The organism is Nocardiopsis sp. FR4 (assembly GCF_009830945.1).
Taxonomy (GTDB): Bacteria; Actinomycetota; Actinomycetes; order Streptosporangiales; family Streptosporangiaceae; genus Nocardiopsis.
In genome coordinates, this window is sequence record NZ_VWVV01000028.1 from 56,858 (window position 1) to 97,509 (window position 40,652).

The following is a 40,652-nucleotide window of genomic DNA, read 5'->3' on the forward strand; positions in this document are numbered from 1 at the left end:
GTCCCACGGCGCCCTGGCCGTGGTCCACGCCGTCCTGGACCGGGTCGTGGACGCCTACGCGCCGGTCGTCGCCGGACTGCAGGACGACATCGACGAGGTGGAGAGCCAGGTCTTCGACGGCCGGGCCGGCGCTTCGCGGCGCACCTACCGCCTGGCCCGGGAGGTCATCGCCCTGGCCCGCGCGGTGGACCCGCTGGGCGCGGTCCTGGAGGGCCTCATGGAACCGCTGGCCCGCCGCGGCGAACCCGCCTCCGACGAACCCCGGCGGTACGGCATCGCCTCCGCGGCCCCCTTCCGGATCCCCCAGGACCGGCGCGTCGAACTGCACCACCGCCTGCGCGACGTCGCCGACCACGTCGCGGCCGTGCGCGAGCGCGTGGACGGCTTCCGCCAGCTGCTGCACAACATCATGTCGGTCAACAGCGCCCTCATCGACCAGGCGCAGAACGAGGCGATGAAGAAGATCTCCTCCTGGGGCGGCATCCTGGTGGTGCCCACCCTCATCGCCTCGGTCTACGGCATGAACATCCCGCCCCAACCCGGCTTCTCCTGGGTGTTCAGCTGGCCGCTGAGCCTGGCCGCCATGGCGCTGTCGAGTCTGACCCTCTATGTTGTCTTCCGTCGCAACGGGTGGCTCTGAGACGAGGGAGTTGACCGATGACGGTCGAGGGTCGGGCCGAACGCGAGCTCCTGCGCCTGCTGACCGGGCCCTGGGTGGCCCGGGCCGTGGCCGCCGCGGTCGAACTGGGGGTGTTCGACCGCCTCGCCGACGCACCCGAGGGCGCCGCCGCCCTGGCCGCCCGGCTCGGACTGCACCCCGACCGGCTGGGCCGCCTGCTGCGCCTGCTCGCCTCGGTCGGCGTCCTGGAGGAGCAGGCTGGGGGCTACCGGTCCACCGCGGTCGGAGCCCTGCTGTGCCGCGACCACCCCTCGGGCCTGGCCGACCTGGCCGCGCTCTACGACAGCGACATGTTCACCGCCGCGTGGGCGCGCCTGCCGGAGGCCGTGCGCACCGGCGGCACCGCGTTCGAGGCCGCCCACGGCACCGACGTGTTCACCTACCTGGAGCGGCACCCCGAGGAGGCGGCGCTGTACACGGCGGGGATGGCCGCGGGCGGCCGCTTCGCCAGCGCCCTGCCCGACGTGTACGACTTCACCGGAGCGCGCACGGTCGTCGACCTCGGCGGGGGAGACGGGGAACTCCTCGCCACCGTCCTGGAACGCGCCCCCGGGGCCCGCGGCGTGCTGCTGGAGCGCCCGCCCGCGCTGGCCGCCGCGCGCACGCGCCTGGCCGGGTTCGTCGAGCGGGGCCGGTGCGACCTGGTGGAGGGCGACTTCCTGCGGAGCGTGCCCGAGGGGGCCGACGTCTACCTGCTCAGCCGGGTGCTGCACAACTGGTCCGACGCGGACGCGCGCACGGTGCTGGGCCACTGCCGCCGGGCGATGGCCCCCGACGGGCGGGTGCTCATCGTCGAACGCGTGCTGCCCGACGAGGAGCGGCCCTGGCTGTCGCTGGTCTTCGACGCCCACATGATGGTGATGACCACCGGCGCCGAGCGGACCGAGAGCGAGTACGAGGCGCTGCTGGGGGCGGTCGGGCTCACCACCCGGCGGATCCTCGGCCTGCCCCTGGAGATGCGGGTGCTCGTGGCCGAGCCCGTTCCCGAGGCCCCCTGACCCGGTCGCGGCCCGCCCGTGCCGGGGCCGCGTCACATCCGCCAGGGAAGGTTGCGCCACGGGCTGTGGGGGTCGCTGACCAGCACCCGGTGCGCCGCCGCCGAGTCGGTGTAGTAGGAGCCGAACGCGCCCTCGTCGAAGGCCATCGCCCGGCCCAGCACGAAGCCGGCCGACATCTCCTCCCACGACCCGTGGTGGTGCATGGACGCCGCGCCCGCGCGCAGGATGTGCGCGTGCGCGGCCCGCTCGTCGGCGTACCCCGCGTTGACGCCCCAGCGGGCGAGGTTGACCGCCCGCCCGAAGTCGTAGGCCCGTACGGTGCGCACCGGCACACCCCGGGGCAGCACCCCGTCCCTGACCATCCGCTCCTCGTACTCCCAGACCTGGGCGGCACTGGTCACCAGCTGTTCGTAGAGCCCGGGCCCGGCGCCGCGCTCCCAGCACCAGGCGGCGATCAGGTCCGGCCAGGTGCCCGCGTCGAAGGGCTGTCCGGGAGTGCGGGACGCGGCCTGTCCGCGCAGCTCCAGCACGGTCGCGACCGCCGATCCCCGGTGGGGCCCCTCCACCAGGGCGCGCAGGGCGCGGTCCCACCCCGCGGCGTCGGTGATCCCCCAGGAGTCGCGGAGTTTGTCCCGCTCTTCCCGGGCGTCACAGCAGGCGCACGAGGCCGGCACGGCGTTCCAGACGCCGCCGCTCGCGGTGGGCAGGTGCGCGCCCGTGGCCAGGGCGTGCGCCAACGGGCCCTGGAAGAACCCGTGCGGGTCGGTACGCAGTACGGCCTTCCTCCTGAACAGCCCCATGCTTCCTCGTTCTCGTTCTCGTTCCGGTCTTCGGGCGCCCGGCGTCACGCGAGCGGGCGGCGGATCCCCTCCGCCTCCCGCCCGGCGGTGACCGCGTGCTCCTGGGAGGCCAGTAGCTTCCCACGCCACCGCTCCGCGGCCTCCGCCGCTCCGTGGCGTGGGCCCGGGAACCGCTGCTCGGCGAGGGCCGCGGCGTCGGCGCGGTCGCGCCGGTCGAACGCCCAGGCGGCCCCGGCCCCCGCGACGGAGGCCAGGCACAGCGGCCATCCCGTACTGCGCCGAGTCCAGGTTTGCCTCGGGCCCCGGATCCTCCGGTTCCGCGAGTAGTCGATCCAGCCGGCCATGAGGTCCTCTCGGCGTGGGTGTCGGAGCCGCGCGGTGTGACGTTCCGGTCGGGTCCGCGGTTCCGGCGCCGACCGTGATCGCGCGTTCTTCACGGTGGGTGCAGGTGCGACCACAGCGGAGGGATTGGTGTCCCGGGTCACATCACCTATGATTGGGAGCGCTCCCAGGAAAGGAAGGTCATGGAAGAGCCGACCCTGCCCGCCAGTCTCCTCTTCGGTACCGCCACCGCCGCCTACCAGGTGGAGGGAGGCGTGCACGAGGGCGGCCGTGGGCCCTCCATCTGGGACACCTACTGCCGCACCCCCGGGCGCGTGGCCCGTGGCGAGAGCGGCGACATCGCCTGCGACCACTACCACCGCTACGGCGAGGACGTGGCGCTGCTGGCCGACCTCGGAGTGGACATGTACCGCTTCTCCGTGGCCTGGCCCCGCGTCCAGCCCACCGGCACCGGGCGGCCCAACCCCGAGGGCCTGGCCTTCTACGACCGCCTCGTGGACACCATCCTCGGCGCCGGGATCGAACCGGTGCTGACCCTGTACCACTGGGACCTGCCCCAGGCGCTGGAGGACGGCGGCGGCTGGCGGGTCCGCGACACCGCCTACCGCTTCGCCGAGTACACCCGGATCGTCGCCGACCGCCTGGGCGACCGGGTGAGCCGCTGGATCACCCTCAACGAGCCCTTCTGCTCGGCCTTCGTCGGCCACGCCGTGGGCCGCCACGCACCCGGCACCCGCGAGGGCCGTCCCGCGCTGGCCGCCGCCCACCACCTGCTGCTGGCGCACGGCATGGCCACCGGCGAGCTGCGCGCCGCCGCCGCGGGAGAGGTCGGGATCACCCTGAACCCCGACCACCTGCTGCCCGCCACCGACTCCGAGGCCGACCGCGCCGCCGTGGAGCGGGCCCGCACACTGCACAACCGTGTGTGGCTCGACCCGCTGTTCACCGGCGCCTACCCCGACAACGAGGACGAGGTCTGGGGCGGGATGGCCGACGGCTCCTACCGGGCCGAGGGCGACCTGGAGATCATCGGCCAGCCCCTGGACTTCCTGGGCGTCAACTACTACCGGCCCATCATGCTGCGCGACGCCCCCCACCAGGAGGCCGACCCGGCCGCACGCACCGCCGTGGACGTGCGCACCGAGCAGGTGCCCATCGAGGGCGTCCGGCACACCACCATGGGCTGGCCCGTCGTCCCCGCCACCTTCGCCGACCTGCTCATCGACCTCGACCGGCGCTACCCCGGCCTTCCGCCCATCCTCATCACCGAGAACGGCTCGGCCGAGGACGACCGGCCCGACGAGAGCGGCCGGGTCCGTGACACCGAGCGCATCGCCTACCTGCGCGACCACCTGGAGGCGCTGTCCCGGGCCATCGACGCCGGTGTGGACGTGCGCGCCTACTTCGTCTGGTCGCTGCTGGACAACTTCGAGTGGGCCTTCGGCTACGACCGCCGCTTCGGGCTGGTCCGCGTCGACTACGAACGCCTGGAGCGCCACCCCAAGGACAGCTACCACTGGTACCGCGAGTTCCTCAGCGCGCACCGGGCGCGCCGGATCGGCGAACTCGCCGCCCAGTGGGAGGGCCAGGAGGCCTAGGCCTGCTCGCGGGCCACCCCGCCGAACGCGCCCACCACGGCCCCGAGTGCGAACATCGAGGCCTCGTCCTCGTCCATGTGCACGATGCCCGCGGGCACGTGGACGCGGTACGGCTTGGGCTCATCCGGCACGATCTCCAGGTCGTCGATGATCTCCTGTCCCTGCAACATCAGGAGGGCCTCCTCGACCCTCCCGGTACGGTCGCCACGAGACCAGATCGACATACACCAAACCTCACTACGGCCGAAGCCGGAAGAAGGCCGCGGCACCACGGGGGCGGAGCGGTCCACGGTTTCCCGGGCCGGGAGTCCGGCCCTGGCGCGCACCGCGGTGCGCGCGGGGAGTAACCCAGTGATACCACCGCCTGGTACCGGGTACGCGCGCATCGGCTCCCCGGCGCGTTGGCCGGAACCGGCCACGCGCCGTGCCCGCCGCACCGGTCAGCGGGCGAGCACGGTCATCTCCTCGCCGCGCACGTCCACCGCGCTGAGTTCGACCGCCTCGGCGGGCGGGGCCTCGCCGCGGGGGCCCGCCACGGCCAGCGGCTCGCCGTCCTCCGCCGAGCCGTTGGCGCCTCCGCGCACCGTGATCCGGTCCGCCTCGCGGGAGGCCGCCGCCAGGTAGTGCCACCGGCCGTCGCCGTCCCGCCACCAGGTACCGGCCGCCACCTGGCGGTTGAGGTTGCTGCAGCCCCAGCCGCCCGCGTGCCCGCCCGCCACCACGGTGTCGGTGTCCTCCCCGGCCGCGGTCACCAGCACGGTGCGGGCCAGCCCCCCGCCGTCGTGGCCGCCGTAGCGCACGCACACCCACCGGCCCGTGCCGCCGTCGGGCAGCTCCTGGCGGGCGAACTCCCACGCGGTCGCCGTGCCCACGGGGCCCGCGGGCGGCGGTCCGGCACAGGCCACCAGGCCCCACAGGTCGAAACCGCTGTCCCCGTCGAGCACCTCGTGCGGCCCCAGGCGGCGGATCTCGCTGGGCGGAGGCGGCATGTACCCCAGGTGGGCGGTATCCGGGCCGCCCAGGTCCAGGGCCGTGTACGGCTGGCCGTGCGCCACCTCGGGCGCCCGCAGCCGCAACAGCGGGCCCACCCCGCAGTGCTCCCCGGTGGGCAGGGCGGCGGTCACGCCGTCGGTGTGCTCCACCTCCCGCCAGTCGGGCTCGTCCCCGCCCAGGGGGGCGGTGTCGGCCTCGGTCACCCAGGGCGGCAGCAGGTAGTGGGTGCCCTCCTCGGTGTCGGCGAGCCGCAGCGCGGGCCAGTTGGCCGCCCCCGCAACGGGCTCGGCGAACACCTCCACGCGCTCCCCGGAGGCGTCGGCGGTGTAGCGGGCGGCCCAGGGGGCGTCGTGGAAGACCACCACGTCCTGTCCGCCCACCTGCCCGGCGAACACCAGGCGCGGCGCGCGCGGGGCCGCAAGCGCCTCCTCCCCGGCAGCGCTCGTGACGGCGGCGTTCCGGTCCGGGCCCTCCCCGGTGGCGCCGCGCCGTGACCACAGGTCCAGGGCGCGCCGGACGAGCCGGTCGTCCCCGACCGCCCCGCCCCGGGGGTGCCAGGCGGTCAGGTCCAGCCGGAAGCGCTCGCGCCACACGTCCTCGGCGGGCGCCGGGGCCAGGGCGACCGGCGCCGCCAGCGATGAGCGCCCGCCGCCGGGGTCGGCGGTGCCCAGACCCGCGGCGAGCACCGCCAGCCCGGCCAGGACCGCGGTGCCGGACAGCGCGCGCCGGTCCAGCAGGCTGCCGCGGCCGTTGACGCGCACCAGCGTGGGGTCGGGCAGCCGGTGCTCGGCCGGGACCGCCCGGGCGCGTTCTGTGGCTCCGATGGCGTCGTGCGCGCCCGCCGACGCCAGCAGGCCGGTGGCCTCCCTCGGGCTCAGGCCCTCCACCCGCAGCAGCCCGTAGGCTGCCCGGGCCTCGGCGTCCAGGCCGGCCAGCGCGGCCAGCGCCCGCGCCTCGGCCCCCGCGCCCTCGGCGGGGGAGACGCGCAGCCCCGTCCCGCCCCGGGGGTGCCACCGGTGCGGGCGCAGGGAGCGGCGCAGGACCCGGCGGCGCACCCGCGGATACGCGCGGGGACGCGGGTGCAGCCGTCCGTGCGGCAGGGCCCCGGTGACCAGCCGGTGCGCCTGTTCGAGCAGGCCGTGCGCGGGTCGGCTGCCGGACAGGGCCAGGAAGGAGAGAAGTACCAGGCTGCGATACGGGTTCCTGGGCAGGGGGTGTTCCGCTGGTTCGGGCATGGAGTACTCCTCGGGACTGTTCCGAGCGAGCCTAGGGAAGCCGCGCCCGTCGCATCCGGAGAACGCCGAAACCCGCCACCTATGCCCCAAAAGTCCCGTCAGGTCTTTTTTGTGTCCGGCCCGCCTCGGTCGAGGCGCGGTGAAACCTCTGGTCGGGGTGCTCCGAGGAGCGCCTTGGGCGCGTCCGCGGTCCGGTGGGGCAGCTGGCCGCGGGAGTCGACGCCGGCCACGGGGACGAGCCGGTCGGCCCGCGCGCCGAGTACGGCCAGGTCAAGCCCGTGGGCGGTGACCGGGACCGGGACGTGCTCCAGGAACACCGGTTGCGGGTCTGTGGGGCGGGCGAAGAGCTCTGTCGGCCCGGACGCCCGGTAGGCGTCGGCGGAGTCTTCGACGGCCGCGTGGCCGGACCGTCCGGCCGCCCCAGGGCGTCCGCCCATGCGTCGTGCGCCAGCAGGCCCACGCTCTCCAACAGGTCGGCCAGGCCTCGAACATGCGCGTACAGGCTGGCGTCGCGGACACCAGGGTGTCCCGGGTGAGTCCCACACGCGGCATGGGGTTCCTGGTCTCCCTAGGCCATGGCGGGAGGGAGCGTGGTCGACCACCCGCCCCGCAGGGCGATGCCGGCGCCGGAGGCCTTCCTCGTTCCTCGCGGGGTCAGGACGTGGGGTCCCCGACCACCTCGACGGGGTGGGGCAGGGCGGCGGCGCGGATGTCGCGGGCCAGCGCGGTGGCCGCCTCCTCGGTGAGGCCGGGGGAGAGGACGCTCAGGCTCGCCGTCTCCAGCCCCGTGCCGCAGGTGGCGTCCGGGCCGATCTCGGGCGCCGAGACCAGGGTGCCGTCCAGGACGACCGCGATCCGCCGCCGGGGGTCCCCGGGTTCGTGGCAGGCCGCCTCGGCGGTGAGCTCGCGCCAGGCCGCGACCGCGTCCTCGGTCAGGTCGACCGTGACCATCCACTCGCCGTTGACGTGCTCGACCCCGGTGCGCTCGACGTCGCCCCCGAACAGCGCCGCCGAACCGAGGCGGAGCGGGACGCCGTCCTGGTCGGGCAGGGTCGGCCCGGTGGAGTCGGCGTCCGTCGGCTCGGCGGCGTGTCCGGGGGCGCCGACCACCGGGTGGACGTACAGCTCCCGCGCCGAGTCGAAACCGCGCAGGAACTCCACGACCCTCTCGGCGCCCTTTCCGGAGCGCACCGCCACCTCGATCGTGTCCTCGCCGATCGGGGTCGCCTCAGTCCAGGCGGCGTCGAGGGCGTCCAGGTGCCGCTGGAGGAGGGCGGCGGTGAGCGCGGTGCCCTCGGGGCCGGGGTCCTCACCCGACGCGTTGGGCAGGACGCGCAGGCGCACGGTCTCGGTGGTGGGCAGTACCTCGTCCACCCGCTCCGCGGTCGGGGGGTGGAGCATCGCGGCGGTGGCGACCAGGACGAGTGCCCCGAGCGCGCCGAGCAGGCCGATGAGGAGGAGGCGGACAGGGGAGGTGCGTCGGGATCGCGGGGACACGGCTGCCTTCCGCCGGGGGTCGGGACGCTTGCCTCATGCCCGTCCGCCGCCGTCTCACTCCGCCGTTCCGCAAGAGGTGATGGGTGGGGTTCAGGTGCTTTCTGGGGCCGTACAGGAGGCGTGGGATTGGTGGTAGGCGATGTGCCGGGAGTGGGGGAGGAGGTGTCCGCGTTGCCGCTCCGACGGGTACCGGGCGCCCCGGTGCCGTTTGTGGCCACGCGGGTTCGCTCCCTGGAGCTGAGGCGCCGTGAACAGGGAAGACGCCGTTTCAGCGTGCCCTTTCCCGGGCGGAGCGGGGCGTGGCCCGTGTGTCCGGGGGTGCCTGTGGGGTTGTTCTGAACGGGTGTGCCGTTGGATCCTGACGGCGCCTACCGGACCGGTGGGGCTGGGTGGAAGCGTGTCGGCGATCGGAGGTGGAGCCCCTTGCTTCCAGACCCGGGGACCCCCGTGGTGACACCCCCGGGTCCTGGAATCTCCTCTCGGACGTGTCGCGTCCAGACCAGCCGCGCCAATGAGCCCCGACCCTCTCCTGCGAACCCGAACGGACCAAGGCCGACCGGGCCGCGGGCACGCCCGTCGTGCCAGGCGGCCCGGGGCGGCCCTCGAACCCCGTACCGGGGCTCTGCCGCCGTGCACAAATCAGGATCTACATCGTAAAAGTGGATATTCGGTTTTATCCACATAAGTTCGTGTAGTGGTTCACTCCCGTTTCACCCGGATCCGTAGAGTGGAGCCGCGCGATCGCGCTCGCCGGACCGGTACGGGGCGGCGTGGACGGACGTCCCGCACCGGCCCGGTCGTCGCCCGCCACGGAGGACGGGACGTGCTCCCCCACGCGGACCGCGCGTGACCGGCGCCCTCTCACCCGGTACGGGACACCGGGAACGGTCCAACCACGGAGGACGGGGCGACCCGGGGAGAGGGCGCGGCATCCGGGCCGAGCGCGCTGCGAGACCGCGATGGCGCTGCGAGGGGACCGGCGGTGCTCGGACGGCGGGTCCGCGGACCCCCGCCGGAGCGGACGTGAACACCGGGGCGGTGCCGGTTCGGGACACCCGGTGCGGGGTTTCGGGCGGAGAACGCCTGACGGGTGCGACCGTGCGGACGCACCCGTCACGGGCTAGTGGTGCGGAGGCTTGATGACCGCGGCGATGATCCCGGTGGCGAGCATCATCACCAGCCCCACGATCATCATCACGAAGGCGGCGGTTCCGACCATGGTGTTTCCCTCGGTTTTCGTCGTTGCCGAACGCCGTGCGGCGCCCGGCGCGCCGGAGTCGCCCGGTGGCCGGGGACGGCGCGTACCTCTTCGGGGCAACACCCTATCCCGGGCACGGGTGCCCGCCGCGCCGGGTTCCCGTTCTGACCAGCGTGGTCGCCGCCACGCCGGTGCGGCCGCCGGTCAGCGCCGGGCCCAGACCCGTTGGTAGGTGCGCACCAGCCACTCGTCGGCCCAGGCGGTGTCGGGTTCCCCGGGCAGGTCGGAGGTCGCGCACAGCCCGGCCAGCCGCTGCTCCAGGTCGCCCGCGCGCTCCAGCGCCTCGGTCCGGCTGTGCTCTCCGCGCCGCAGCTCGCGCAGCCAGGTGCGGTCCGGTTCGGGCATGGGCAGGGTCAGGTGGCCCGTCTCCAGCAGTTCCACGCCCTGCACCCCCAGGCGGACCATGTGGTAGGCGAACTTGGTGTCGAACCCGTGGACGTCCACGAGTTCGGGCCGGTTGGTGTGCTTGCCGCCGCGCAGGCCCTCCATGCGGTCGCGCTGGGCGCGCAGGTAGCCCAGGAAGCGCAGGCCCGCCCGCCGGGAGAGCAGGCGGTGGGCGTTGGCGCGCAGGTCGCGGCCCACGGGGGTGATGGTGACGACCTGGCTCTCGGGGACGAACAGGGGCAGTAGAACGGTGGGGTTGCCGTCCAGGGCAAGGCGCATCCACTTGCGCAGGGAGTACACGGTCAGGTCCAGGTCGCCCGGGCCGGAGCGGGTGTGGTCGGGCTGGGAGCGGTAGACGTACTGCTCGAAGGCGCGCAGGCCGATGACGTACTCGGGCGGCTCCACGCAGATGCCCATCTCGTCGCGGTCCTGTTGCTGGTCGACCGTGACGCCGTGTACCTCGGAGCCGACCCGGCAGCGCAGGACGGTCGCCTCCCGGGCGATCCGGGCGAACTCGGGGGTGGAGTGCTTCACCGGCGGCTCCCGTGCGCTGTGGTGTCGGCGGGCAACCCCTGGAACCTACCGGGAACGGGGCCGCCGCCGCGCCTCCTTTTTCCCGGGGCGGGCCTTGCCAGGGGGCCGCGCACACCGTTGACTCTGTCGGGTACGCCCCTTCGCCGACCGTGGAACCGCGCACAGGAAGCAGGCCCGTGACCGAACAGACCCCTCCCGGCTCCGACCCCCGGATCGACACCTCCGTCCCGCACAACGCCCGCATCTGGAACTACTGGCTGGGCGGGAGGGACAACTATCCCGTAGACCGGGAGATGGGCGAGCGGATCCGCGCGTTCTTCCCCGAGATCGTGGACAACGCCCGCGCGGACCGGGAGTTCCTCGTGCGCGCGGTCACCCACCTGGTCCGGGAGGAGGGTGTCCGGCAGTTCCTGGACGTCGGCTCCGGCCTGCCCACCCGCGACAACACCCACGAGGTCGCCCAGGCTCTGGCCCCCGATGCGCGTGTGGTCTACGTGGACCACGATCCGCTGGTGCTCGCGCACGCCCGCGCCCTGCTCAGCGGGAGTGAGGAGGGCGCCACGGACTACGTCGACGCGGACCTGCGCGATCCGGACACCGTCCTGGCCGCGGCGGCCCGGACCCTGGACCTGTCCCGGCCGGTGGCCCTGATGCTGCTCGGCGTGGTCAACTTCGTCGCCGACGACGCCGAGGTCCGCTCCCTCCTGGACCGGTTCCTGGGTGCGCTGGCCCCGGGCAGCTTCCTGGTGGTCTCCCACCCCACCGACGACCTGGACCGCGAGCGGGCCCACCAGGTGGCCGCGGCCTGGAACGAGCACGGCACCCCCAAGCTCACCGTCCGCACGGCCGAGCAGATCACCGCGCTCTTCGACGGTCTGGAGCTGTTGGAGCCGGGCGTGGTCTCCTGCGCGCTGTGGCGTCCGGAGGCGGACGGTGCGCGCCCGGTGGCCGAGTACGGCGGGGTGGCTCGCAAGGCCTGACCTTCGCCCCTCAGCCGTTCGCGGCCGCGTCGTGGTGTCGGCCGATGGGGAGCATGAGGGGTCTGCCCGAGGTGGGGTCGGTGATGATCCGGCTGCGGATGCCGAAGACGGCGTCCACGGTCTCGGGGGTCAGGACCTGCTCGGGTGCGCCCGCCGCGTGCACCCGGCCGGAGGCGATCGCGATGAGGTGGTCGGCGTAGCGCGCGGCGAGGTTGAGGTCGTGCAGGACCATCACGATCGTGGTGCCGCGGGCGTGGTTGAGGTCGGTGAGCAGGTCCAGGACCTCGACCTGGTGGCTGACGTCGAGGAAGGTGGTCGGCTCGTCCAGCAGGAGCAGGTCCGTGCGCTGGGCCAGGGCCATGGCGATCCACACGCGCTGGCGCTGGCCTCCGGAGAGCTCGTCGACGGGCCGGTCGGCGAGCTCGACGGTGCGGGTGGCCTCCAGGGCGGCGGCGACGGCCTCGTCGTCCTGTGTGCTCCAGCGGGAGAGCACCCCGTGGTGGGGGTGGCGGCCCCGGCCGACGAGGTCACTCACGGTGATGCCCTCCGGGGCGATGGGGGACTGCGGGAGCAGGCCGAGCGTGCGCGCCACCTCCTTGGAGGGCGTGCGGTGGACCTGCTTGCCGTCCAGCAGGACGTGTCCGCCGCGGGGTGTGAGCAGGCGCGACATCGAGCGCAGCAGGGTGGACTTGCCGCAGGCGTTGGCGCCGACGATCACGGTGATGCGTCCGGGCGGGACGGCGAGGTCGAGGGACTCGATGACGACGCGGTCCTTGTACCCGAGCGTGAGCTCCTCGACGAGGAGTGAGTGTGCCGTGGTCACAGGGAGCCTCCCACGCGGTTGGTGCGGATGATCAGGTAGACGAGGTAGGGGGCGCCGAGGACGCCGGTGATGACCCCGACCGGGTAGCGGGTGCCGAAGAGGAACTGCCCGCAGAAGTCGGCGGTCAGCACCAGGAGGGCGCCCACCAGGGCGGAGGGCAGCAGGAGGGAGCCGTTGGGGCCGACCAGGCGGGCCGCGACGGGGCCGGAGAGGAAGGCGACGAAGGCGATGGGTCCGGCCGCGGAGGTGGCGAAGGCGATGAGCGCGACCGCGCCGGTGACCGCGATGAGCCGGGTGAGGTTGACCCGCACGCCCAGGGCGGATGCGGTGTCGTCGCCGAGCTGGAGGGCGGCGAGGCTGCCGGACTGGTGCAGGAGCACCGGGGCGAGGACGGCCAGGGCGAGCAGGACCGGGACGGTCTCGTCCCACGTGGCTCCGTTGAGGCTGCCGGTGAGCCAGCGCAGGGCCTCCTGAAGGTCCCATTGGGCCGCCTGGCTGAGGATGTGGTTGGTGACGCTGTCGAGCATGGCGGCGACGCCGATGCCGATGAGGATGAGTCGGGTTCCGGCCACGCCGCTCCGGAACGAGAGCGCGTACACGAGCACGGCCACCGCCAGACCCGCGACGATCGCGATTACCGACACTCCGGTCCGGTCCAGGGAGAGCACCACGATCGCGAAGGTGGCCGCGGCGCTGGCCCCCGAACTGATGCCGATGATGTCGGGGCTGGCGAGGGGGTTGCGCAGCATGGTCTGGAAGGTGACGCCGGCGAGCCCGAAGCACAGCCCGGACGCCACCGCCAGGGTGGCGCGGGGCAGGCGCAGCCGTCCGACGGTGAAGGTGGCACCGGGGACCTCCTGGCCCAGGATGACCCGGACGACGTCGGCGGGCGGGTAGAAGGTGCGCCCGAACATCAGGGTCGCGGCGAAACCCGCGACGATCAGGACCGCCAGGACGGTGACGACGGTGCGTCGTCGGCGGGCGCGCCGTTGGCGGCCGCGGGCGACGGTGGCGACGGTGGTGGTGCTCATAGGGCCTGGATCTTCTGGCGGCGGGCGATGTAGATGAAGAAGGGTGCGCCGATCAGCGCGGTCACGATGCCCACGTCGATCTCGGCGGGGCGCACCGCGATACGGCCGACCACGTCGGCGGCGGTGAGCAGGGCTGCGCCGCCGAGCGCGGAGAAGGGCAGCAGCCACCGGTGGTCGACGCCGACGAGGAGTCGGCACGCGTGCGGTACGACCAGGCCGACGAAGGCGATGGGTCCGGTGACGGCGGTGGCCGCTCCGCACAGGACGACGGCGCCGAGAGCGGCCGTCAGCCGGGTGGCGGCCACGCGTTGGCCCAGGCCGGCGGCGAGGTCCTCGCCCAGGGCGAGGAGGTTGAGTCCGCGGGCCGAGAGCAGGCAGACGAGGAAGCCGGCGGTGAGGAAGGGCAGGATCTGGGTGAGGTCGTCGTAGGTGCCGCCGCCGACGCCGCCGATCTGCCAGGAGCGGGCTCCGTCGGCGATGTCGCCGCGGCGCAGGACGACGGCGCTGACGAAGGAGGCCAGGGCCGCGGAGGTGGCGGCTCCGGCGAGGGCGAGTTTGAGCGGGGTGGCGCCGCCGTGTCCCATGGAGCCGACCACGTAGACGAAGGTCGCGGCCAGGCCGGCGCCGAGGATGGCCACCCAGGCGAAGCTGGTGGCGGAGGCGAGCCCGAAGTAGGCGATGCCGGTGACGACGGCGAGTGAGGCGCCCATGTTCACGCCCAGGATGCCCGGGTCGGCGAGGGGGTTGCGGGTCACGCCCTGCATGACCGCGCCGGAGACGCCGAGGGCGGCGCCGACGGCGACGGCGAGCAGGGTGCGGGGGATGCGTTTGGCGACGGCGGCGTGCGCGAAGCCCTCGGTGGATCCGCCGAAGGCCGCGATGATGTCGGCCCAGGTCACGGTGCGCGAGCCGACGGCGAAGGAGGTGAGGGCGAGCGCGACCAGGGCGGCCAGGACGAGGAGCAGCCACAGGGACCGCACGCGGCCGGGGCGCCGCCCGCGTGCGGCGCCCCGGCCGGGCGGTGCGTCGTGGGCCGTCACCGGGCCTGGTCCGCGGCCTGGGCGAGGAGGGACAGGTAGTCGTCCAGGACCCAGGAGATGGACAGCGGGGTGGGGTTGGCGGCGGTGCCCAGGGGGCTGTCTCCGGGGAGGCTGACGACCGCGCCGTTGGCGACGGCGGGCATCTGGGAGAGCAGGGGGTCGGCCTCCAGGGTGCTGACGAGTTCGTCGCCGCCGTAGGTGACGATGATGTCGACGTCGTCGAAGGCGTCGGCCTGTTCGGCGCTCTGGGAGAGGGCGAAGAGGTCGGTCCCGGCGGAGGCGGTGGCGATGCTCTCGGGGGTGGTCAGGCCGATGTCCTCGAAGAAGAGGGCGCGGGTGTCGTGGGTGGTGTAGAAGCTGACCTCGCTGAGGTCGGTGGTGTCCACGTGGGTGAGGAACATCGCGGAGCGGCCCTGGAGCTGCGGGTACTCCTCCAGCGCCTCCTCCGTCCGCTGTTCGAGGTCGGCGATGAGTTCCCGGCCCTCCTCGGCCATGCCGAGGGCCTGGCTGTTGATCTCGATGGTCTCGCGCCAGGGGGTGCCCCAGGCGGTCTCGGGGTAGGCGACGACGGGGGCGATCTCGCTCAGGGTGTCGTAGTCCTCCTGGGTGAGCCCGGAGTAGGCGGCCAGGATCACGTCCGGCCGGGTGTCGGCGACCGCCTCGAAGTCGATGCCGTCGGTCTCGTCGAAGAGGACGGGGGTCTCGGCGTCGAGTTCGCTGAGCTTCTCCTCGACCCAGGGCAGGACGCCGTCGCCGTTGTCGTCGCCGAAGTTGGCGGCGGCCATGCCGACGGGGACGACGCCCAGGGCGAGGGGGACCTCGTGGTTGGCCCAGTTGACAGTGGCGACCCGTTCGGGCCTGGTGTCGATGGTCGTGGTGCCGAGGGCGTGCTCGACGGTGACGGGGGTCCAGTCCTGGGCGTCGCCGCCGGTGGTGTCGGCGGTGTCGGCGGTGGACGAGGAGCAGGCGGCGAGTCCGGCGGTGAGCAGTGCGGCCGTGGAGAGCGCGGCCATCCTGGAGGGGCGGGGCATGGTTTCCTTCCCGTTGCGGCCGTGTGGCCTCGGCCATGGCGGTGCCATGGTCCGGCTCCGGCGTCGCCCGGGCGTGCACGCGGGGGCGCGCGGCCTGGGAGGGGTCCGTGGGGGTGGACGTGCTGGCCCGGGGGGCAGGGGCGCACGTCGAACCGGCCACGGCGATGCCGGGAGGTTAGGTTTGCCTAGCCGAATTTAGGGTGCCCTTGGTCGCTGTGCAATCGTGTGTTTGCGACATCTTCTGTAGTGAAACGGACAATCTGCTCCGGCATCACCGTCACCGCGGTCATTGCGTGCGGAACCGGCCCGGGCTCATCCCCGTGACGCGACGGAAGGCCACGCCGAACGCGCTCGCCGAGTGGTACCCCACCCGCTCGGCGACCTCCTCGATCTCCTCGCCCAAGGCGAGCAGCGCGATCGCGTGCTGCACCCGCGCGGTGGCCAGCCACTGGCTGAAGCCCAGGCCGGTCTCGGAGCGGAAGGCCCGTGTGATGGTGCGGGTGCTCACTCCCAGCCGCACCGCCCACCGGGCCAGGGTGGTGGTGTCGGCGGGGTCGGCGCGCACGGCCTCGACGATGGGGGCCAGCAGCGGTGCCTCGGGCATGTGCAGGAGCAGTTGGTGCTCGGCGGGGGCGAGCAGGTCGAGCACCATCGCCTCGGTCCGCGCGCGCTCCTGGGCGCCCAGGCCCTCGGTGTCGAGCCGGTCGAGCAGCAGCCGCAGCAGCGGGGTGACCTCCACCGCCACGGGCCGCTCGGCGAGCGGGGGCACCGCGTGCACCCCGAACTGGGCGGCGCGGTGCCAGGTCCCCGCGGGCGTCCAGCCGCTGTGGCGCGTTCCGGCCGGGATCCACAGGCCGACCGTGGGGGTGATCGTCCACACCCGGGCGCCGACCGTGGCCGAGGACGCGCCCCGGTGGTTCCACAGCAGTTCGTGCGTGGGGTGGGAGTGCTCCTCCCAGAAGGTGTCCCGGGGGATGACCTCGGTACTGCCTAGGACGACGAAGGGCACGTCGATCTCACCGGCGCCGTAGAGGGGGAGCCTGCGCCTGTCCGCCTGCCGCTCATGCGGCGCACCGGGCGGGCGCGGTCGGGCCTCCGCCGGGCCCGGTCGAAGGTGTGGTGTGGGCACGTCCGTCAGGTTATGCGCTGGTGGGGGAGGAGCTCGCGCCGAACTCCGCCCGCCGCGGGGCGGTGCTCGGTACGCTCCCGGAGGGAGCCCTGACACCGAGCAGCCCGGGAGTCGGTCATGCGCGAGATCGAGGCCAAGTACCGCGTCGCGGACCGCGACGCCCTCCTGGCCGCCCTCCGGAGGGCCGGGGTGCGCCTGGCCGAGCCCGTCGGGCAGGACGACCAGGCCTACGCCCCCGCGGGCTGGGAGTTCGGAATGCCCAAGGCGGGCCGTACCTTCGCCCGGCTGCGCACTCAGTGCGGTCGGCACGTCTTCACCACCAAGACCCCCGCGGCCAACGCCATGGAGTGCGTGGAGCACGAGACCGCCGTCGCCGACCGCGAGCAGATGCACCGGGCCCTGGTGCGGATGGGCTACGTCCCGGCGGTGCGGATCGTCAAGACGCGCCGGGCGGGCGCCGCGGGGGAGATCGCGGTGTGCGTGGACGAACTGCGCGGCCTCGGTGTCTTCCTGGAGGTGGAGCTGACCGTGGACGACGACCGCGACGGCCCGGCGGCACAGACGGCCCTGGATACCTGGGTGCGTTCGCTGGGTGTTGGGCTGGAGCGCACCACCGACACCTACGACACCCTGGTGCACGCCGCCGCCCGCGCCGGGGCGGCGCGGGCGGGCGGAAACTGAGCGTGGGGGAGCCGCTGGTCCCGGCCGGGTGCCCGACGGCCCCGGCCGCCGCGGGAACCTCCCCTGGTCTCCCCGCGGCGGCCGGTTCCGCGGCTCCGGGTCAGTCCCGGGGCCGCTGGTCGATGATGCGGCGGAACTTGCCCACCGAGCGCTCGATCCGCTCGGGGTCGACCACGTCCACCGTCACGCTCACACCCACCCGGTCCTTGACGGTGGCGGTGATCTCCCGGGCCAGCGCCGCGCGGCGTTCGGCGGTGCAGCCGGGGGCGGCCTCCACGCGCACGGCCATGCGGTCCAGGCGCCCCTCCCGGGTGAGCACGAGCTGGAAGTGCGGGGCGAGCCCGTCCAGGCCCAGGACGATCTCCTCGATCTGGGTGGGGAAGACGTTGACCCCGCGCAGGATGATCATGTCGTCGCTGCGGCCGGTGACCTTGTCCATGCGGCGCATGGGGCGGGCTGTGCCCGGGCGCAGGGTGGTCAGGTCGCGGGTGCGGTAGCGGATGACGGGCATGGCCTGCTTGGTCAGCGAGGTGAAGACCAGTTCGCCGTACTCCCCGTCGGGCAGCACGTCCTGGGTGAGGGGGTCGACCACCTCGGGGTAGAAGTGGTCCTCCCACACGTGCAGGCCGTCCTTGGTCTCCACGCACTCGTTGGCCACCCCCGGGCCCATGACCTCCGACAGGCCGTAGATGTCCACGGCGTGCAGGTCGAAGCGCCGCTCGATCTCGGCGCGCATCTTCTCGGTCCAGGGCTCGGCGCCGAAGATCCCGACCTTGAGCGAGGTGCTACGCGGGTCGATTCCCTGATGCTCGAACTCGTCCAGGAGTGTCAGCATGTAGCTGGGGGTGACCATGATGACGTCGGGCTCGAAGTCCTGGATGAGCTGGACCTGTTTGGCCGTCTGCCCGCCCGAGGCGGGGATGACCGTGCAGCCCAGCCGCTCGGCGCCGTAGTGGGCGCCCAGGCCGCCGGTGAAGAGCCCGTAGCCGTAGGACACGTGCACCTTGTGTCCGGGGCGTCCGCCCGCGGCGCGGATGGAGCGGGCCACGACCTCGGCCCAGGTGTCGATGTCCTCGCGCGTGTAGCCCACGACGGTGGGGCGGCCGGTGGTCCCGCTGGAGGCGTGGACGCGGCTGACCCGGTCCTGGGGGACGGCGAACATCCCGAAGGGGTAGTTCTCGCGCAGGTCGGCCTTGGTGGTGTGCGGGAAGTGGCGCAGGTCCTCCAGTTCCCTGAGGTCCTGGGGCCGCACCCCGGCCTCGTCGAACTTGCGGCGGTACAGGGGCACGTTGGCGTAGGCGTGCTCCAGGGTCCAGCGAAGGCGCGTGAGCTGCAGGGCGCGCAGCTCGTCGACGCTCATGCGCTCGGCCGGGTCCAGCAGCTCGGGCTCGGGCGCCCGCCCCAGGCGGGTGGCGCCGCCGGCGGCGAGCGTGGGGGCGTCGTGGCTTGCCATGGGCCTCTCCGTGTACTGTGCGCGGAACCCGCCGGGGCCGGTCCCCTGGCCGGGGAGGCGGGTGCGCGCGGATGGTGTCGGCACGGTCCGTCACGGGGCGGACCGACTTGCTTACTGACCGAACGTTCGGTTACTAATGCATTAACGCAGTCTCCGGACAGCGGTGTCAAGGAGAAGTGTCGATGAGTTCACAGGTGGCGGTGGCGCGGGTCACCGCCCTGATCTTGGGAGGCCGCACGTGAGCGAGGTCTACGTGGTCGACGGGGTGCGAACCCCCCAGGGGCGCTACGGAGGCGCCCTGGCCGCCGTCCGTCCCGACGACCTGGCCGCCACGGCCGTGGCCGAGGCGGTGCGCCGCGCGGGCGTGCCCGGGAACGCCGTCGACGAGGTCATCCTCGGCGCCGCCAACCAGGCCGGTGAGGACAACCGCAACGTGGCCCGCATGGCGGCGCTGCTGGCCGGGCTGGACCCGAGCGTGCCCGGCTACACCGTCAACCGGCTGTGCGCCAGCGGCCTGACCGCCGTGGCCTCGGCCGCCCAGGCCATCCGCGCGGGCGAGGCCGACGTGGTGGTCGCGGGCGGCGTGGAGTCCATGACCCGCGCCCCCTGGGTGATGGCCAAGCCCGGCACCCCCTGGGCCAAACCGGGCGAGGTCGCCGACACCTCCCTGGGCTGGCGTTTCACCAACCCCCGCTTCTCCGCCCACGACGCCGACGTCCCCGCCGACGCCGCCCCCGAGGAGCTGCGCTACACCCTGTCCATGGGCGAGACCGCCGAGGAGGTCGCCCGCCTGGAGGGGCTCACCCGCCAGGAGTGCGACGCCTTCGCCCTGCGCAGCCACGAGCGCGCCGTGGCCGCCGCCGAGGCGGGCCGCTTCGAGGCCGAGACCGTCCCGGTCACCGTGCACGGGCGCAAGGGCCAGACCCACGAGGTCGCCGCCGACGAGGGGCCGCGCCCCGGCTCCTCCCTGGAGAGCCTGGCCAAGCTGCGCCCGGTCTTCCGCGAGGGCGGCATCGTCACCGCGGGCAACTCCTCCTCCCTGTCCGACGGCGCCTCGGCCCTGGTGCTGGCGGGGGAGGAGGCGGTGCGCCGCCACGGCCTGACCCCCCGGGCCCGCGTGGTCGCCGCCGCCTCGGCGGGCGTGGCCCCCCAGCTCATGGGCCTTGGACCGGTCCCGGCCACCCGCAAGGCGCTCGACCGCGCCGGGTGGGCGCTGGAGGAGGTCGGAGCCGTGGAGCTCAACGAGGCCTTCGCCGCCCAGTCCCTGGCCGTCATGCGCCAGCTCAAACTGGACGAGGCCCGGGTCAACGCCGACGGCGGCGCCATCGCCCTGGGCCACCCGCTGGGCAGCTCGGGCGCCCGCATCCTGGTCACCCTGCTCCACCGCATGGAACGCGAGGGGACCGCCCGCGGCCTGGCCACCCTGTGCGTGGGCGTGGGCCAGGGCACCGCGCTTCTGGTGGAGCGCCCGTGACCGACCAGGACCCCACCACGCTCAACGTCGACTGGCGCCCGGACCGCGTCGTGGTCGAGCTGTACCGGCCCCAGGCGCGCAACGCCATCAACGCCCGGATGATCCGGGATCTGCACGGGGTGTGCGAGCGCCTGGAGGCCGAGCCCCGGCCGCTGCTGCTGACCGGGCACGGCACCGTGTTCGCGGGCGGCGCCGACATCGCCGAGCTGCGCGAGCGCGGCCGCGAGGAGGCCCTGGCGGGCATCAACAGCCGCCTGTTCGAGCGCCTGCACCGCCTCCCGGCACCCACCGTCGCGGCCGTGGACGGCTACGCGCTGGGCGGCGGCGCCGAGCTGTCCTACGCCTGCGACATCCGCATCGCCACCCCCACCGCCGTGTTCGCCCAGCCCGAGCCGGGCCTGGGCATCATCGCCGGAGCGGGCGCGTGCTGGCGGCTGCGGGAGCTGGTCGGCGCCTCGGTGGCCAAGCAGGTACTGCTGGGCGGCTACCGCCTGGACGCCGAGGCGGCCCTGCGGCACGGCCTGGTCGCCGAGGTCGTGCCCTCCGAGGAGCTGCGCGAGCGCGCCCACGCCCTGCTGGACCGCATGGCCGCCTCCTCCGCTCTGGCGCTGCGCATGACCAAGATGGTCCTGGACGCCGACGGGCCGCACCCGCTGGCCGACGACCTGACGCAGGCGGTGCTGTTCGAGAGCGCCGACAAGCACGACCGCATGACCCGTTTCCTGGAGAGGAAGAAGCGTTGACCACCTCCGATGCGGCCGGTACCGCCCAGCAGGGCCTTCCGGCCACCGTGGCCGTGATCGGCGGCGGCACCATGGGCGCCGGGATCGTCCAGCAGTTCCTGACCTGCGGATCCCGCGTCGTGCTCGTGGAGGCCACCGGGGAGGCCGCCGAGGCCGGGCGCGCCCGGGTGGCGGCCGGGCTGGCCAAGGCCCGCGAGCGCGGCAAGGTGGAGGCCGATCCCGGGCACTACCTGGAGCGCCTGGGCACGGTCACCACCCCCGCCGAGATCCCCGCCGACGCCGGGCTGGTCGTGGAGGCCGTCCCCGAGAAGCCCGAGCTCAAGATCGCGGTGCTCACCGCGGCCGAGGCGGCCGTGGGGCCGGACACCGTGCTGGCCTCCAACACCAGTTCGCTGTCGGTCACCGAGCTGGCCGCCGCGCTGAAGAACCCGCGGCGCTTCCTGGGCACGCACTTCTTCAACCCCGTGCCCGCCTCCAAACTGGTGGAGCTCGTGACCGCCCCCGAGACCGACCCGGAGGTCGTGGCGGCGGCGCGCGGCTGGGTGGGCGCCCTGGGCAAGACCGAGGTCGTGGTGCGCGACGCGCCCGGGTTCGCCACCAGCCGCCTGGGCGTGGCCCTGGGCCTGGAGGCCATCCGCATGGTGGAGGAGGGGGTGGCCTCGCCCGCCGACATCGACACCGCCATGGAGCTGGGCTACCGCCACCCCATGGGACCGCTGCGCCTGACCGACCTGGTCGGCCTGGACGTGCGCCTGGCCATCGCCGAGTACCTGGCCGCCGAACTGGGGGAGCGGTTCACCCCGCCGGAGCTGTTGCGCCGTATGGTCGCCGAGGGAAGGCTCGGCCGCAAGAGCGGCCAGGGCTTCCACACCTGGGAAGGAGTTTGAGGCGTTGAGTGAGGACACGGCGACCGCGACCCCGGCGGCGGAGTTCGGGGAGGCCGACGGGCTGGCCACGGTGCGGCTGCGCACGCCCGCGCTGACCGTGCGGGCCAAGGAGGACCTGCTGGCGGCGCTGCGGCGGGCCGCGGAGTCCACCACCGCCCGCGCGGTGCTGCTGCTGGGCTCGGACCGGGCCTTCTGCGTGGGCCAGGACCTGGCCGAGCACGCCCGGGGCCTGGAGGAGCGGCCCACCGGTGCACTGGACACCGTGCGCGAGCACTACAACCCCATCGTGCTGGCCCTGGAGGAGATCCGGGTGCCGGTGGTGGTCGGGATCGGCGGCGCCTGCGTGGGGGCCGGGCTCGGCTTCGCGCTGGCGGGCGACGTGCGCGTGGCGGCGCGCCGGGCCAAGTTCGGCACCGCCTTCACCGGGATCGGCCTGGCCTCGGACTCGGGGCTGGCCTACCGCCTGGTGGCCTCGCTGGGCCAGGCGCGCGCCATGGAGCTCATGCTGCTGGGCACGGTCTTCGGCGCCGACCGCGCCCTGGAGCTGGGCCTGGTCACCGAGGTCGTGGACGACGACGCCTGGGAGCGGCGCGCCGGCGAGCTCGCCGCCCAGCTGGCCGCGGGCCCCACCCGCGCGTTCGCGGCGGCCAAGCGCGAGGTGCGCGCGGCGGCCGTGGGCGGACGGGAGCTGGCCGAGCTGCTGGAGGAGGAGGCCGACCTGCAGAACCAGCTGGGCCGCACCGACGACCACGCGGGCGCGGTCCGCGCGTTCCTGGACAAGCGCAAACCGACCTTCACCGGAAGCTGAGCTGGGCCTCCCCCGCCCGCGGACTTGCCCGGGCGGGGGATTCCGAGGATACTAATTACTGACCGAACGTTCGGTTATGAATGGGGGAGAGAAGCCCATGACCACGCAGACGGCCCCGGCGCCGTCCGGCGCCGAAGCGGACCAGCAGGCAGAGTTCGACGCCAGGATCGCCGCGGACCAGCGGATCGAGCCGCGCGACTGGATGCCCGAGGGCTACCGCAGGACCCTCGTGCGCCAGGTCTCCCAGCACGCGCACTCGGAGATCATCGGCATGCAGCCCGAGGGGGACTGGATCGCCTCCGCGCCCAGCCTGCGCCGCAAGGCCATCCTGCTGGCCAAGGTCCAGGACGAGGCCGGGCACGGCCTGTACCTGTACGCCGCCGCCGAGACCCTGGGCGTGGACCGCGCCGACCTGACCCAGCGCCTCATCGAGGGCCGCCAGAAGTACTCCTCGATCTTCAACTACCCCTCCCTGACCTTCGCCGACGTCGGCGTCATCGGCTGGCTGGTCGACGGCGCGGCCATCTGCAACCAGGTCCCGCTGTGCCGCAGCTCCTTCGGCCCCTACGCCCGCGCCATGGTGCGCATCTGCAAGGAGGAGTCCTTCCACCAGCGCCAGGGCTACGAACTGCTCATGCGCATGATGGAGGGCACCGAGGCCCAGCGCGCCATGGTCCAGGACGCCGTGGACCGCTGGTGGTGGCCCTCGCTGATGATGTTCGGCCCGCCCGACGCCGACTCGCCCAACACCCGGCAGTCCATGGCCTGGCGCATCAAGCGCGACACCAACGACGAGCTGCGTCAGAAGTTCGTGGACATGACCGTCCCCCAGGCCCGCAAGCTCGGCGTGACCCTGCCCGACCCCGAGCTGGCCTGGAACGACGAACGCGGCCACTACGACTTCGGCGAGCCCGACTGGGTGGAGTTCAAGCAGGTCATCTCCGGCGCCGGACCCAAGAACGCCGAGCGGATCCAGCGCCGCCGGGCCGCACACGAGAAGGGCGCGTGGGTCCGCGAGGCCGCCACCGCCTACGCCGACAAGCACAGCGCCGGGAGGACCACCGCATGAGCGAGCACACCCACGCCAGCCCCGCCCGCCCGGAGTGGCCGCTCTACGAGGTCTTCATCCGCGGCAAGCGCGGGCTCAACCACGTCCACGTGGGCTCCCTGCACGCCGCCGACGACCAGATGGCGCTGCACAACGCCCGCAACCTCTACACCCGCCGCAACGAGGGCGTGAGCATCTGGGTGGTGCGCGCCGAGCACATCGCCGCCTCCAGCCCCGACGAGAAGGACCCCTACTTCGCGCCCAGCGGCGACAAGGTCTACCGCCACCCGACCTTCTACCCCATCCCCGAGGACGTGCCGCACATCTAGACGGCACGACCAGCGCGAAGACCCGGTGTAAAGGAAACAACCCATGAGTGGCGACCACATCTACGACGTCCTGGCCCAGGAGCACGGCGGCGACGGCCGCTGGGCCTTCGGGACCGGTTTCACCGACGCCCTGGCCGGGGTGGACACCACCCTGCCCGAGGGCGTGGACGGCCAGGACCTGGCGCTGTACTGCCAGATGCTCGGCGACGACGCGCTTGTGCAGGCCCAGCGGCTCATCGGCTGGGTCACCGACGCGCCCGAGCTGGAGGAGGAGGTCGCGCTGGCCAACATCGCCCTGGACCTGCTCGGCCAGGCCCGTTCGCTGCTGGCCCGCGCCGGGCAGGCCGACGGCTCCGGCCGCGACGAGGACGCCTTCGCCTACCGGCGCGGCCCCGCCGAGTTCCGCAACGTCCACCTGGCCGAGGCGCCCCGGGGCGACTTCGCCCGCGCCGTCCTCACCCTGCTCGTGCTCTCCAGCGCGCGCCTGGCCGTGTTCACCCGCCTGGCCCACAGCCGCGACCCCGTGCTCTCCGCGGTGGCCGCCAAGGCCGTCAACGAACTCGCCTACCACCGCGAGTACGCGGTCGCCTGGACCCTGCGCCTGGGCGACGGCACCCCCTACTCGCACGAGCGCGCGGCCGCGGCCGTGGCCGACGTGTGGCCGCTCACCGGCGAGCTCTTCGCCGCCTGCCCCGTCGAGGAGCGCCTGGCCGCCCAGGGCGTGGGCGTGGACCCGGCCGCCGCGCGCCAGGAGGTGCACGAGGTGCTCACCCAGGTGCTGACCGCCGCCACCCTGGACGCGCCCGGCCCCTTCCCCGACCCCGTCGTGGCCGGACGCGAGGGGCGCCACACAGCCGAACTGGCCCCCCTGCTGGAGGAGATGCAGAGCGTGGCCCGCGCCCACCCGGAGGCGACATGGTAACCGCCACCGCCGCGCGCGAGCGCGCCTGGGACGCCGCCGCCGCGGTGACCGACCCCGAACTGCCCATGCTCACCCTGGCCGACCTGGGCATCCTGCGCCGGGTGGAGATCGAGGACGACGGCACCGCCGCCGTCTGGATCACCCCCACCTACTCCGGGTGCCCCGCCCTGGCCGAGATGCGCGCCGACGTGGACCGCGCCGTGCGCGCCGCCGGGTTCGACCGGGTCCGGGTGCGCACCGAGCTCTCCCCGCCCTGGACCACCGACTGGATCACCCCCCGGGGCCGGCGCAAACTCGCCGAGCACGGCGTCTCACCCCCCGGCCCCGCCCCCCGGCGCGAACCGGGGCCCGTACCGCTGACCCTGCTGCCCACCCGCACCGTCCCGCGCTGCCCCCGGTGCGGTGCCCAGGACACCGAGGAGTTGTCCCGCTTCGGGGCGACCTCCTGCAAGTCGCTGCACCGCTGCCGGTCCTGCCTCGAACCGTTCGAGCACGTCAAGGAGATCTGACCGTGACCACACCCGTCACCGAGACCGCGCCGCCGCGCCGCCGCGGCGCGTTCCACCGGCTGCGCGTGGCCGCCGTCGAGCGCCTGTGCGAGGACGCCGTCGCCGTGACCTTCGACGTGCCCGACCACCTGGCCGAGGAGTACGCGTTCGCCCCCGGGCAGTCGCTGACCCTGCGCCGCGAGGTGGGGGGCGTGGAGGAACGGCGCAGCTACTCCGTGTGCGCCCCCGTGGGCCAGGCGCCCCGGGTGGGCGTGCGCCTGGTCCCCGACGGCCTCTTCTCCAGCTGGCTGGTGCACGAGGTCCGCCCCGGCGACGAGATCGAGGTGGGCGCGCCCACCGGCCGGTTCGTCCCCGACCTGGACACCTCCGCCCGCCACGTCATGGTCGCCGCCGGGTCCGGGATCACCCCGGTGCTGTCCATGGCCTCCTCGTTGCTGCGCCGCACCGGATCCCACGTCACCCTCCTGTACGGCAACCGCCGCAGCGACACGGTGATGTTCGCCGACGAGGTCGCCGACCTCAAGGACGCCTTCGGCCCCCGCTTCGAGCTGGTGCACGTGCTCTCCCGCGAGCCCCGCGAGGCCGAGCTGTTCACCGGACGCCTGGACGGCGCCAAGCTGGAGGCGCTGCTGGACACCGTCGTGGCCGCCGACGCGGTCGACCACTGGTGGCTGTGCGGACCGCACGGGATGGTCACCGACGCCCAGGAGGTCCTGGCCCGCCGGGGCGTGCCCGGCGAGCGGGTGCACCAGGAGCTGTTCTTCGTGGAGGGAGACGAGCCTCCGCCGCAGACCCGCCACGAGGAACCCGGCGTGGAGGGGCCCGCCAGCGAGGTCACCGTCGTGCTGGACGGGCGCACCACCACCCTGGCCCTGCCCCGGGATGTGCCGGTGCTGGACGCCGCGCAGCGCTACCGGCCCGACCTGCCCTTCGCCTGCAAGGGAGGGGTGTGCGGCACCTGCCGGGTGCGGGTGTGCGAGGGCAGCGTGCGGATGCGGCGCAACTACGCGCTCACCGAAGCCGAGGTCGAGGCCGGGTACGCGCTCTCCTGCCAGGCGCTGCCCGAGACCGACGCCGTGACCGTGGACTTCGACTCGTGAGCGCGCGCAACGAGACCGCCTGGCGGATGTTCGAGGCCGACCGGGCCTCCAAGAACCTGGGGATGCGCCTGGTCGAGGCCACCGAGGGCCGTGCGGTGGTGGAGATGACGGTGGGGCCCCTGATGCTGAACGGGCACGGCATCGCGCACGGCGGGTTCGTCTTCACCCTGGCCGACACCGCGTTCGCGTGCGCGTGCAACGTGGACGGCCGGGGGGTGACCGTGGCCTCCGGCGCCGACGTCACCTTCGTGGCCTCGGCCCGCGAGGGCGACCTGCTGGTGGCCACCGCCCAGGAGCGGACGGTGTTCGGCCGCAGCGGGCTCTACGACGTCACGGTGCGCCGCGGCGAGGAGGTCGTGGCCGAGTTCCGCGGCCGCAGCCGCACCCTGTCCCCGCGCGGCTGAAGCACCGCGCCCCCGACGGGGCCGCCACCCGTGCCGTGTCCGGCCGGGTGCGGCCCCTTTCTCGTACGGGGGAGCAGCCGTGGGAACCGGCCGTGTCCGGGCCGCGTCGGTGTGGGCGGTGACGTCGTCGGGTCCGACGGGGCGACTCCGGTGTCCGCATACGGCCATCCGCGTTTGTCGCCAGGTCGTACCCGGCGTGAGTCGCGAGCATGAAAAGCAAGGCTTGTTGTCTGAATACTCATATGAGTAGGTTTTTCGTGTTCGTCCCTTTTTATTGCTAAAGCGAACTTTCGACTAGACGGGCATCCCCTGATGCGCCATCCCCTGTTCCGACCGACGGTGGCCGCGGCCGCCTCCGCGCTGCTCCTGTCCCTCTTCTCCGCCTCGCCAGCGCTGGCCGAGGACAACCGCCCCCCGGGCCGTCCCGAGACCGCCACGCTCAGCGCGCGCGGTGAGTCCTGCTCCACGGACCGGGACGCCCCCACCCTGCTCAACGACACCACGCTCACCCTGAGGGGCGTGTTCACCGATCCCGACACTGAGACGGTGGCCCAGCAGGTCAAGGGCGAGTTCGAGTGGAAACTCGACGGCGGAAAGCCCCTGGGCAGTGCCGAGACGACCTACTCCTGGCAGTACCCGGACCGCACAGTCCACCCCCTCTCGGTCACGGCCAAGGACCTGCCCGAGGAGGTCCTGATCGCCTACCGGGCGCGCGCCCACGACGGTCAGGACTGGGGTGAGTGGTCCGAACGCTGCTGGATCGAGGTCAGCACCAGCAGGCCCGAGTCACCGCCGCAGATCACCTCCGAGGACTACCCCGACGACGGCCGCTCCCACGGTGGCCCGTACCAGCCTGGCGAGTTCACCTTCAGCAGCAACGGCGTGGAGGACGCGGTCGCCTACTACTACGACGGTGCCAGCGGCGGGTCGTGCACCACGCGGGTGGACACGGAGGAGCCGGGCGGTTCGGTGACCGTCACGATCACACCGGAGAGGTCCGGTCCCCGGGCGATCTACGCCAGGACCGTCGACGCCCACGGCAACTCCTCACGCTGCGAGGTCGTGTACCGGTTCATGGTCGCTCCACTGGCCGACCCCGTCGCCTACTTCCCCCTCGACGAGGGGGAGGGCACGGACGCCCACGACCTCCTGGAGGCGGGGCGCACCGCCTCGGGGACCGGGGACGTCGGCTGGACCCGGGGCCGGGTGGGCGCGCGCGAGTCCGCCTCCTACCGGCTGGAGGGAACAGCCCTCGACACCTCGGGCGGCCACCTGCGCACGGACGCCTCCGTCGTGGACACCTCCGCCGCCTTCACGGTTTCGGCGTGGGTGCGCTTGGACGGGACCGGCGCGGACGCCGTCGCGCTCTCCCAGGACGGTGAGCACACCAGCGGCTTCCAGTTGGGTTACGACTCCTCCGAGGACGCCTGGGTCTTCCAGCAGTCCGCCCAGGACGTGCCGGGGGCCGGATTCGACCACCGCGTGGTCTCGACGGCTCCCGTCCGGACCGGGCGCTGGACTCAGCTCACCGGCCACTACGACCCCGAAGAGGGGGAACTGGCCCTGTACGTGGACGGCGTCCGCCAGGGTGAAGCCGAGCGGGACCGGTCGTGGAACGCCGAGGGCCCCCTCGTCATCGGCGGCGGTCAGGAGCATGGCGGGTTCGCCCGCTCCTGGCCCGGCGCGGTCGACGACGTGAAGTTGTGGAATCGTCCGCTGCTCGAACAGGACACCACCGAGACCGGGAGCGGCAGGTCCGAGCTCTGGGACGGCGCCAACCGGCCGCTGGCCCAGGAGGGCGTGTGGCGCCTGGACGAGAGCGACGGCGAGGCCGCCGCGGACGGTTCCGACCACGGGCTCGACGCGACCCTGCACGGAGACCCCGCCACCGTGTGGGACGGGGCGTTCAACGACTGGCTCTACGAGCCGGCCGTTCTGCTCGACGGGGCTGGGGAGGAGCACCTGCGCACACAGGGCGCGGCCGTACGCACCGACCACAGCTTCACCGCCGCCGCGTGGGTGCGCCTGGACGAGGCGGGGGCGGACGCCGTCGCGCTCTCCCAGAGCGGGGAGCACACCAGCGGGTTCGCCCTGGGCTACGACGCCGCACTCGGCCGGTGGGTCTTCGAGACCGCGGTCCGGGACGAGAGCGGAGAGGAACGGGTGCACCGGGTGGCCTCCACCACGACGGCACCGGTGGGCGAGTGGGTGCACCTGACGGGTACCTACGACCACACCGACGGGACGCTGACCCTCTACGTCGACAGTTCCCGGGAAGGAACTGTCGAGCGTGAGGGGGCCTGGCACGCGGACGGCGACGTGGTGATCGGGGCGGCCGGGAGCGCCGCCGGGGTCGACCGTCCTTGGACGGGAGGGCTCCAGCTCGCCCAGGTCTACCAGGGCGCGGCGCTGCTTGAGGACCTCTTCGCGCTCGAGTACGGATTCCTGCCGCTGTGACCGCGCTACCGGTGGCGGACGAATGACACGTGGGGCCGGGGCGGCGCCTCCCGGCCCCACGGCCTCGGGCGGCGCTGGCACCGCGGCGGCTCAGCCGGTCGCGGCGGCCCGCAGCGCGGCCTCGCGGGGGGCGTCCCGTCGGCCGGCGCGGTCCAGCAGGCCCGCCAGCACGGCGATGCCAAGGCCGACCACTGCCAGCACCGCGCCGATCGCCGCGGGGGAGGCGTACCCCAGTCCCGCGCTGATGCCGGCGCCGCCCAGCCACGCCCCGGCGGCGTTGGCCATGTTGAACGCCGAGTGGTTGGAGGCGGCGGCCATGGTCGGGGCCGCGCTGGCCTTGTTCATCACCAGCACCTGCAGCGGTGTGGCCACGGCGAAGCCCACCGCGCCCAGGACCACCACCGACACCGCCGCCGTCCACGGGTTGTGCACGGTCACGGTGAACACCGCGAGCACCAGGGCCAACGCGGCGAGCGCACCGTAGACGGTGGGGCGCAGCGCGCGGTCGGCCAGGGGGCCCACCACCAGTGAGCCCAGGGTCATGCCGGTGCCGAACAGCGCGAGGACCAGGGGGACGCCGGCGGCCGACATCCCGGCCAGCTCGGTCATCATCGGCGAGATGTAGCTGTAGACGGCGAACACCCCGGCGAAGCCGAACACGGCGGTGGTCAGGCCCAGCGCGACCTGGGGCCGGGCCAGCTCGCCGACCTCCTGGCGCAGGCCCCGGCCGGGCGCGGGGGGCTGGCGCGGCACGAACGCGGCCACGCCCGCCAGCGCGAGCAGGGCGATGACGGCCACCACCAGGAAGGCCGCGCGCCAGCCCAGCGCCTGGCCCAGGAAGGTGCCCGCGGGCACCCCGACGATGTTGGCCACGGTCAGGCCGAGGAACATCCGCGAGACGGCCGTGGCCTGGCGCCCGGGACCCGCCATGTTCGCGGCCACCAGCGATCCCACCCCCAGGTAGGCGCCGTGCGGCAGCCCGGCCAGCACCCGGGAGGCGAACACGGCCCCGAAGGAGGGCGCCAGGACGGTGGCGAGGTTGCCAGCCAGGAACAGCCCGAGGAAGAGCAGCAGGACCGTCTTGCGGGGCAGCCGGGTGCTCAGCGCGGTGAGCAGGGGAGCGCCGACCACCACGCCCAGCGCGTACGCGGAGATGAGGTGTCCGGCGGAGGGGACCGGGACGCCGAGGTCGGCGGCGACCTCGGGCAGCAGCCCCATGATGACGAACTCGGTGGTGCCGATGGCGAAGGCACCGAGGGCGAGGGCGAGCAGGGCCAAGGGCATGGGTGGGCCCCCTTCGAAGGACGGGTTTCGCGCGGACGGTGCGGGGGTGGCCCGACAGGGCGGAGAGTGACTTAGCACGTGCCAATTCCAGTGTCGGGTGTTCCCCGGGGCGTGCCAACCCCTCGGGCGTGTGATCTGTCTTGCGGGGGCGCTCAGCGCGGGGGAGCGGTGCTGTCCCGGACGGTGAGGGAGGGCTCCAGCACCAGGTGGCGGCTTCGGGCGCGGCCCTGGTCGAGCCGCTCGGCCGCCGAGCGCACCGCCAGGCGCGCCATCCGCTCGGCGTCCTGGCGCACCGACGTCAGCCGCAGGAAGGACAGGTGCGCGGTGCGGCTGTCGTCGTAGCCCACCACCGACACGTCCCCGGGCACGTTCACCCCCGACCGGGCCAGGGTCGCCACCAGCCCCAGCGCGCACAGGTCGTTGGCCGCCACCACCGCCGTGGGCGGGGCGTCGCGGGCCAGGAGCGCGCGGGCGGCGCGCGCCCCCGACTCCTCGGAGTAGCCCCCGGGCAGGACCTCGGTGTGCCGGTCCAGGCCGTGCGCGCGCATCGCCTCGGTGTAGCCCCGCGCGCGCCCGTCGGAGCCCGGTAGGCCGCCGCCGTCCACGTGGACGATCGCGCGGTGCCCCAGGCCCACCAGGTGGTCCACGGCCATCCGAGCGCCCTCGGTGTCGGCGGTGCGCACGCTGTCGGTGTTGCGGGCGCCGGTGCGCTGGCCGACCTCCACCACGGGGACCTGTTCGGCCACCGTGGCCAGGAGCGCGGGGGCCTGGGCGGCCAGGCCGATGAGGATCAGCGCCTCACAGCGCAGGCCCACGAGTTCGTCGATCGCCGCGCGCTCGTCGCGGGTGCTGGCCATCGCGCCCAGCACCAGGCCGTAGCCGAGTTCGGCGGCGGCCGGGTAGAGCTCCTCGACCAGGTGGCCGTCCATGGGGTAGCCCATTCCGAACAGCACCCCGAACTGGCGGCTGCGCGCCCGGCGCAGCAGGCGGGCGGCGGTGTCCGCGCGGTAGCCGAGGTCCTCGGCGGCGCTCAGGACCCTTTCCCGGGTCCGGGCGCTGGGTCCGGGGCGGTCGGCCAGGACCAGGGAGACCAGCTGCCGGGAGACCCCCACGTGCGCGGCCACGTCGGCCATCGTGGGGCGCCGGGCGGCGCCCGCGGGCTCGGGCATGCGGTGTCCCCTCGGTCGCGTGGTCGTAGGCCGCATGGTACTGCCGGGGCTCGCGGCCGCTCCGGCGGCCTCACGGGGAAACGGTCGCGGGGGGTGCGCGGCCAGGGTGCACTGAGTGCGGTCTGGCCGCTGGGAGGGCGGATGCAGCGACTGAGTACGTGTCGGAAACCCCCATTACCGACACGAGCGCGTGCATCCGCGCATGGATTGTGGTGAGCGCCTCTCAGAGCCTCAGGGGCGGTGCGGTACTGCTGGGGTCGGGGTCGGTTCCGGGGCGCTTCATCTGAGAGAACGCTTCGTATGGGTCCAGTGTTCCCGCTGTCCGGACCGATTTTCGGCTTGTCCGGTAAAAAGCGGGTGCGGACTGGGTCCCGTTTTTCTAAGCTCCCTGACCACGCTCTACCCAGGAAGGGGGAACCCATGCCGGGCACGCGCACCCTGTGGCGGCCCACCGGGCCCGCGGAACTGGCGCTGGTGCGGGATTCGGGCTGGCGGGAGTGGCCGCCGCGCCTGCCTGAGCAGCCTCTTTTCTACCCGGTGCTCAACGAGGACTACGCCGCGCGTATCGCCCGCGAGTGGAATCTGCCGCGCGACGGTGAGGGGCACGTCACACGGTTCGACGTGGAAGCCGACTTCGTCTCCCGCTACCCCGTCCGGCAGGTCGGCGGGCGCACGATCCTGGAGCTGTGGGTGCCCGCCGGGGAGCTGGCGGAGTTCAACGCCCACCTGCGCGGGCCGATCGTGCTGGTGCGCTCCTTCCTGCCGGACCATGCGGGGGAACCGTCCCGGGAGACGGCGCGCGGAGGTGACCCGCCGCGGCGGGTCAGGGTCGGGGCTCGGGCACGAGGAGCAGGTCGGGGTCCACCTCGGTGAGGGCGGCCATGACGTCGCCGAGGGCGTCGGCGAGCACCACGGGCTCGCGGTCGGTCCGGTCGCGGTCCTGGTGGGGAAGGTGTCGTCGGGGGTCGAGGGTGGTGGCCATGGGGCTGCGGGCGCGCCGTCCGGGGGTGCGCGCCCTCCTCCTTCGCGTTTTCGCGTACTCAGCCGTGCCGGTCTCCGTGACGCCCGGTGACCGTTCCGGTGCCATCGTCTCCAGGGATACCAGGCACAGGTGACATTCGGCCGATACGGAGCGTGCCTGTGGATGAACGCCGACCCACCTCACGGCGCGCCGACCGTCCAGAAGAGCCGGTCGCCGACACCGTGAAGACGGAGACCGCGACGACCCGCCATGCCGTCGTGGCGAACGGGTAGCACAGGAAGCAGGGGAAGCACAGCGCGTTGCCGGTCATGAGCGCGGGGACGGGGCCCACGCGGTCGGTGGTGCTGCCCGCCGGGAGAACGGGGACCGGGCCGGGCAGCCGGCCCGCGGTCAGGGCCGTGCCGGACCCGACGGGTGACGGGTCCTGCCCGTGCACGAGGAAGGGCGGGGCGGAGGGCCTCCACGCGCCGCCGCCGATCGCGTCGGCCACGGTGGAGGCCACGAACCGGCGGCGTCCGCCACGGGACGCCCCGGTGTCCGCGCGTGCCCTGGCATGCTCCGGACTCCTCGGCGGACGAGCCCGGCGGCGGGAGTGTGCTGACCGGCCGTACCCGGGTGGTGTCAGCGCCCCCGGGGCGGACGGGAATGCGCCCGGGAGGCGGCGCGTTCGACGTGATAGTTTAATCGGAAAATACTTCTTTGGAAGCTATCTAGGGGAGCGGGCCATGCAGTTCGGAATCTTCTCGGTCGGCGACGTGACCACCGACCCCACCACCGGCCGCACACCGACCGAGGCCGAGCGGATCAAGGCGATGGTCGCCATCGCGCTCAAGGCCGAGGAGGTGGGCCTGGACGTCTTCGCCACCGGCGAGCACCACAACCCGCCGTTCGTGCCCTCCTCGCCCACCACCATGCTCGGCTACATCGCCGCGCGCACCGAGCGCCTCATCCTGTCCACGGCCACCACGCTCATCACCACCAACGACCCCGTCAAGATCGCCGAGGACTTCGCGATGCTGCAGCACCTGGCCGACGGCCGGGTGGACCTCATGATGGGCCGCGGCAACACCGGACCCGTCTACCCCTGGTTCGGACAGGACATCCGCCAGGGCATCCCGCTGGCCCTGGAGAACTACAACCTGCTGCACCGCCTCTGGCGCGAGGACGTCGTCGACTGGGAGGGCAAGTTCCGCACCCCGCTGCAGGGCTTCACCTCCACCCCGCGCCCCCTGGACGGCGTGCCGCCCTTCGTCTGGCACGGCTCCATCCGCAGCCCGGAGATCGCCGAGCAGGCCGCATACTACGGCGACGGCTTCTTCCACAACAACATCTTCTGGCCCGCCACCCACACCAAGAAGCTCATCTCCCTGTACCGCCGCCGCTTCGAGCACTACGGCCACGGCAGGGCCGAGGAGGCCATCGTGGGCCTGGGCGGACAGGTGTTCATGCGGAAGAACTCCCAGGACGCCGTCCGCGAGTTCCGCCCCTACTTCGACCACGCTCCGGTCTACGGCGGCGGCCCCTCCCTGGAGGAGTTCACCCGCGAGACCCCGCTGACGGTCGGCAGCCCGCAGGAGGTCATCGACCGCACGCTGACCTTCCGGGAGATGTTCGGCGACTACCAGCGCCAGCTCTTCCTCATGGACCACGCGGGCCTGCCGCTCAAGACCGTCCTGGAACAGCTGGACCTGTTCGGCGAGGAGGTCGTGCCGGTGCTGCGCAGGGAGTTCGCCGCCGGGCGCCCCGCACACGTGCCCGACGCGCCCACCCACGCCTCACTGCTCGCCGCCGGGCGGAACGGCTCCGCCGACTGACCGCCCGCGGTCCGCGCGCAACGCCGAGCGCCCGTCCCGGTCACCGGGACGGGCGCTCGGCGTTGCGCGCCCTCGGGAGGGTCGGCCGAGGACGCCCCCGCAAAGGCGGGCGCGACGGCCACCCCGGCCCCGCGCTAACCGACCAGTTCCTCCACCGGCCTCTCCGCGACGGGGGCCGCACCGCCCCGGGAGGGCGGGGCGACGATGCCCTGTTCCACGGCCATGGCGCGCAGCAGACCGGGCGTGGTCCACACCGCGGGCAGCATGACCAGGCCCACCGGCACCGCGGTCACCACGATGAAGGACTGCAGGGCCTGGGCCCCGCCCTCGCCCACCATCAGCAGCGCGACGGCGGCCAGCCCCATCCCCACGCACCAGAACGCGCGCACCAGTCCGGAGGGCTCGCCCTCGTGCATGCTGGAGACCGAGATGGCGTAGGACATCGAGTCCAGTGTGGAGGCCAGGAAGATCAGTGCCACCAGCACCATCAGCCCGCCGAGCAGCGCGGTCATCGGCAGCGCCTCCAGAATGGACAGGGCCGCGGCCGGAAGTCCGTCCTCGGCGTAGGGGCCCGTGATCGCCCCCGGGTCGCGCTGCTCCAGCCAGATGCCCGTGCCGCCCAGCGCGGTGAACCAGACCATGGTCACCACCGACGGCACCACCGTCGCGCCGACGTAGATGTCGCGCACGGTGCGGCCCCGGGAGATGCGGGCGAAGAAGATCGCCATCATGGGCCCGAAGCCCAGGAACCAGCCGAAGAAGAACAGGGTCCAGTAGCCGAGCCACTGCTCGTCGCCCCGGTACAGGGCCATGGGCAGGAACTCCCGCGCGTGTACCACGCTCGACCGGACGAAGAGGTCCAGGACGAAGGGCAGTGAGGCCATGCCGACGATGGCCGTGATGAGCAGCAGCGCCACCCAGACGTTGGCACGGCTCAGCAACTGGATGCCCCGGTGCACCCCGCTCAGCACCGACACGGCGGCCACGGCGGTCAGACCCAGGATGACCATCGCCTGGACGGCGTAGGTGTCGGGCAGCCCGAACAGCTCGGAGCCGATGTAGGAGATCTGCAGGCCCAGGAAGCCGATCGGCCCCACGGTCCCGGCGACCACGGCGAGCACGCAGCTGACGTCGGCGACGGTGCCGATCCAGTGGGTGCGCACACGCTCACCCATGATCGGCCACAGCAGGGTGCGCGGACGCAGCGGCATGCCCTTCTGCACACCGCGCATCATGACCAGGGTGGCCAGCGAACCGCCGACCGCCCAGCCGATGAAGCCCCAGTGGACGAAGCTCTGCGCCATCGCCACCGCGGCGCCGTCGGCCCCGCCCGCCCGGTCGGCGTACTGCGGGGGCGCGGAGGCGTAGTGGGCGATGGGTTCGGCCGCCGCCCAGAACACCCCTCCCGCGGCCAGCAGGGTCGTGGTGATCATCGCGATCCACGTGAACCGGCCGAAGGCGGGGGCCTCGTCACCGCCCATGCGGACCCTGCCATAGCGGGAGAAGGCCAGCACGGTGATGACGAGGAAGGTGGCCAGCATGAGCAGTTGCCAGTAGGCGCCGAACCAGCGCGCGGACCAGGTGAAGGCCGTGTCCACGGCGGTGCCGACCGGACCGGGCGCCAGGAGTGCGCAGAGGACGAACACCGTCATGAGCGCACCGCTCACACCCATGACCCAGGGATCGGTACGTCTGCCTCGCGCGGACGCGCGTGAGCGCAGAGTGGAGAACATGGAGAAGAGGAAACCCCTCGAATGGAAGCACCAGCCGGGACACGCCAGCCGGTATCTGGTAGCTCCGCGCACCGTGCCCGCGTGGCCACCGGCGGGAACGGGTCCCGGCCTCGGGGCCATCGAGCGGACAGGCACACCGCGGAGCGGGGCGGGGCGTACGACCACGGCCCCGCCGGGCGCCGACGAAAGCCGGGACGACGGAGACGAGGAAGCACTCCCGGTCCCTCGGCGTTCGACGCGACGACGCTCCACCCTATCGCAGGTCACAGCACCCGCCCGTGTGAGGGCGGACACCCGGCGGGCGGCCCGCGCGCCCCGGTCAGGCGTCGAGCGCCTCCCGTGCCGCGCGGTAGAACAGCGCGATGGTCACCGCCCCGGGGTCGGGGCTGCCCAGCGCGGCCTCGCCCACGTAGCTGGTGCGCCCCCGGCGGCCGAGCAGACCGCTGGTGCCCTCGGCCCCCTCGTGCGCGGCCGCGGCCGCCGCCTCCAGCGCCTCGGCCAGGGGCGAGCCCGCCTCGGCCGCCTCGTCCAGGGCCCGCGAGGCCGGGGCGATGGCGTCCACCATCGTGCGGTCCCCGACCCGGGCCGATCCCAGCCGGGTCACGGTCGCCCACCCGTTCGCGCTGGCCTCGGCCAGCATCGGCAGGCTGAACGCCCCGGACCCGGCGCCCACCTTGCCGAAGTCGCGGAACCACATGCCGAACAGCGGTCCGCTGGTGCCGCCGCTGTGCCCCAGGAAGGTCTCGCCGAGCACCTGGAAGGCGGACCCGGCCCCGGCCCGTGTGTCAGCCTCGGCCAGGGCCCGGCGCGCACGGCGCAGCGCGGTGGTCATGTTGGTGCCGAAGTCGCCGTCGCCGCTGCGCCGGTCCAGGTCGGTGAGGTATTCGCCCCGCTCCTCGACCGCGTCGGTGAAACCGTGGACCCACCGCTGGACGCGGGCGGTGCTGAGGTGGTCGGCCATGCCGGTGCTCCTGTACGGGAGGAGGGACGGTTTACCAGGTGAGGGCGGGGGTGGCCGCGGGCGCGTCCCACAGCCGAAGGACCTCCTCGTCGGCGCGCACGAGCGTGACCGAGCAGCCCGCCATGTCCAGCGAGGTCACGTAGGAACCCACCAGGGCACGGGCCGGTTCCACGCCCGCCTCCGCCAGGAGGCGGCGAACCTCGCGGAAGACCCCGTACAGCTCCAGGTCCGTGGTGGCGCCCAGGCCGTTGACGATGGTGATCACCCGCTCGCCGCGCCCCAGTTCCAGGGCCTCGACCAGGGGGGAGACCAGCTGGGGGACGAGTTCGCGGGTGGGGGCGAAGGCCCGCCGCTCCCGGGCCCGTTCGCCGTGGATGCCCACGCCGAACTCGACCTCCCCGTCGGGCAGATCGAACGAGGGCCGGGACTGGCCGGGATGGGCGCCCGCGGCCAGCGCCACGGACAGGGTGCGGCTGCCCGCCACCACCCGGCGCCCCAGCGCGGCCAGCGCCGCCAGGTCCGCGCCCTCCTCGGCCGCGGCGCCGCAGACCTTCTCCACCGCGACCACCGCGGCCGTGCCGCGCCGGCCCGGACCTTCGGCCGTGTCGGTGGCCAGGTCGTCGTCGACCAGGACGATGTCGCTGGCCACGCCCTCGTCGGCCAGCAGCTCACCGGCGATGCGGAAGTTGAGCACGTCTCCGGTGTAGTTCTTGACCACGTGCAGCACGCCCCGGCCGGTGTGGGCGGCCAGGGAGGCCTCCCGGATCTGCACGGCGGTGGGGGATGCGAAGACGGCCCCCGGCACGGCCGCGTCGAGCATTCCGGCGCCCACGAAGCCCGCGTGCAGGGGTTCGTGGCCCGAGCCGCCGCCGGAGACCAGCGCGACCTTGTCCCGGGCGGGGCTGGCCCGGACCAGGTAGCCGGGCTCGCTGTTCCAGCGCACGTGGCGGGGCCAGGCGGCGGCGAACCCCTCCAGGGCCTCGCTCACGACCTCGCCCGGGTCGTTGATGAACTGTCGTCTCAAGGGAGGACTCCGTGCTCTCGCGGTGGGCGGCGCCGTATGCGACATAGCCCCCCGCGGGGCGGCCCAAACGTCCCCGGCCGCACCGGTCCGCGGCGCCGCGGACGCGCGTGGCGCGGTGCCGGGCGGGGCAGGGTCAGCGGTGCACCGAGTTCAGGAGGAGAAGATGGCCCCACGCCCGACCCTGGCCCTCACCGTCGGGGACCCCGTCGGTATCGGACCGGAGATCACCGTGCGCACGCTGGCCGAACTCGGCGACCGGGCCCCCGCGCGCGGGGTGGTCGTCGCCGACCCTGCCGTGCTGCGCCGCGCCGCCGCGCTCCTGGGGCTGGGTGTGGAGGTGCGCGCTCTGTCCTCCTGGGACCTGCCCGCCGAGGAGGAGGGGGTGGTCGACTGCCTCGACATCGGCGAGCCGGGCGGGGCCGAACTGGCCTGGGGCACCGTGGACGCGCGCGCGGGGGCTGCGGCGGTACGCGCGATCGAGGTGGCCACCCGGGCGGCCCTGGACCGGCGGGTCGAGGGGATCGTGACCGGCCCGATCAACAAGGAGGCGATCTGGGCCGCGGGCAGCCGCCACCTGGGCCACACCGAGATGCTGGGCGAGCTGACCGGCGCGACCCGGCAGAACACCATGTTCGTGGTGCGCGGCGCCAAGATCTTCTTCGCCACCCGTCACGTGCCGCTGCGCGGGGCTCTGGAGCGCATCAGCGAGGAACAGCAGGTGGCGGCGATCACCGAGGCGCTCACCGCGCTGCGCGTGTTCGGCCACGACGAGCCCACCCTGGCGGTGGCCGCGGTCAACCCGCACGGGGGCGAGGGCGGGGCCTTCGGCGACGAGGAGATCCGCCACCTGGCCCCGGCCGTGGAGCGCGCGCGTGCCTCGGGTGCGGACGTGGTCGGTCCCGTTCCTGCGGACTCGGTCTTCCACCGCCTGCTCAACGGCCACTACGACGGAGTGCTCTCGCAGTACCACGACCAGGGGCACATCGCGGCCAAGACCGCCGACTTCGACGGCACGGTCTCGGTGACGGTCGGCCTGCCGATCCTGCGCACGTCGGTGGACCACGGCACGGCCTTCGACATCGCGGGCGGGGGAGTGGCCGACCACGCCACCATGCGCTCGGCCTTCCTGCGCGGGGCCGAGTTCGCTCGCTTCGCCGACCGGATCCGCGCCGAGTACGGGGGTTGAGGGCTCCAGGCCGCGGGGGACCGGAGCCGCTGGTCAACGGCCCAGACCCGACATCAGGTCGGCGAAGGGGGTGGGCTCCTCGTAGGGGTCGGGCGCCCCGGGAACGCGCTCGCCGACCAGGGTGGCCAGCTGGCGCCCGGCGCGGTCGACGCGCTCGGACAGCTCGCGGCCGCCGCCCTCTCCCGCGCCCCAGTCCTCCGAGGCCGCGTACACGCCGGTGGGCACGACCACCGAGCGGGTGTGGGCGAACATCGGCCGCAGGGCGTGCTCCAGCACCAGCGAGTGCCGGGGGCTGCCGCCCGTGGCGGCGACCAGCACCGGGATCCCGTCCAGCGCCTCGGGGTCGACCACGTCGAAGAAGGACTTGAACAGCCCGCTGTAGGAGGCGTTGAACACCGGGGTGACCGCGACCAGGCCGTCGGCGCCGTCGAGGTCCTCCAGCACCGACCGCAGGTCACCGGTGGGCACGCGGGTGGTCATCGCGTTCATGATGTCGTGCGCGAGCTCGCGCAGTTCCACGGTGCGGGTCCGCACCTGCTCCCCGCGTTCGGTCAGCGAGCGCACAGCGGCCTCGGTCAGCCGGTCGGCGAGCAGGCGGGTCGAGGACGGGGTGCTCAACCCGGCCGCGACGGTCACCAGTGTGCGGGTCCCCATCGGCCCTCCTGAAAATAGCTTCCTGGGAAGTAATCTAAGGCTATCTCCGGAAACCGCGCGCGGCGCGGATCTGTTCCCGCTCGGGGCCGGGGTTCCGTCTCGCGTCGCGGAACGCCCTATTTACAAGGACTTTACACTTGACTCCCCGGTAGTTATTCTCATGGGAGCGCTCCCGAATGAGCTGCGTCACATGCGGCGGAGCGCACGTGTCCAACGTCCACCCCGCCTGAAGTCCTTCCGGTCGCCCTGATCCGTCCTTCTGCCTGGGAGCGCTCCCAGGCACCTCGACCCCCTTCCCCGAAGACCACCTTCCCGGAGGCCGACGTGTCCCGCGCGCCGCCACATCTCCCCTCTTCCCCTCGGATTCCACGCGTCAGTCGGCAGACCCGGCGTCGCCGACACCTCTGAAGTCCTCTGGCACCACCCCCCAACCATGAGGAACGCACGAGATGAGCAGAATCCCGCGTGCTCCCGACAGACCCTCGGGCGTACGACGCGGCCTGGCCGCGACCACATCCCTGATCTTCGGCGCCGCCCTCGCCGTGGCGGCGTCCTCACCCGCCAGTGCGGCGCCCGGTTGCGAGGTCGACTACCGGCTCAACGACTGGGGCTCGGGCTTCACCGCGGACGTGGAGATCACCAACGTCGGCGACCCGGTCAACGGCTGGACCCTGGAGT

At 73.6% G+C, this 40,652-nt stretch carries 38 protein-coding genes and 1 pseudogene (1 of these 39 cut by a window edge); 20 read left to right on the forward strand and 19 right to left on the reverse strand.

Translation table 11 applies throughout. From position 1 onward, the window contains the following. Both FYW95_RS22080 and FYW95_RS22085 read left to right on the forward strand, forming a co-directional pair. Positions 1 to 640: the 3' portion of a magnesium and cobalt transport protein CorA gene (locus FYW95_RS22080; RefSeq protein ID WP_159945188.1), read on the forward strand. Its footprint begins 479 nt before the window's first position; the window shows 640 of its 1,119 coding nt (coding positions 480-1,119); the start codon falls outside the window, past its left edge; its stop codon occupies positions 638 to 640. A gap of 17 nt (positions 641 to 657) precedes the next feature. Then, a complete protein-coding gene (locus FYW95_RS22085) occupies positions 658 to 1,677 on the forward strand; it encodes a methyltransferase (protein WP_159945187.1) in 1,020 nt (339 codons plus the stop codon). A 32-nt stretch (positions 1,678 to 1,709) separates the two neighbouring features. Here the strand turns inward: FYW95_RS22085 and FYW95_RS22090 are convergent, their stop codons facing one another. Together FYW95_RS22090 and FYW95_RS22095 are read right to left on the reverse strand one after the other, a co-directional pair. Next, entirely contained in the window at positions 1,710 to 2,477 is a 768-nt protein-coding gene (locus FYW95_RS22090) for a DUF1266 domain-containing protein (RefSeq protein WP_159945186.1), read from the reverse strand. 44 nt (positions 2,478 to 2,521) lie between these two features. After that, positions 2,522 to 2,821, reverse strand: a complete 300-nt coding sequence (locus FYW95_RS22095) for a hypothetical protein (RefSeq protein ID WP_159945185.1) — start codon at positions 2,819 to 2,821, stop codon at positions 2,522 to 2,524. Between the two features lie 180 nt (positions 2,822 to 3,001). Here FYW95_RS22095 and FYW95_RS22100 point away from each other — a divergent pair, with 180 nt between their 5' ends. Beyond that, positions 3,002 to 4,417, forward strand: coding sequence for a GH1 family beta-glucosidase (locus tag FYW95_RS22100; RefSeq protein ID WP_160050709.1), 1,416 nt, complete (start codon positions 3,002 to 3,004; stop codon positions 4,415 to 4,417). Here the strand turns inward: FYW95_RS22100 and FYW95_RS22105 are convergent. The 4 genes from FYW95_RS22105 to FYW95_RS22120 form a co-directional block, all read right to left on the reverse strand. Continuing rightward, the gene (locus FYW95_RS22105) at positions 4,414 to 4,587 is read right to left on the reverse strand and encodes a hypothetical protein (protein ID WP_236568118.1); all 174 of its coding nucleotides are present in this window, start codon (positions 4,585 to 4,587) and stop codon (positions 4,414 to 4,416) included. The two genes, FYW95_RS22100 and FYW95_RS22105, sit on opposite strands and share 4 nt — an antisense overlap. A 270-nt stretch (positions 4,588 to 4,857) precedes the next feature. After that, positions 4,858 to 6,645 (reverse strand): hypothetical protein, encoded by a 1,788-nt coding sequence (locus FYW95_RS22110; protein WP_159945430.1) that lies wholly within the window; start codon positions 6,643 to 6,645, stop codon positions 4,858 to 4,860. Positions 6,646 to 7,299: 654 nt separating this feature from the next. Next, positions 7,300 to 8,142: a SecDF P1 head subdomain-containing protein gene (locus FYW95_RS22115; RefSeq protein WP_159945428.1), complete on the reverse strand. Its 843-nt coding sequence runs from the start codon at positions 8,140 to 8,142 to the stop codon at positions 7,300 to 7,302. 1,402 nt (positions 8,143 to 9,544) lie between these two features. Next, positions 9,545 to 10,318, reverse strand: a complete 774-nt coding sequence (locus FYW95_RS22120) for a nucleotidyltransferase domain-containing protein (RefSeq protein WP_159945427.1) — start codon at positions 10,316 to 10,318, stop codon at positions 9,545 to 9,547. Between the two features lie 176 nt (positions 10,319 to 10,494). Here FYW95_RS22120 and FYW95_RS22125 point away from each other — a divergent pair, with 176 nt between their 5' ends. Then, on the forward strand, positions 10,495 to 11,298 hold the full coding sequence (locus tag FYW95_RS22125) for an SAM-dependent methyltransferase (protein WP_159945426.1): 804 nt from the start codon (positions 10,495 to 10,497) through the stop codon (positions 11,296 to 11,298). A gap of 10 nt (positions 11,299 to 11,308) precedes the next feature. Here FYW95_RS22125 and FYW95_RS22130 read toward each other — a convergent pair whose 3' ends face one another. From FYW95_RS22130 to FYW95_RS22150, 5 genes are all read right to left on the reverse strand, one after another. Then, complete coding sequence (locus FYW95_RS22130) at positions 11,309 to 12,121, reverse strand: ABC transporter ATP-binding protein (protein ID WP_159945425.1); 813 nt, start codon at positions 12,119 to 12,121, stop codon at positions 11,309 to 11,311. Continuing rightward, positions 12,118 to 13,152 (reverse strand): FecCD family ABC transporter permease, encoded by a 1,035-nt coding sequence (locus FYW95_RS22135; RefSeq protein WP_159945424.1) that lies wholly within the window; start codon positions 13,150 to 13,152, stop codon positions 12,118 to 12,120. Before FYW95_RS22135 ends, FYW95_RS22130 begins: the two co-directional genes overlap by 4 nt. Then, the gene (locus FYW95_RS22140) at positions 13,149 to 14,192 is read right to left on the reverse strand and encodes a FecCD family ABC transporter permease (protein ID WP_159945423.1); all 1,044 of its coding nucleotides are present in this window, start codon (positions 14,190 to 14,192) and stop codon (positions 13,149 to 13,151) included. The genes FYW95_RS22135 and FYW95_RS22140 overlap by 4 nt, the downstream gene beginning before the upstream one ends. Then, a complete protein-coding gene (locus tag FYW95_RS22145) occupies positions 14,189 to 15,223 on the reverse strand; it encodes an iron-siderophore ABC transporter substrate-binding protein (RefSeq protein WP_159945422.1) in 1,035 nt (344 codons plus the stop codon). Before FYW95_RS22145 ends, FYW95_RS22140 begins: the two co-directional genes overlap by 4 nt. Positions 15,224 to 15,509: 286 nt before the next feature. After that, positions 15,510 to 16,352 (reverse strand): helix-turn-helix transcriptional regulator, encoded by an 843-nt coding sequence (locus tag FYW95_RS22150; RefSeq protein ID WP_159945421.1) that lies wholly within the window; start codon positions 16,350 to 16,352, stop codon positions 15,510 to 15,512. A 117-nt stretch (positions 16,353 to 16,469) separates the two neighbouring features. Here FYW95_RS22150 and FYW95_RS22155 point away from each other — a divergent pair, with 117 nt between their 5' ends. Continuing rightward, positions 16,470 to 17,033 carry a class IV adenylate cyclase gene (locus FYW95_RS22155; RefSeq protein ID WP_159945420.1) on the forward strand — a complete coding sequence of 188 codons (564 nt, stop codon included), beginning with the start codon at positions 16,470 to 16,472 and terminating at the stop codon, positions 17,031 to 17,033. A 100-nt stretch (positions 17,034 to 17,133) separates the two neighbouring features. Here the strand turns inward: FYW95_RS22155 and paaK are convergent, their stop codons facing one another. Then, positions 17,134 to 18,486 carry a phenylacetate--CoA ligase PaaK gene (gene paaK, locus FYW95_RS22160; protein ID WP_159945419.1) on the reverse strand — a complete coding sequence of 451 codons (1,353 nt, stop codon included), beginning with the start codon at positions 18,484 to 18,486 and terminating at the stop codon, positions 17,134 to 17,136. A 238-nt stretch (positions 18,487 to 18,724) separates the two neighbouring features. On the opposite strand from paaK, the gene FYW95_RS22165 reads away from it, so the two are divergent. The 11 genes from FYW95_RS22165 (at position 18,725) to FYW95_RS22215 (ending at position 29,167) form a co-directional block, all read left to right on the forward strand. Further along, positions 18,725 to 19,960, forward strand: a complete 1,236-nt coding sequence (locus FYW95_RS22165) for a thiolase family protein (RefSeq protein ID WP_160050710.1) — start codon at positions 18,725 to 18,727, stop codon at positions 19,958 to 19,960. Next, positions 19,957 to 20,703, forward strand: a complete 747-nt coding sequence (locus FYW95_RS22170; protein WP_159945417.1) for an enoyl-CoA hydratase/isomerase family protein — start codon at positions 19,957 to 19,959, stop codon at positions 20,701 to 20,703. Before FYW95_RS22165 ends, FYW95_RS22170 begins: the two co-directional genes overlap by 4 nt. Beyond that, positions 20,700 to 21,590 carry a 3-hydroxyacyl-CoA dehydrogenase family protein gene (locus FYW95_RS22175; protein WP_159945416.1) on the forward strand — a complete coding sequence of 297 codons (891 nt, stop codon included), beginning with the start codon at positions 20,700 to 20,702 and terminating at the stop codon, positions 21,588 to 21,590. Before FYW95_RS22170 ends, FYW95_RS22175 begins: the two co-directional genes overlap by 4 nt. Before the next feature lie 4 nt (positions 21,591 to 21,594). After that, positions 21,595 to 22,398: an enoyl-CoA hydratase/isomerase family protein gene (locus FYW95_RS22180; RefSeq protein WP_159945415.1), complete on the forward strand. Its 804-nt coding sequence runs from the start codon at positions 21,595 to 21,597 to the stop codon at positions 22,396 to 22,398. Between the two features lie 97 nt (positions 22,399 to 22,495). Next, positions 22,496 to 23,467, forward strand: a complete 972-nt coding sequence (gene paaA / locus FYW95_RS22185) for a 1,2-phenylacetyl-CoA epoxidase subunit PaaA (protein ID WP_160050711.1) — start codon at positions 22,496 to 22,498, stop codon at positions 23,465 to 23,467. Next, positions 23,464 to 23,775 carry a 1,2-phenylacetyl-CoA epoxidase subunit PaaB gene (gene paaB, locus FYW95_RS22190; RefSeq protein WP_160050712.1) on the forward strand — a complete coding sequence of 104 codons (312 nt, stop codon included), beginning with the start codon at positions 23,464 to 23,466 and terminating at the stop codon, positions 23,773 to 23,775. The genes paaA and paaB overlap by 4 nt, the downstream gene beginning before the upstream one ends. 43 nt (positions 23,776 to 23,818) lie before the next feature. Then, entirely contained in the window at positions 23,819 to 24,697 is an 879-nt protein-coding gene (gene paaC, locus FYW95_RS22195; protein ID WP_159945412.1) for a 1,2-phenylacetyl-CoA epoxidase subunit PaaC, read from the forward strand. Beyond that, a complete protein-coding gene (gene paaD, locus FYW95_RS22200; RefSeq protein WP_159945411.1) occupies positions 24,691 to 25,206 on the forward strand; it encodes a 1,2-phenylacetyl-CoA epoxidase subunit PaaD in 516 nt (171 codons plus the stop codon). Before paaC ends, paaD begins: the two co-directional genes overlap by 7 nt. A gap of 2 nt (positions 25,207 to 25,208) precedes the next feature. Next, positions 25,209 to 26,306: a 1,2-phenylacetyl-CoA epoxidase subunit PaaE gene (paaE, locus tag FYW95_RS22205; RefSeq protein ID WP_159945410.1), complete on the forward strand. Its 1,098-nt coding sequence runs from the start codon at positions 25,209 to 25,211 to the stop codon at positions 26,304 to 26,306. Further along, positions 26,303 to 26,710 (forward strand): hydroxyphenylacetyl-CoA thioesterase PaaI, encoded by a 408-nt coding sequence (paaI, locus tag FYW95_RS22210; protein ID WP_159945409.1) that lies wholly within the window; start codon positions 26,303 to 26,305, stop codon positions 26,708 to 26,710. The genes paaE and paaI overlap by 4 nt, the downstream gene beginning before the upstream one ends. Positions 26,711 to 27,022: 312 nt before the next feature. Further along, positions 27,023 to 29,167 (forward strand): LamG domain-containing protein, encoded by a 2,145-nt coding sequence (locus FYW95_RS22215; protein ID WP_159945408.1) that lies wholly within the window; start codon positions 27,023 to 27,025, stop codon positions 29,165 to 29,167. Positions 29,168 to 29,257: 90 nt separating this feature from the next. Here the strand turns inward: FYW95_RS22215 and FYW95_RS22220 are convergent, their stop codons facing one another. Further along, a complete protein-coding gene (locus tag FYW95_RS22220) occupies positions 29,258 to 30,451 on the reverse strand; it encodes an MFS transporter (protein ID WP_159945407.1) in 1,194 nt (397 codons plus the stop codon). 152 nt (positions 30,452 to 30,603) lie between these two features. Next, a complete protein-coding gene (locus FYW95_RS22225; protein WP_160050713.1) occupies positions 30,604 to 31,620 on the reverse strand; it encodes a LacI family DNA-binding transcriptional regulator in 1,017 nt (338 codons plus the stop codon). A gap of 420 nt (positions 31,621 to 32,040) precedes the next feature. Between FYW95_RS22225 and FYW95_RS22230 the strand changes: the two are divergent. Continuing rightward, positions 32,041 to 32,391: pseudogene (locus FYW95_RS22230) on the forward strand (ADP-ribosylation/crystallin J1); the annotation flags it as partial. A 52-nt stretch (positions 32,392 to 32,443) separates the two neighbouring features. On the opposite strand, the gene FYW95_RS28455 reads toward FYW95_RS22230, so the two are convergent. After that, positions 32,444 to 32,602, reverse strand: coding sequence for a hypothetical protein (locus FYW95_RS28455; protein ID WP_201296748.1), 159 nt, complete (start codon positions 32,600 to 32,602; stop codon positions 32,444 to 32,446). A 725-nt stretch (positions 32,603 to 33,327) separates the two neighbouring features. Between FYW95_RS28455 and FYW95_RS22240 the strand changes: the two genes are divergently transcribed. After that, positions 33,328 to 34,416, forward strand: coding sequence for an LLM class flavin-dependent oxidoreductase (locus FYW95_RS22240; RefSeq protein ID WP_160050715.1), 1,089 nt, complete (start codon positions 33,328 to 33,330; stop codon positions 34,414 to 34,416). Between the two features lie 134 nt (positions 34,417 to 34,550). Here FYW95_RS22240 and FYW95_RS22245 read toward each other — a convergent pair whose 3' ends face one another. From FYW95_RS22245 to FYW95_RS22255, 3 genes are all read right to left on the reverse strand, one after another. Further along, positions 34,551 to 36,149 carry a BCCT family transporter gene (locus FYW95_RS22245; RefSeq protein ID WP_159945404.1) on the reverse strand — a complete coding sequence of 533 codons (1,599 nt, stop codon included), beginning with the start codon at positions 36,147 to 36,149 and terminating at the stop codon, positions 34,551 to 34,553. A gap of 319 nt (positions 36,150 to 36,468) precedes the next feature. Continuing rightward, on the reverse strand, positions 36,469 to 37,110 hold the full coding sequence (locus tag FYW95_RS22250; protein ID WP_159945403.1) for a DAK2 domain-containing protein: 642 nt from the start codon (positions 37,108 to 37,110) through the stop codon (positions 36,469 to 36,471). 31 nt (positions 37,111 to 37,141) lie between these two features. After that, positions 37,142 to 38,134 (reverse strand): dihydroxyacetone kinase subunit DhaK, encoded by a 993-nt coding sequence (locus FYW95_RS22255; protein WP_159945402.1) that lies wholly within the window; start codon positions 38,132 to 38,134, stop codon positions 37,142 to 37,144. Between the two features lie 163 nt (positions 38,135 to 38,297). Between FYW95_RS22255 and pdxA the strand changes: the two genes are divergently transcribed. Continuing rightward, positions 38,298 to 39,320 (forward strand): 4-hydroxythreonine-4-phosphate dehydrogenase PdxA, encoded by a 1,023-nt coding sequence (gene pdxA, locus FYW95_RS22260; protein WP_159945401.1) that lies wholly within the window; start codon positions 38,298 to 38,300, stop codon positions 39,318 to 39,320. Positions 39,321 to 39,353: 33 nt separating this feature from the next. Here pdxA and FYW95_RS22265 read toward each other — a convergent pair whose 3' ends face one another. Beyond that, positions 39,354 to 39,974, reverse strand: a complete 621-nt coding sequence (locus FYW95_RS22265; protein WP_159945400.1) for an FMN reductase — start codon at positions 39,972 to 39,974, stop codon at positions 39,354 to 39,356. A gap of 449 nt (positions 39,975 to 40,423) precedes the next feature. Here FYW95_RS22265 and FYW95_RS22270 point away from each other — a divergent pair. Beyond that, positions 40,424 to 40,652: cellulose binding domain-containing protein (locus FYW95_RS22270; RefSeq protein ID WP_201294983.1), on the forward strand; the 229-nt coding region annotated here is incomplete at its 3' end.

What these genes read in the sequence shown, in the direction of transcription:
- FYW95_RS22085 (WP_159945187.1), top strand. Translation starts at nt 658, where the DNA reads ATGACGGTCGAGGGTCGGGCCGAACGCGAGCTCCTGCGCCTGCTGACC.
- FYW95_RS22090 (WP_159945186.1), bottom strand. Translation starts at nt 2,477, where the DNA reads ATGGGGCTGTTCAGGAGGAAGGCCGTACTGCGTACCGACCCGCACGGG.
- FYW95_RS22095 (WP_159945185.1), bottom strand. Translation starts at nt 2,821, where the DNA reads ATGGCCGGCTGGATCGACTACTCGCGGAACCGGAGGATCCGGGGCCCG.
- FYW95_RS22100 (WP_160050709.1), top strand. Translation starts at nt 3,002, where the DNA reads ATGGAAGAGCCGACCCTGCCCGCCAGTCTCCTCTTCGGTACCGCCACC.
- FYW95_RS22105 (WP_236568118.1), bottom strand. Translation starts at nt 4,587, where the DNA reads ATGTTGCAGGGACAGGAGATCATCGACGACCTGGAGATCGTGCCGGAT.
- FYW95_RS22110 (WP_159945430.1), bottom strand. Translation starts at nt 6,645, where the DNA reads ATGCCCGAACCAGCGGAACACCCCCTGCCCAGGAACCCGTATCGCAGC.
- FYW95_RS22135 (WP_159945424.1), bottom strand. Translation starts at nt 13,152, where the DNA reads ATGAGCACCACCACCGTCGCCACCGTCGCCCGCGGCCGCCAACGGCGC.
- FYW95_RS22145 (WP_159945422.1), bottom strand. Translation starts at nt 15,223, where the DNA reads ATGCCCCGCCCCTCCAGGATGGCCGCGCTCTCCACGGCCGCACTGCTC.
- FYW95_RS22155 (WP_159945420.1), top strand. Translation starts at nt 16,470, where the DNA reads ATGCGCGAGATCGAGGCCAAGTACCGCGTCGCGGACCGCGACGCCCTC.
- paaK (WP_159945419.1), bottom strand. Translation starts at nt 18,486, where the DNA reads ATGGCAAGCCACGACGCCCCCACGCTCGCCGCCGGCGGCGCCACCCGC.
- paaA (WP_160050711.1), top strand. Translation starts at nt 22,496, where the DNA reads ATGACCACGCAGACGGCCCCGGCGCCGTCCGGCGCCGAAGCGGACCAG.
- paaB (WP_160050712.1), top strand. Translation starts at nt 23,464, where the DNA reads ATGAGCGAGCACACCCACGCCAGCCCCGCCCGCCCGGAGTGGCCGCTC.
- paaC (WP_159945412.1), top strand. Translation starts at nt 23,819, where the DNA reads ATGAGTGGCGACCACATCTACGACGTCCTGGCCCAGGAGCACGGCGGC.
- paaD (WP_159945411.1), top strand. Translation starts at nt 24,691, where the DNA reads ATGGTAACCGCCACCGCCGCGCGCGAGCGCGCCTGGGACGCCGCCGCC.
- FYW95_RS22215 (WP_159945408.1), top strand. Translation starts at nt 27,023, where the DNA reads ATGCGCCATCCCCTGTTCCGACCGACGGTGGCCGCGGCCGCCTCCGCG.
- FYW95_RS22220 (WP_159945407.1), bottom strand. Translation starts at nt 30,451, where the DNA reads ATGCCCTTGGCCCTGCTCGCCCTCGCCCTCGGTGCCTTCGCCATCGGC.
- FYW95_RS22225 (WP_160050713.1), bottom strand. Translation starts at nt 31,620, where the DNA reads ATGCCCGAGCCCGCGGGCGCCGCCCGGCGCCCCACGATGGCCGACGTG.
- FYW95_RS28455 (WP_201296748.1), bottom strand. Translation starts at nt 32,602, where the DNA reads ATGGCCACCACCCTCGACCCCCGACGACACCTTCCCCACCAGGACCGC.
- FYW95_RS22240 (WP_160050715.1), top strand. Translation starts at nt 33,328, where the DNA reads ATGCAGTTCGGAATCTTCTCGGTCGGCGACGTGACCACCGACCCCACC.
- FYW95_RS22245 (WP_159945404.1), bottom strand. Translation starts at nt 36,149, where the DNA reads ATGTTCTCCACTCTGCGCTCACGCGCGTCCGCGCGAGGCAGACGTACC.
- FYW95_RS22250 (WP_159945403.1), bottom strand. Translation starts at nt 37,110, where the DNA reads ATGGCCGACCACCTCAGCACCGCCCGCGTCCAGCGGTGGGTCCACGGT.
- pdxA (WP_159945401.1), top strand. Translation starts at nt 38,298, where the DNA reads ATGGCCCCACGCCCGACCCTGGCCCTCACCGTCGGGGACCCCGTCGGT.
- FYW95_RS22265 (WP_159945400.1), bottom strand. Translation starts at nt 39,974, where the DNA reads ATGGGGACCCGCACACTGGTGACCGTCGCGGCCGGGTTGAGCACCCCG.